The organism is Pseudomonas sp. CC120222-01a (genome assembly GCF_003097235.1).
Lineage (GTDB): Bacteria > Pseudomonadota > Gammaproteobacteria > Pseudomonadales > Pseudomonadaceae > Aquipseudomonas.
In genome coordinates this window covers 170240-221972 of record NZ_QEQQ01000009.1, presented here as the reverse complement: position 1 = coordinate 221972, position 51733 = coordinate 170240, and the positions used below count along the sequence as shown (strand labels likewise).

At 63.4% G+C, this 51733-nt stretch carries 49 protein-coding genes (1 of these 49 only partly in view); 29 read left to right on the top strand and 20 right to left on the bottom strand.

Annotated elements, in window-relative coordinates; translation table 11 throughout:
- Positions 1–260: transposase domain-containing protein (locus N430_RS14345; RefSeq protein ID WP_256592136.1), on the bottom strand; the 260-nt coding region annotated here is incomplete at its 3' end.
- A gap of 98 nt (positions 261–358) precedes the next feature.
- Positions 359–1177 carry an inositol-phosphate phosphatase gene (gene suhB, locus N430_RS14340; RefSeq protein WP_016393981.1) on the bottom strand — a complete coding sequence of 273 codons (819 nt, stop codon included), beginning with the start codon at positions 1175–1177 and terminating at the stop codon, positions 359–361.
- A 151-nt stretch (positions 1178–1328) separates the two neighbouring features.
- Here suhB and trmJ point away from each other — a divergent pair, with 151 nt between their 5' ends.
- The 21 genes from trmJ to N430_RS14230 all read left to right on the top strand — a co-directional run bounded on the left by trmJ (position 1329) and on the right by N430_RS14230 (position 20079).
- The gene (gene trmJ / locus N430_RS14335; protein WP_060511501.1) at positions 1329–2099 is read left to right on the top strand and encodes a tRNA (cytosine(32)/uridine(32)-2'-O)-methyltransferase TrmJ; all 771 of its coding nucleotides are present in this window, start codon (positions 1329–1331) and stop codon (positions 2097–2099) included.
- A 3-nt stretch (positions 2100–2102) separates the two neighbouring features.
- Positions 2103–2891 (top strand): serine O-acetyltransferase, encoded by a 789-nt coding sequence (gene cysE / locus N430_RS14330; RefSeq protein ID WP_110637522.1) that lies wholly within the window; start codon positions 2103–2105, stop codon positions 2889–2891.
- A 179-nt stretch (positions 2892–3070) separates the two neighbouring features.
- Positions 3071–3562, top strand: a complete 492-nt coding sequence (gene iscR, locus N430_RS14325; RefSeq protein ID WP_054887562.1) for a Fe-S cluster assembly transcriptional regulator IscR — start codon at positions 3071–3073, stop codon at positions 3560–3562.
- Between the two features lie 46 nt (positions 3563–3608).
- Positions 3609–4823, top strand: a complete 1215-nt coding sequence (locus N430_RS14320; RefSeq protein ID WP_027920282.1) for an IscS subfamily cysteine desulfurase — start codon at positions 3609–3611, stop codon at positions 4821–4823.
- A 46-nt stretch (positions 4824–4869) separates the two neighbouring features.
- On the top strand, positions 4870–5256 hold the full coding sequence (gene iscU, locus N430_RS14315; RefSeq protein WP_007929523.1) for a Fe-S cluster assembly scaffold IscU: 387 nt from the start codon (positions 4870–4872) through the stop codon (positions 5254–5256).
- Positions 5257–5291: 35 nt separating this feature from the next.
- Complete coding sequence (iscA, locus tag N430_RS14310; protein ID WP_023630636.1) at positions 5292–5615, top strand: iron-sulfur cluster assembly protein IscA; 324 nt, start codon at positions 5292–5294, stop codon at positions 5613–5615.
- A gap of 8 nt (positions 5616–5623) precedes the next feature.
- Positions 5624–6145, top strand: coding sequence for a co-chaperone HscB (gene hscB / locus N430_RS14305; RefSeq protein WP_110637521.1), 522 nt, complete (start codon positions 5624–5626; stop codon positions 6143–6145).
- A 42-nt stretch (positions 6146–6187) separates the two neighbouring features.
- Entirely contained in the window at positions 6188–8050 is a 1863-nt protein-coding gene (gene hscA, locus N430_RS14300) for a Fe-S protein assembly chaperone HscA (protein WP_110637520.1), read from the top strand.
- A 3-nt stretch (positions 8051–8053) separates the two neighbouring features.
- Entirely contained in the window at positions 8054–8395 is a 342-nt protein-coding gene (gene fdx / locus N430_RS14295) for an ISC system 2Fe-2S type ferredoxin (RefSeq protein ID WP_027920278.1), read from the top strand.
- A 10-nt stretch (positions 8396–8405) separates the two neighbouring features.
- A complete protein-coding gene (iscX, locus tag N430_RS14290) occupies positions 8406–8606 on the top strand; it encodes a Fe-S cluster assembly protein IscX (protein WP_027920277.1) in 201 nt (66 codons plus the stop codon).
- A 90-nt stretch (positions 8607–8696) separates the two neighbouring features.
- Positions 8697–9122 carry a nucleoside-diphosphate kinase gene (ndk, locus tag N430_RS14285; RefSeq protein ID WP_008092560.1) on the top strand — a complete coding sequence of 142 codons (426 nt, stop codon included), beginning with the start codon at positions 8697–8699 and terminating at the stop codon, positions 9120–9122.
- A gap of 28 nt (positions 9123–9150) precedes the next feature.
- Positions 9151–10296: a 23S rRNA (adenine(2503)-C(2))-methyltransferase RlmN gene (rlmN, locus tag N430_RS14280; protein ID WP_054887568.1), complete on the top strand. Its 1146-nt coding sequence runs from the start codon at positions 9151–9153 to the stop codon at positions 10294–10296.
- A 13-nt stretch (positions 10297–10309) separates the two neighbouring features.
- Positions 10310–11071 carry a type IV pilus biogenesis/stability protein PilW gene (pilW, locus tag N430_RS14275; protein ID WP_110637519.1) on the top strand — a complete coding sequence of 254 codons (762 nt, stop codon included), beginning with the start codon at positions 10310–10312 and terminating at the stop codon, positions 11069–11071.
- Entirely contained in the window at positions 11068–12111 is a 1044-nt protein-coding gene (locus N430_RS14270) for a RodZ family helix-turn-helix domain-containing protein (RefSeq protein ID WP_110637518.1), read from the top strand. Before pilW ends, N430_RS14270 begins: the two co-directional genes overlap by 4 nt.
- A gap of 3 nt (positions 12112–12114) precedes the next feature.
- Complete coding sequence (ispG, locus tag N430_RS14265) at positions 12115–13224, top strand: flavodoxin-dependent (E)-4-hydroxy-3-methylbut-2-enyl-diphosphate synthase (protein ID WP_110637517.1); 1110 nt, start codon at positions 12115–12117, stop codon at positions 13222–13224.
- Positions 13225–13248: 24 nt separating this feature from the next.
- Positions 13249–14538: a histidine--tRNA ligase gene (gene hisS, locus N430_RS14260; RefSeq protein ID WP_085673698.1), complete on the top strand. Its 1290-nt coding sequence runs from the start codon at positions 13249–13251 to the stop codon at positions 14536–14538.
- A 39-nt stretch (positions 14539–14577) separates the two neighbouring features.
- A complete protein-coding gene (locus N430_RS14255) occupies positions 14578–15216 on the top strand; it encodes a tetratricopeptide repeat protein (protein WP_085673696.1) in 639 nt (212 codons plus the stop codon).
- Positions 15217–16359 carry an outer membrane protein assembly factor BamB gene (gene bamB / locus N430_RS14250; RefSeq protein ID WP_103445618.1) on the top strand — a complete coding sequence of 381 codons (1143 nt, stop codon included), beginning with the start codon at positions 15217–15219 and terminating at the stop codon, positions 16357–16359.
- A gap of 117 nt (positions 16360–16476) precedes the next feature.
- A complete protein-coding gene (gene der, locus N430_RS14245; protein ID WP_110637516.1) occupies positions 16477–17940 on the top strand; it encodes a ribosome biogenesis GTPase Der in 1464 nt (487 codons plus the stop codon).
- A 211-nt stretch (positions 17941–18151) separates the two neighbouring features.
- Positions 18152–19300: a pyridoxal phosphate-dependent aminotransferase gene (locus N430_RS14235; RefSeq protein WP_110637515.1), complete on the top strand. Its 1149-nt coding sequence runs from the start codon at positions 18152–18154 to the stop codon at positions 19298–19300.
- Positions 19288–20079, top strand: coding sequence for an amidohydrolase (locus N430_RS14230; protein WP_110637514.1), 792 nt, complete (start codon positions 19288–19290; stop codon positions 20077–20079). Before N430_RS14235 ends, N430_RS14230 begins: the two co-directional genes overlap by 13 nt.
- A gap of 150 nt (positions 20080–20229) precedes the next feature.
- Here the strand turns inward: N430_RS14230 and N430_RS14225 are convergent, their stop codons facing one another.
- Together N430_RS14225 and N430_RS14220 are read right to left on the bottom strand one after the other, a co-directional pair.
- Entirely contained in the window at positions 20230–22785 is a 2556-nt protein-coding gene (locus N430_RS14225; RefSeq protein WP_110637513.1) for a sulfite reductase flavoprotein subunit alpha, read from the bottom strand.
- Between the two features lie 102 nt (positions 22786–22887).
- Complete coding sequence (locus N430_RS14220) at positions 22888–25197, bottom strand: TonB-dependent siderophore receptor (protein ID WP_110637512.1); 2310 nt, start codon at positions 25195–25197, stop codon at positions 22888–22890.
- A 221-nt stretch (positions 25198–25418) separates the two neighbouring features.
- On the opposite strand from N430_RS14220, the gene N430_RS14215 reads away from it, so the two are divergent.
- From N430_RS14215 to N430_RS14205, 3 genes are all read left to right on the top strand, one after another.
- Positions 25419–26099 carry a Fe2+-dependent dioxygenase gene (locus N430_RS14215; protein ID WP_110637511.1) on the top strand — a complete coding sequence of 227 codons (681 nt, stop codon included), beginning with the start codon at positions 25419–25421 and terminating at the stop codon, positions 26097–26099.
- Between the two features lie 3 nt (positions 26100–26102).
- Entirely contained in the window at positions 26103–26852 is a 750-nt protein-coding gene (locus N430_RS14210) for a tetratricopeptide repeat protein (protein WP_110637510.1), read from the top strand.
- Between the two features lie 127 nt (positions 26853–26979).
- Positions 26980–27492, top strand: coding sequence for a hypothetical protein (locus N430_RS14205; RefSeq protein WP_110637509.1), 513 nt, complete (start codon positions 26980–26982; stop codon positions 27490–27492).
- Between the two features lie 53 nt (positions 27493–27545).
- On the opposite strand, the gene N430_RS14200 is transcribed toward N430_RS14205, so the two are convergent.
- The gene (locus N430_RS14200; protein WP_025337787.1) at positions 27546–28709 is read right to left on the bottom strand and encodes a type III PLP-dependent enzyme; all 1164 of its coding nucleotides are present in this window, start codon (positions 28707–28709) and stop codon (positions 27546–27548) included.
- Between the two features lie 506 nt (positions 28710–29215).
- Between N430_RS14200 and N430_RS14195 the strand changes: the two genes are divergently transcribed.
- The 3 genes from N430_RS14195 (at position 29216) to N430_RS14185 (ending at position 33221) form a co-directional block, all read left to right on the top strand.
- A complete protein-coding gene (locus tag N430_RS14195) occupies positions 29216–29704 on the top strand; it encodes a sigma-70 family RNA polymerase sigma factor (protein ID WP_110637508.1) in 489 nt (162 codons plus the stop codon).
- A gap of 17 nt (positions 29705–29721) precedes the next feature.
- Positions 29722–30684 carry a FecR family protein gene (locus tag N430_RS14190; RefSeq protein ID WP_110637507.1) on the top strand — a complete coding sequence of 321 codons (963 nt, stop codon included), beginning with the start codon at positions 29722–29724 and terminating at the stop codon, positions 30682–30684.
- A 107-nt stretch (positions 30685–30791) separates the two neighbouring features.
- Positions 30792–33221 (top strand): TonB-dependent siderophore receptor, encoded by a 2430-nt coding sequence (locus tag N430_RS14185; RefSeq protein ID WP_110637506.1) that lies wholly within the window; start codon positions 30792–30794, stop codon positions 33219–33221.
- A 139-nt stretch (positions 33222–33360) separates the two neighbouring features.
- Here N430_RS14185 and N430_RS14180 read toward each other — a convergent pair whose 3' ends face one another.
- From N430_RS14180 to N430_RS14165, 4 genes are read right to left on the bottom strand one after another with little or no spacing between them, the layout of a single operon-like run.
- Positions 33361–34518: a betaine/proline/choline family ABC transporter ATP-binding protein gene (locus tag N430_RS14180; protein WP_110637505.1), complete on the bottom strand. Its 1158-nt coding sequence runs from the start codon at positions 34516–34518 to the stop codon at positions 33361–33363.
- Positions 34515–35168, bottom strand: coding sequence for an ABC transporter permease (locus N430_RS14175; RefSeq protein ID WP_110637504.1), 654 nt, complete (start codon positions 35166–35168; stop codon positions 34515–34517). The genes N430_RS14180 and N430_RS14175 overlap by 4 nt, the downstream gene beginning before the upstream one ends.
- Positions 35165–36079, bottom strand: coding sequence for a glycine betaine ABC transporter substrate-binding protein (locus N430_RS14170; protein ID WP_110637503.1), 915 nt, complete (start codon positions 36077–36079; stop codon positions 35165–35167). Before N430_RS14170 ends, N430_RS14175 begins: the two co-directional genes overlap by 4 nt.
- Positions 36080–36092: 13 nt before the next feature.
- On the bottom strand, positions 36093–36806 hold the full coding sequence (locus N430_RS14165) for an ABC transporter permease (RefSeq protein ID WP_110637502.1): 714 nt from the start codon (positions 36804–36806) through the stop codon (positions 36093–36095).
- 556 nt (positions 36807–37362) lie between these two features.
- Between N430_RS14165 and N430_RS14160 the strand changes: the two genes are divergently transcribed.
- Positions 37363–38946: a peptide chain release factor 3 gene (locus N430_RS14160; RefSeq protein WP_054886973.1), complete on the top strand. Its 1584-nt coding sequence runs from the start codon at positions 37363–37365 to the stop codon at positions 38944–38946.
- Positions 38947–39059: 113 nt separating this feature from the next.
- On the opposite strand, the gene N430_RS14155 is transcribed toward N430_RS14160, so the two are convergent.
- The 4 genes from N430_RS14155 to N430_RS14140 all read right to left on the bottom strand — a co-directional run bounded on the left by N430_RS14155 (position 39060) and on the right by N430_RS14140 (position 42837).
- Positions 39060–40139: a polyamine ABC transporter substrate-binding protein gene (locus N430_RS14155; RefSeq protein WP_110637501.1), complete on the bottom strand. Its 1080-nt coding sequence runs from the start codon at positions 40137–40139 to the stop codon at positions 39060–39062.
- Positions 40140–40191: 52 nt separating this feature from the next.
- Positions 40192–40533 (bottom strand): cupin domain-containing protein, encoded by a 342-nt coding sequence (locus N430_RS14150; RefSeq protein ID WP_110637500.1) that lies wholly within the window; start codon positions 40531–40533, stop codon positions 40192–40194.
- A gap of 32 nt (positions 40534–40565) precedes the next feature.
- Positions 40566–41972, bottom strand: a complete 1407-nt coding sequence (locus N430_RS14145; RefSeq protein WP_110637499.1) for an FAD-binding oxidoreductase — start codon at positions 41970–41972, stop codon at positions 40566–40568.
- A 64-nt stretch (positions 41973–42036) separates the two neighbouring features.
- Positions 42037–42837: a nuclear transport factor 2 family protein gene (locus tag N430_RS14140; protein WP_110637498.1), complete on the bottom strand. Its 801-nt coding sequence runs from the start codon at positions 42835–42837 to the stop codon at positions 42037–42039.
- A 212-nt stretch (positions 42838–43049) separates the two neighbouring features.
- On the opposite strand from N430_RS14140, the gene N430_RS14135 reads away from it, so the two are divergent.
- Entirely contained in the window at positions 43050–43946 is an 897-nt protein-coding gene (locus tag N430_RS14135) for a hypothetical protein (RefSeq protein ID WP_110637526.1), read from the top strand.
- Between the two features lie 344 nt (positions 43947–44290).
- Here N430_RS14135 and N430_RS14130 read toward each other — a convergent pair whose 3' ends face one another.
- The 7 genes from N430_RS14130 to N430_RS14100 form a co-directional block, all read right to left on the bottom strand.
- Complete coding sequence (locus N430_RS14130) at positions 44291–45259, bottom strand: peptide ABC transporter ATP-binding protein (protein WP_110637497.1); 969 nt, start codon at positions 45257–45259, stop codon at positions 44291–44293.
- The gene (locus N430_RS14125; protein WP_110637496.1) at positions 45259–46227 is read right to left on the bottom strand and encodes an ABC transporter ATP-binding protein; all 969 of its coding nucleotides are present in this window, start codon (positions 46225–46227) and stop codon (positions 45259–45261) included. The genes N430_RS14130 and N430_RS14125 overlap by 1 nt, the downstream gene beginning before the upstream one ends.
- Positions 46228–46237: 10 nt before the next feature.
- Positions 46238–47164: an ABC transporter permease subunit gene (locus N430_RS14120; protein ID WP_103445594.1), complete on the bottom strand. Its 927-nt coding sequence runs from the start codon at positions 47162–47164 to the stop codon at positions 46238–46240.
- Positions 47165–47174: 10 nt separating this feature from the next.
- On the bottom strand, positions 47175–48185 hold the full coding sequence (locus N430_RS14115; RefSeq protein WP_027920247.1) for an ABC transporter permease subunit: 1011 nt from the start codon (positions 48183–48185) through the stop codon (positions 47175–47177).
- A 74-nt stretch (positions 48186–48259) separates the two neighbouring features.
- Positions 48260–49855, bottom strand: a complete 1596-nt coding sequence (locus tag N430_RS14110) for an ABC transporter substrate-binding protein (protein WP_110637495.1) — start codon at positions 49853–49855, stop codon at positions 48260–48262.
- Between the two features lie 73 nt (positions 49856–49928).
- Complete coding sequence (locus tag N430_RS14105) at positions 49929–51308, bottom strand: OprD family porin (protein WP_110637494.1); 1380 nt, start codon at positions 51306–51308, stop codon at positions 49929–49931.
- A 246-nt stretch (positions 51309–51554) separates the two neighbouring features.
- Positions 51555–51733, bottom strand: the final stretch of a protein-coding gene (locus N430_RS14100; RefSeq protein WP_110637493.1) for an ABC transporter substrate-binding protein. Its footprint extends 1414 nt past the window's final position; only the last 179 of its 1593 coding nucleotides appear in the window; its start codon lies off the right edge, out of view — the gene reads right to left on this strand; the stop codon is at positions 51555–51557.

Sequence of the window (51733 nt, the reverse complement as noted above, 5' to 3'; positions counted from 1 at the left end):
ATGATGTCCATGTGGTTAACGACGTCCCACGCCGACATTCGGCGGAACAGCGCCATGCCGATGATGCACCACACCAGGCTTTCAAGCGGGAGGCGGCGCTTGCGGATGGTCGAGACACCTGCGGCTTCAAAAGCCTGCTTCACAATGTCCGGATCAAGCAAAGCACCTAGTCCTTCAAGGGCATTTGGCCTTGAGGCCATTTCGTGAGTGAGGGACAGTGCTTTTGCTAGGCGCATAAAAAATCCGATGCTCGTTTCCAAGCATCGGATTTTGCGGCCTACGGGCTAAAGCTTAAAGTGTCAGTCTTAACTGACTGGCATTACCCCGAGGGGGGCTTTTTTATGCCTGCAATCCGCGCTTAGCGCTTCATGTGCTCTGGCAGGTGTGGCTGGATAGCGGTCAGTACGGCCTTGAAGCACTTGATGTTGCCTGCAACGATGTGGCCCTTGTCGAGGAAATCGTGGCCACCGTTGAAGTCGCTCACCAGGCCACCGGCTTCCTGGATCAGCAGTACGCCCGCGGCCATGTCCCATTCGGACAGGCCCGACTCCCAGAAGGCGTCGAAACGGCCGGCAGCGACATAGGCCAGGTCCAGGCTGGCGGAGCCGGCGCGGCGGATGCCGGCGGTCTGGCCAGTCAGGGCGCGGAACATGCCCAGGTAGTTGTCCATGTCAGCCATCTGGTTGTCACGGAACGGGAAGCCGGTGCCCAGCAGGGCGCCGTCCAGGCTGGTACGCGAGCTGACGCGCAGGCGGCGGCCATTGAGCTGGGCGCCACGGCCACGGCTAGCGGTGAATTCTTCCTGGCGAACCGGGTCGACGATCACGGCGTGCTCGAGGCGGCCACGGTATTTGCAGGCGATGCTGACAGCGAAGTGCGGGATGCCACGCAGGAAGTTGGTGGTGCCGTCCAGCGGGTCGATGATCCACAGGTAGTCCTTGCCTTCTTCGCCGGTGCCGGCGTGCAGGCCGGTTTCTTCACCTTGAATGGAGTGGTTCGGGTAGGCCTTGCGCAGGGCGTTGACGATGCTCTGCTCGGCGGCGCGATCCACTTCGGAGACGTAGTCCTTGGCCTCTTTCTCGTCGACCTTGATGCTATCCAGGCGTTCGATGGAGCGGAAAATCAGTTCACTGGCGCTGCGAGCGGCGCGCAGGGCGATATTCAGCATAGGCTGCATGGGCGGGTCACCTGGAGATGTTAAAGAAGAAAGCCGAACATTCTAGCAGAAAAGTTTGGCGGCAGAAGTGTCACATTTGCTTTCATGGCGTTACGCTGGTCGGTTCTGTAAGATCGAATTCCCCCAAACCTGCATCTGTGAGCACAACACCTTGCTGCAAAATATTCGTGTTGTTCTGGTCAATACCAGCCACCCCGGCAACATCGGCGGCGCTGCGCGTGCCATGAAAAACATGGGCTTGTCGCGTCTGGTGCTGGTGCAGCCAAAAGAGTTCCCGTCCGGCGACGCCACTGCGCGCGCCTCGGGCGCCGACGACATCCTGGCCAATGCCCAGGTGGTCGACAGCCTTGAAGACGCGCTGGTCGGCTGCAGCCTGGTCATGGGCACCAGTGCCCGTGAGCGCAGCATCCCCTGGCCGTTGATCGACCCGCGCGAGTGCGGGGCCAAGGCCGTGGAGCACGCCACCGGTGGCGAAGAAATCGCCCTGGTGTTCGGGCGCGAACACGCCGGCCTGACCAACGAAGAACTGCAGCGATGTCACTTCCACGTGCACATTCCCTCGAACCCCGACTTCAGCTCGCTGAACCTTGCCGCCGCGGTCCAGGTGCTCTCCTACGAGGTGCGCATGGCCTGGCTGGCAGCCGAAGGCGCGCCTTCGAAAGTCGAGAAGTTCGATGCCAACTCGCTGCGCAGCAACGAGCTGGCGACCATGGACGAAATGGAGCTGTTCTACGAACACCTGGAGAAGACCCTGGTGGACATCGGCTTCCTCGACCCTGAGAAGCCCAAGCACCTGATGCCGCGCCTGCGCCGGCTGTATGGGCGCAGCTCGGTCAATCGTTCGGAAATGAGCATTTTGCGCGGCATCCTCACCGAGACCCAGAAGGTCGTCCGGGGCGAGCCGCATAAACGGAAGGACTGACAGATGTTCGAACGTCTGCGTGAAGATATCCAGAGCGTTTTCCATCGTGACCCGGCGGCGCGCAATGCCTTCGAGGTGCTGACCTGCTACCCCGGCATGCACGCCATCTGGCTGCACCGCCTGGGTAATGCCTTGTGGAAGCGTGACTTCAAGTGGCTGGCCCGCCTGGTGTCGAACTTCGGTCGCTGGATGACCGGTATCGAGATTCACCCCGGCGCGACCATTGGTCGGCGCTTTTTCATCGACCATGGCATGGGGATCGTCATCGGCGAAACCGCCGAGATCGGCGACGATGTCACCCTTTATCAAGGCGTGACCCTGGGCGGCACCAGCTGGAACAAAGGCAAGCGCCACCCGACCCTGGAAAACGGCGTGGTGGTAGGGGCGGGCGCCAAGGTGCTCGGCCCGTTCACCGTCGGTGCCGGGGCCAAGATCGGTTCCAATGCGGTGGTGACCAAGGCGGTGCCGGCCGGCGCCACTGCGGTCGGCATCCCGGGGCGGATCATCGTCAAGAACAGCGAGGACACCGAGCTTGAAGCCAGGCGCAAGGCCATGGCCGAGAAGATCGGCTTCGATGCCTACGGTGTCAGCGGCGACATGCCGGACCCGGTCGCCCGTGCCATCGGCCAGATGCTCGACCACCTGCAGGCCGTCGACGAGCGCCTGGAGGGCATGTGCGGCGCGCTGACCAAGATGGGCAGTGACTACTGTGCCAAGGAGCTGCCGAAGCTGCCGGAAGACGACTTCGCGGTCGAAACCCAGGCGGCCCAGCGCGACACTCAGTCGCATTGATTACGCCGCAGTGACATTACCCTGACATATGGGGCGTGTGCTCACGCCCCATTGCTGCTACACTCGCGCCCGCCTCCCAGATGCAAATCCGACTAAAGCAGTAGGTCTAATAGTTGACTTAAATGCTCGGGAATCGCATACTCGCACACATTCCGTAACTCCCGTGGTACCCATTAGCCATGCGACTGACTACCAAAGGCCGATACGCCGTCACTGCCATGCTCGACCTGGCACTGCACGCGCAGCATGGGCCGGTGTCTTTGGCCGACATTTCCGAGCGCCAGGGCATTTCCCTTTCTTATCTGGAACAGCTGTTCGCCAAGCTGCGCCGCAGTAGCCTGGTCTCCAGCGTGCGCGGTCCGGGCGGTGGCTACCAGCTGTCGCGGGGCATGGAAACCATCCAGGTGGCCCAGGTCATCGACGCGGTCAACGAGTCGGTCGATGCCACCCGTTGCCAGGGCCTCGGGGATTGCCATGCCGGTGACACCTGCCTGACCCACCACCTGTGGTGCGACCTCAGCCAGCAGATCCACGAATTCCTCAGCGGCATCAGCCTGGCCGACCTCGTCATGCGCCGTGAGGTGCAGGAAGTCGCCCAGCGCCAGGACCTGCGGCGTGTCGCAGGCCGTACCGCCTTGCTGGACAAGATTGAGACGTCCGCCGTCGACTGACCTTTTAATAGTGACGAGCGACGCCACCGCCTGATAGGAGATACCCATGAAGTTGCCGATCTACCTCGATTACTCCGCTACCACGCCGGTCGACCCTCGTGTCGCCCAGAAGATGGCCGACTGCCTGCTGGTCGACGGCAACTTCGGTAACCCGGCCTCGCGTTCCCACGTGTTCGGCTGGAAGGCCGAAGAAGCAGTCGAGAACGGCCGCCGCCAGGTTGCCGAGCTGATCAACGCCGACCCGCGCGAAATCGTCTGGACCAGCGGTGCCACCGAGTCCGACAACCTCGCCCTGAAAGGCGTGGCGCACTTCTATCAGACCAAGGGCAAGCACATCATCACCTCCAAGATCGAGCACAAGGCGGTCCTGGATACCGCTCGCCAGCTCGAGCGTGAAGGTTTCGAAGTCACCTACCTGGAACCGGGCGAAGACGGCATCGTCACCCCGGCCATGGTCGAAGCCGCCCTGCGCGACGACACCATCCTGGTCTCGCTGATGCACGTGAACAACGAAGTCGGCTCGATCAACGACATCGCCGCCATCGGTGAACTGACCCGTTCGCGTGGCGTGCTGTTCCACGTCGATGCCGCACAGTCGGCCGGCAAGGTCGAAATCGACCTGCAGAAGCTGAAGGTCGACCTGATGTCGTTCTCGGCGCACAAGGTCTACGGCCCTAAAGGTATCGGCGCGCTGTACGTCAGCCGCAAGCCGCGCGTGCGTCTGGAAGCCATCATTCACGGCGGTGGCCATGAGCGCGGCATGCGTTCGGGCACCCTGCCGACCCACCAGATCGTCGGCATGGGCGAAGCATTCGCCATCGCCAAGCAGGAAATGGCCGCCGAGAACGTGCGCATCAAGGCCCTGAGCGACCGCTTCTTCAAGCAGGTCTCGGACCTCGAAGAGCTGTACGTCAACGGCAGCAAGACAGCCCGCGTGCCGCACAACCTGAACCTGAGCTTCAACTACGTCGAAGGCGAGTCGCTGCTGATGTCCCTGAAGGACATCGCCGTATCGTCCGGTTCGGCCTGTACCTCCGCTTCGCTCGAGCCGTCGTATGTACTGCGCGCTCTGGGCCGCAACGACGAGCTGGCGCACAGCTCGATCCGCTTCTCCTTCGGCCGTTTCACCACCGAAGAAGAAGTCGACTACGCCGCGCAGCAAGTCTGCATGGCTGTCAACAAACTGCGTGAGCTGTCGCCGCTGTGGGACATGTACAAAGACGGCGTTGACATCTCCAAGATCGAGTGGGCCGCCCACTAAGCAGTCGCCGGCAAGAGCGGCTCCCTGATGAGGAAGGAATTGCACCATGGCATACAGTGAAAAGGTCATCGACCACTACGAAAACCCACGCAACGTCGGCAAGATGAACGCCGAGGACCCGGATGTCGGTACCGGCATGGTCGGCGCTCCAGCGTGCGGTGACGTGATGCGTCTGCAGATCAAGGTCAACGAGCAAGGCATCATCGAAGACGCCAAGTTCAAGACTTACGGCTGCGGTTCGGCCATCGCTTCCAGCTCCCTCGCCACCGAGTGGATGAAGGGCAAGACCCTGGACGAAGCCGAAACCATCAAGAACACCCAGCTGGCGGAAGAACTGGCGTTGCCGCCAGTGAAGATCCACTGCTCGGTACTCGCCGAAGATGCCATCAAGGCAGCCGTTCGCGACTACAAGCAGAAGAAAGGCTTGATCTAAGCCGCCCGTTGCAAGGTAAGACTCAAGGAGTTCCGATGGCTATCAGCATGACAGAAGCCGCCGCCAACCACATTCGCCGCTCCCTCGACGGGCGCGGCAAGGGTGAGGGCATTCGCCTGGGCGTGCGCACCACCGGCTGCTCGGGCCTGGCCTACGTGCTGGAGTTCGTCGACGAGCTGGCCGCAGAGGACCAGGTGTTCGAGAACCATGGCGTCAAGGTGATCATCGATCCCAAGAGCCTGGTGTACCTCGATGGCACCGAGCTGGACTTCGTCAAGGAAGGGTTGAACGAAGGCTTCAAGTTCAACAACCCCAACGTGCGCGGTGAGTGTGGCTGCGGCGAAAGCTTCAACGTCTGAGGCTGACCGTGGGTACTCCTTGTCATTACGCTCTGTTTGACCTCCAGCCTTCGTTCCGCCTGGATCTCGACAAACTGGCCACTCGCTATCGCGAGCTGGCCCGCGAGGTCCATCCGGACCGCTTCGCCGATGCCTCCGAGCGCGAGCAGCGGGTAGCGCTGGAAAAGTCCGCGGCCCTCAACGACGCCTACCAGACCCTGCGCAGTGCGCCGCGCCGTGCCCGCTACTTGCTGGCTATCGGTGGCCACGAAGTGCCCCAGGAAGTCACGGTCCATGACCCTGATTTCCTGTTGCAGCAGATGCAGTGGCGCGAAGAGCTCGAAGAGCTGCAGGACGAAGCCGACCTCGATGGCGTGGCCGTCTTCAAGAAGCGCCTGAAGGCTGCCCAGGACACCCTCAACGAGGATTTCGCCGCCTGCTGGGATGTGCCTGCCGAGCGCGACAAGGCCGAGCGCCTGATGCGCCGCATGCAGTTCCTCGACAAGCTCGCCCAAGAAGTGCGCCAACTGGAAGAGCGCCTCGACGATTAACCCGGTGTCGCCCGTGATGACGCCTAAGGTATTCAGATAAGCATGGCCCTACTGCAGATCGCCGAACCCGGTCAAAGCCCTCAGCCGCACCAGCGTCGCCTGGCGGTGGGGATCGACCTGGGTACCACCAATTCTCTGGTCGCTGCCGTGCGCAGCGGTCGCAGCGAGCCCCTGCCTGATGCGCAGGGCAACGTCATTCTGCCGTCGGCGGTGCGTTACCTGGCTGGCCACAACGAAGTCGGCCTGGCCGCGCGCGAAGCGGCATCCAGCGACCCGCTGAACACCGTCCTGTCGGTCAAGCGCCTGATGGGTCGTGGCCTGGCGGACGTCAAGCAGCTCGGCGAGCAGCTGCCGTACCGCTTCATCGGCGGCGAGTCGCACATGCCGTTCATCGACACCGTGCAGGGGCCGAAAAGCCCGGTAGAAGTGTCTGCCGACATCCTCAAGGTGCTGCGCGAGCGTGCCGAAGCCACCCTGGGTGGCGAGCTGGTGGGTGCGGTAATTACCGTGCCGGCCTATTTCGACGACGCCCAGCGCCAGGCCACCAAGGACGCTGCACGCCTTGCCGGTCTGAACGTGCTGCGCCTGCTCAACGAGCCGACCGCCGCAGCCGTGGCCTATGGCCTGGACCAGAATGCCGAAGGCCTGGTCGCTATCTATGACCTGGGTGGCGGCACCTTCGATATTTCCATCCTGCGCCTGACTGCTGGGGTATTCGAAGTGCTGGCTACCGGTGGCGATACCGCCCTGGGCGGCGACGATTTCGACCACGCCATTGCTGGCTGGATCATCGAGCAGGCCGGCCTGTCCGCCGATCTCGACCCGGCTACCCAGCGCCAGCTGCTGCAGGCCGCCTGCGCCGCCAAGGAAGCCCTGACCGACGCTGATACTGTCAGTGTCAGCCACGGCGCCTGGACGGGCGAGCTGAGCCGCACCGCCTTCGAAGCGATGATCGAGCCGCTGGTTGCCCGCAGCCTGAAAGCCTGCCGCCGCGCCGTGCGCGACAGCGGTGTCGAGCTGGAAGAAGTGGCCGCAGTGGTGATGGTCGGTGGTTCGACCCGCGTGCCGCGCGTGCGTGAAGCCGTGGGCGCGCTGTTTGGTCGCACCCCGCTGACCTCGATCGATCCGGACCAGGTGGTGGCCATCGGCGCTGCCATCCAGGCCGACACCCTGGCCGGCAACCGCCGCGAAGGTGGCGAACTGCTGCTGCTCGACGTCATCCCGCTGTCCCTTGGCCTTGAGACCATGGGCGGGCTGATGGAGAAGGTGATCCCACGCAACACCACCATTCCGGTGGCCCGCGCCCAGGAGTTCACCACCTATAAAGATGGCCAGTCGGCCATGATGATCCACGTCCTGCAGGGTGAACGCGAGCTGATCAGCGACTGCCGCTCCCTGGCGCGCTTCGAGCTGCGCGGCATCCCGGCCATGGTTGCCGGCGCCGCCAAGATTCGCGTGACCTTCCAGGTCGATGCCGACGGCCTGCTCAGCGTTGCGGCCCGTGAACTGGGCTCGGGCGTGGAAGCCAGCATTCAGGTCAAGCCGTCCTACGGCCTGACCGACGGCGAGATTGCCCGCATGCTCAAAGACTCCTTCGAGCACGCAGGCTCCGACAAGCAGGCGCGCCAGTTGCGCGAGCACCAGGTCGACGGCGAACGCCTGCTCGAAGCGGTGCAGGGCGCCCTGGATGCCGACGGTGACCGCCTGCTCAGCGAAGACGAGCGGGTCGCCATCGAGTACCAGATGCAAGAATTGCGTGATTTGCTCAGCGGCACCGATGGCGCGGCCATCGAGCAGCAGACCAAGCGTCTGTCGCAAGTGACCGATGCTTTTGCCGCCCGTCGCCTTGATTCGACGGTCAAAGCCGCACTGGCCGGGCGCAACCTGAATGAGATCGAGGAGTAACCGATGCCCCAGGTGATTTTCCTGCCGCACGAGAAGTTCTGCCCGGACGGGCTGGTGGTTGAGGTGGAGCCAGGGACCAACATCCTGGAGCTGGCCCACGAGCACCACATCGAGATGGAAAGCGCGTGCGGCGGTGTGTGCGCCTGCACCACCTGCCACTGCATCGTGCGCGAAGGCTTCGACTCGCTCGAGGAAGCCGACGAGCTGGAAGAGGATATGCTGGACAAGGCCTGGGGCCTGGAGGCGCAATCGCGCCTGGCCTGCCAGGTGATCGTAGGTGAGGATGACCTCACCATCGAGCTGCCCAAATATACGCTCAACCACGCTGCCGAAGCGCCGCACTGAGGTTTGCCCCATGAGCTTGAAATGGATTGATGTACTTGAGATCGCCATCCAGCTTGCGGAAAGCAAGCCGGACGTCGATCCTAAATATGTGAATTTCGTCGATCTGCACCGTTGGGTGCTGGCCTTGCCAGAGTTCAGCGACGATCCGTCACGTGGCGGTGAGAAAGTGCTCGAGGCCATCCAGGCGGCCTGGATTGAAGAAGCCGACTAAGCGTGACGCTGCAGGTTAGGCAATCCCCTGGAACCCGCGTATAATTCGCGGGTTTAATTTTTCGTAACACTCAATATTCTGGAGTTTTCCATGGCTGTTCAACGTACTTTCTCGATCATCAAGCCTGACGCCGTTGCCAAGAACGTTATCGGCAAGATCACCACCCGCTTCGAAGAAGCTGGCCTGAAAATCGTTGCCTCGAAAATCAAGCAACTGTCCAAAGCCGAAGCCGAAGGCTTCTACGCCGAGCACAGCGCTCGTGGCTTCTTCGGTGACCTGGTTGCCTTCATGACTTCCGGCCCAGTTGTTGTTCAGGTTCTGGAAGGCGAAAACGCCATCGCTCTGAACCGTGAGCTGATGGGCGCTACCAACCCTAAAGAAGCTGCTGCCGGCACCATCCGTGCTGACTTCGCCGAGTCGATCGACGCCAACGCCGTTCACGGTTCGGACTCCGAAGCTGCTGCTGCTCGCGAAATCGCTTACTTCTTCGCTGCTACCGAGGTAACCACTCGCTAAGCGAAAGCTTACGGGTGAGGGTGAATCCATGACGACATCTACTGGCAAAATCAACCTGTTGGGGCTGACCCAGCCGGAAATGGAAAAGTTCTTCGACTCGATAGGGGAGAAGCGCTTCCGTGCCGGTCAGGTGATGAAATGGATTCACCATTTTGGCGTGTCCGACTTTGCGGCCATGACCAACGTAGGCAAGGTCTTGCGCGAAAAGCTCGAGGCCGTTGCCGAGATTCGCCCCCCGGAAGTGGTCAGTGAAGACATTTCCGCCGACGGCACCCGCAAGTGGGTGATCCGCGTTGCCTCCGGCAGCTGCGTCGAGACCGTCTACATCCCCACCGACGACCGCGGTACCCTCTGCGTTTCGTCGCAAGCCGGCTGCGCCCTGGATTGCAGTTTCTGCTCCACCGGCAAGCAAGGCTTCAACAGCAACCTCACCGCCGCCGAAGTCATCGGCCAGGTGTGGCTTGCGAACAAATCCTTCGGGACCGTCCCGGCCAAGATCGACCGCGCGATTACCAACGTGGTCATGATGGGCATGGGCGAGCCCTTGCTGAACTTCGACAACGTCATCGCCGCCATGCACATCATGATGGATGACCTGGGCTATGGCATTTCCAAGCGCCGCGTCACCCTGTCCACCTCGGGCGTGGTGCCGATGATCGACGAACTGGCCAAGCACATCGACGTGTCCCTGGCGCTGTCGCTGCACGCGCCGAACGATGAACTGCGCAACCAGCTGGTACCGATCAACAAGAAGTACCCGCTGAAGATGCTGCTGGAATCGTGCATGGGCTACATGTCGACCCTGGGCGGCAAGCGCGTGCTGACCATCGAATACACCCTGCTCAAGGACGTCAACGACCAGCCTGAGCATGCGGCACAGATGATCGAACTGCTGCGCGACGTACCGTGCAAGATCAACCTGATCCCGTTCAACCCGTTCCCGCATTCGGGCTACGAGCGGCCGAGCAACAACGCGATCCGCCGTTTCCAGGACCTGCTGCACCACGGTGGTTTCAACGTCACCACTCGTACCACCCGTGGCGATGACATCGACGCCGCCTGTGGTCAGCTGGTCGGCCAGGTCAACGACCGTACCCGCCGTAGCGAGCGCTACATCGCCGTCCGCCAGCTGTCCGCTGACGCCGAGCTGCAAGACAGCGCCGTGCGTCACTGAGTCCGGCCTTGCCATGAGCCTGCGCGCCGCGCTGTCGATCCTTGCGCTTTTGCTGCTGGCCGGCTGCGTGTCGGGCGGCGCGAGCGATCCCCTGGCCAACCGCCAGGGGCGGGCAGAAGCAGGGCGGGCCTACACACAGCTTGGCCTGGGTTATTTGCAACAAGGTTTGACCCAGCAGGCCAAGGCCCCCTTGGGCAAGGCCCTTGCGCTGAATGCCAGAGATGCCGATGCTCACGCGGCCCTGGCCCTGGTGTTCCAGGCCGAAGGCGAGCCAGCCCTGGCCCAGGCGCACTTCGAAAAAGCGCTTGCAGTTCGCTCGGGCGACACGCGAATTCGCAACAACTACGGCAGTTTCCTATATGCTCAGCAACGTTTTGCCGAAGCCGAGCAGATGTTTCGCCTGGCCAGTGCCGATACCCTGTATCCTGAACGTTCGCGGGTTTACGAGAACCTTGGCCTGACGGCCCTGGAACTCGATGATCGCGACCAGGCACATGCGTATCTGACCAAGGCCCTGCAACTCAACCGACACCAGCCCAGAGCGTTGCTGGAAATGGCTGAGTTGTCCTTCGAAAACAGGCATTATGTGCCGGCTCGGGATTACTACGATCGTTTCAGCCAGTTGAGCGATCACAGCGCCCGTAGCCTTCTGCTGGGCAGCCGCCTTGCCCGGGTATTTGACGAGCAGGGCACACTGGCCGATCTGGGCCAGCAATTACAACGACTTTATCCCGGTACGCCGGAATATCAGCAATACCTGTCGGAGCAACGATGAAAGCCGCGCATCCCGAAGTAGCAGCAGCGACTGGCCAGAACCCCGGTGAGCTGTTGCGCCAGGCCCGCGAGAAACGGGAGTGGTCGCAAGCCGAGGTGGCCCGCAAGCTCAACCTCACCATAAGTTCGCTGAACCACGTGGAAACCGGCGCCTTCGACAAGCTGCCAGGGCATACTTTCGCCCGTGGTTACATCCGCGCCTACGCCAAATTGATGGACATGGACCAGGCACCGCTGGTCGAGGCCTTCGACCAGTACACCGGCACCCACGCCAAGGGCAGTGAAGTGCATTCCCTGGGCCGCATCGAAGAGCCGGTGCGTCTGTCGCACAACATCATGCGCGGCGTCACCCTGCTGCTGCTGGTCGCGGTGGTCGGCGGCAGCTTCATCTGGTGGCAGGACCAGGGCAGCCTGAAGGGCAAGGACCTGGCCAAGATGGCCCTGGAACACGTCGAAGTCGAGAGCGCCGACGGTACCACCCAGATTCACCCGCTGGACGAGCCAGAAGACCAGGCCGTGACTGCGGGCCAGCAGCCTGAGAGCGCGCCGCTGCCGCTGGAGCAGGCCTCCGCCGAGGCCGCTACCGAAACCACCAGCGAGGCTGCCCCGGTCGCAACTACGCCTGCACCGGCGCCTGCACCGGCTCCAGCGCCTGTTCCTGCTCCGGTTCAGCAGGCACCGGTCCATGCTGCCGCGCCAGCCCCGGCTCCTGCGGCTCCGGTAGCGCCGGCCGCGCCAGTTGCCAGCGTGCCGGCCGTCGCCGCTGCCGAGCCTGCCGCCCCAGCGGCCGTCCCGACCGGCAGCGCCAAGGTTGCAATCCAGTTCACCGCCGATTGCTGGACCCAGGTGTCCGATGGCAACGGCAAGGTGCTGTTCAGCGCCATCAAGCGCAAGGGGGACAACCTCGAGCTGACCGGCAAGCCGCCGTTCGCGGTCCGCCTGGGCTTTGCCCGTGGCGCCCAGGTCAGCTACAACGGCCAGGCCGTCGATGTTGCCCCGTTCACCAGTGGCGAGACCGCTCGCCTGAAGTTGGGACAGTAAGTCATGCACGGCGAATCTCCGATCAAACGTCGCGAATCCCGCAAAATCTGGGTCGGCAATGTGCCGGTGGGTGGTGATGCCCCCATCGCGGTGCAGAGCATGACCAACACCGATACCAACGATGTCATGGCCACCGTGGCGCAGATCCAGCGCCTGGTCGATGCCGGTGTCGACATCGTTCGTGTCTCGGTACCGGACATGGACGCTGCCGAGGCGTTCGGCAAGATCAAGCAGCTGGTCAGCGTGCCGCTGGTTGCCGATATCCATTTCGACTACAAGATCGCCCTGCGCGTGGCCGAGCTTGGCGTCGATTGCCTGCGCATCAACCCGGGCAACATCGGCCGTGAAGACCGCGTGCGCGCGGTGGTCGACGCTGCCCGCGACCGTGGTATCCCGATCCGCATCGGCGTCAACGCCGGTTCGCTGGAAAAGGACCTGCAGAAGAAGTACGGCGAGCCGACCCCGGCCGCGCTGGTCGAATCGGCCCTGCGCCATGTCGAACACCTCGACCGCCTGGACTTCCAGGACTTCAAGGTCAGCGTCAAGGCCTCCGACGTGTTCATGGCCGTCGAAGCCTACCGCCTGCTGGCCAAGCAGATCATCCAGCCGCTGCACCTGGGTATCACCGAAGCCGGTGGCCTGCGCTCGGGGACGGTGAAATCTGCCGTGGGCCTCGGTATGCTGCTGGCCGAAGGCATCGGCGATACCATCCGTATCTCGCTGGCGGCCGACCCGGTCGAAGAGGTGAAAGTCGGCTACGACATCCTCAAGTCGCTGCACCTGCGTTCGCGTGGCATCAACTTCATCGCCTGCCCGAGCTGCTCGCGGCAGAACTTCGATGTGGTCAAGACCATGAACGAGCTGGAAGGCCGCCTGGAAGACCTGCTGGTGCCGCTGGACGTGGCGGTGATCGGTTGCGTGGTCAACGGCCCCGGCGAAGCCAAGGAAGCCCACGTGGGGCTGACCGGCGGTACGCCGAACCTGATCTACATCGACGGTAAGCCGGCGCAGAAACTGACCAATGACAACCTGGTCGATGAGCTGGAGAAGCTCATCCGCCAGAAAGCGGCCGAAAAGGTCGAGGCTGACGCGGCGCTGATCGCCCGCAGCTGACACACAGATTCGTAAGGACTTTTCGTGAGCAAATCGCTGCAAGCCATCCGTGGCATGAACGACATCCTGCCAGAGCAGTCGCCGCTCTGGCGCTACTTCGAAGGCACCGTCGCCGGTCTGCTGGACACCTACGGGTACAGCCAGATCCGCACGCCGATCGTCGAGTTCACCGAGCTGTTCAAGCGCTCGATTGGTGAAGTCACCGACATCGTCGAAAAAGAGATGTACACCTTCGAGGACCGCAACGGCGATTCGCTCACCCTGCGCCCTGAAGGCACTGCCGCCTGCGTGCGCGCTGTGCTGGAGCATGGCATCACCGGCAACGGCCAGGTGCAGAAGCTCTGGTACATCGGCCAGATGTTCCGCCACGAGCGCCCGCAGAAGGGCCGCTATCGCCAGTTCCACCAGATCGGCGTGGAAGTGTTCAACCTGGACGGTCCGGACATCGACGCCGAGCTGATCATGCTGACCTGGCGCCTGTGGGGCCTGCTGGGCATCCAGGACGCGGTCAAGCTCGAACTCAACAGCCTGGGCACCAGCGAAGCCCGTGCCCGCTACCGTGACGCGCTGGTCGAGTTCCTCTCGGCGCGCCTGGAGCAGCTCGACGAAGACAGCCAGCGCCGCCTCAAGAGCAACCCGCTGCGCATCCTCGACAGCAAGGACCAGGGTACCCAGGCGGTACTGGTCGGCGCGCCGAAGCTGGAAGATTACCTGGACGAAGATTCCCGCGTGCACTTCGAGGGCCTCAAGGCACGCCTCGACGCCGCTGGCATCCCGTTCGTGATCAACACCAAGCTGGTACGTGGCCTGGATTACTACAGCAAGACCGTGTTCGAGTGGGTCACTGACAAGCTCGGCGCCCAGGGCACCGTCTGCGCCGGTGGCCGTTACGACGGCCTGGTCGAGCAGATGGGCGGCAAGCCGACCACTGGCGTTGGTTTCGCCATGGGTATCGAGCGCCTGATCCTGCTGCTGGAAACCCTTGGTAAGGTCCCCGAGTCGATCAACCGCACCATCGACGTCTACCTGTGCGCTTTCGGCGAGCAGGCGGAACTGGCCGGCCTACGCCTGTCCGAAGGCCTGCGCGATCGTTTGCCGGGCCTGCGCCTGGCGGTCAACGCCGGGGGTGGCAGCTTCAAGAGCCAGTTCAAGAAAGCCGACAAGAGCGGCGCACTGTTCGCCCTGATCCTCGGCGACGACGAACTGGCCAAGCAAGAAATCGGCTTGAAGCCCCTGCGTGGTCAGGGCGAACAACAGAACATTGCCTGGGATGCTCTGGCTGAGCACCTGGAAACCGCGATCGCTCAGGCGTAACGCGGTTCAACAAGCGAATAGGCGAAAAGGAGTATTGGGGTGTCGAGTACCGATGATGAACTGGCAGGGGTCAAGGACTGGTGGAACCGCAACGGCAAGCCGCTGCTGACCGGTGCCCTGCTGGCTGGCGTGGTGGTGTTGGGCTGGAATACCTGGCACAAGTACCAGAACAACCAGTCGCAAGGTGCCTCGCAGCTGTATCAGGCTTTGCTTGAGACCAGCCTGACGCCGAATGGCCAGCCAGACGCGACCAAGGTCGCGGAGCTGGCCGGCAAGCTCAAGAGCGAGTTCGGCGGTACGGCGTACGCCCAGTACGGCAGCCTGTTCGTGGCCAAGGTCGCGGTCGAGAGCGGCAAGCTCGACGACGCCGCTGCCGAGCTGAAGAGCGTGCTGGACAAGCCGGCCGACGTCACCCTGGGCGAAATCTCGCGCCAGCGCCTGGCGCGTGTGCTCGCTGCCCAGAACAAGGCCGAAGAGGCCCTCAAGCTGCTCGACGGCGATGCTGACAAGGCCTTCCTGGCCAGCCGTGAAGAACTGAAGGGTGACCTGCTGGTGCAGCTGGGTCGCGGCGACGATGCCCACAGTGCCTACGAAAAAGCCAAGGCCGCGCTGTCTGACGAAGCAGCGGTCGGTGGCCTGCAACTGAAGCTGGATGACCTGGCCAAAGGGGACGCGTAAGTGATCGGTTGGAAACAAGCAGCAGTGCTGACCCTGGCCGTGCTGGCCGCAGGTTGCAGCAGCAACAGCAAGAAGGAACTGCCACCGGCCGAGCTGACCAAGTTCACCGAAGAAGTGGTGCTGAAGAAGCAGTGGAGCCGTTCGATCGGTGACGGCCAGGGTGAAACCTACAACACCCTGGTTCCGGCGATCGAGAACGACCGTATCTACGCCTCCGACGTCAACGGCGAAGTCTTCGCCCTCGACCGCATCACCGGTGACGTGGTGTGGAAGAAAGACCTCGAGCTGCCGGTGTCCGGCGCAGTCGGCGTGGGCTACGGCCTGGTGATGCTCGGCACCCTCAAGGGTGAAGTGGTCGCCCTGGACTCCAGCACCGGTGAAGAGCGCTGGCGCTCGCGCGTGACCAGTGAAGTGCTGGCGCCGCCTGCCAACAACGGTGACGTGGTGGTGGTGCAGACCCAGGACGACCGCCTGATCGGCCTCGACGCCAGCACCGGCAACCGCCGTTGGATCTACGAAAACACCCCGGCCGTGCTGACCCTGCGTGGCACCGGCGCGCCGATCGCCACCAACCGTCTGGCCGTCGCCGGCCTGTCCACCGGCAAGGTGGTAGCGGTGGACATCAACAACGGCGTACCGGTGTGGGAGAGCCGCGTGGCCATCCCGCAGGGCCGTTCCGAGCTGGACCGCGTGGTCGACATCGACGGCGGCCTGCTGCTGTCCGGTGGTACCCTGTACGTCAGCACCTACCAGGGCCGCGTAGCGGGCCTGGACCTGGAAAGCGGCCGGGTGCTGTGGCAGCGCGATGCCTCCAGCTACGTGGGTGTCGCCCAGGGCTACGGCAACGTCTATGTCAGTGAAGCTACCGGTACCGTTGAAAGTGTCGACGAGCGCTCCTCCAGCGCGCTGTGGACCAACGATTCGATGGCCCGCCGTCAGCTGACCGCGCCTGAAGTGTTCTCCAGCTATGTGGCTGTGGGGGACTTCGAGGGTTACTTGCACCTGCTGAGCCAGGTCGATGGCCGCTTCGTCGGCCGTGAGCGTATCGACAGCGATGGCCTGCGCGCCCGCCCACTTGTGGTCGGCGACACCATCTACGTCTTCGGCAACAGCGGCAAGCTCGAGGCACTGACCATCCGCTGAAGCTATGCTTGAAGCCTTGGCGGGCTTCAGGCCGCGGCGTAGGACACGCCGCCCGAACTCCGGCCGCTGCCTTGCAGCGGCCTTTGCATTTTCAAGAATTCAAGAGTGGAGAGCCGCATGGTTCCCGTAATCGCCCTGGTGGGCCGCCCGAACGTCGGCAAATCCACCATGTTCAACCGCCTGACCAAGACCCGCGACGCCATCGTCGGTGACTTGTCGGGCCTGACCCGTGACCGTCAATACGGTGATGCCACCTGGCAGGGTCGTTCCTTCATCCTCATCGACACCGGCGGTATCACCGGTGACGAAGTGGGCATGGACGAGAAGATGGCCGAGCAGTCGCTCATGGCCATCGAAGAAGCCGACTACGTATTGTTCCTGGTCGACGCCCGCGCCGGCATGACCGCCGCAGACCAGATGATTGCCGAGCACCTGCGCAAGCGCAACAAGTCGGCCATCCTGGTGGCGAACAAGATCGACAACATCGACGCCGACGTCGCCCGCGCCGAGTTCTCGCCGCTGGGCATGGGCAACGCCATTCCGGTTGCCGGTTCCCAGGGGCGTGGCATCAATGCGCTGATGGAAAGCGTACTCGGCCATATTCCTCGTGACGCCGAGGAAGAAGCCCTGGACCAGGAAGTCGCCGAAGGCGAGGAAGCGGTTCGCATCCCCGGCCCGAGCGAGAAAGATGGCATCAAGATCGCCATCATCGGCCGCCCGAACGTGGGCAAGTCGACCCTGGTCAACCGCATGCTCGGCGAAGAGCGCGTGGTGGTGTACGACCAGCCGGGTACTACCCGTGACAGTATCTACATCCCGTTCGAGCGTGATGACGAGAAGTACACCTTCATCGACACCGCCGGTGTGCGCAAGCGCGGCAAGATCCACGAGGAAGTCGAAAAGTTCTCGGTGGTGAAGACCCTGCAGGCGATCAAGGACGCCAACGTGGTGATCTTCGTCATGGACGCCCGCGAAGGTGTGGTCGACCATGACCTGAACCTGCTGGGCTTCGCCCTGGAAGCCGGCCGCGCCATCGTCATCGCCCTGAACAAGTGGGATGGCATGGAGTCGGGCGAGCGCGACTACGTGAAGACCGAGCTGGAGCGCCGGCTGTTCTTCGTCGACTTCGCCGACATTCACTTCATCTCTGCCCTGCACGGCACTGGCGTGGGCCACCTGTACAAGTCGGTACAGGCCGCATTCAAGTCGGCGGTCACCCGCTGGCCGACCAGCCGCCTGACACAGATCCTCGAAGATGCCGTGAGCGAGCACCAGCCGCCGCTGGTCAACGGCCGCCGCATCAAGCTGCGCTATGCCCACCTCGGTGGTGCCAACCCGCCGCTGATCGTGATCCACGGCAACCAGACCGAGAAGATTCCGAAGTCCTACTCGCGTTACCTGGAAAACACCTACCGCCGTGTGCTGAAGCTGGTCGGTACGCCGATCCGTATCGAGTACAAGGGCGGTGAGAACCCGTACGAGGGCAAGAAGAACACCCTCACCGATCGCCAGGTCAACAAGAAGCGCCGCCTGATGTCGCACCACAAGAAGGCCGAGAAGAAGCGCCGCGACAAGCGCTGATTCCGCGTCTTCTTCTTCGCGGGCTTGCCCGCTCCCACAGGTACTGCACAAACCTCAAGCGGTGTGCAGTACCTGTGGGAGCGGGCGAGCCCGCGAAGAGGCCCTTTGATCCAAAGCAATCCCCCCATTGTTTCAACCTTTTTCCTGACCGCTCGATCCGCTATGCTCGGACTCCACCCCGTGCCGGATACACCCCAGGAAAGAGGGCTCCATGATCCGCAGCAAACTGCCGAATGTCGGCACGACCATCTTCACCACCATGTCCCAGCTCGCCGTGCAGACCGGCGCGCTCAACCTGTCCCAGGGTTTTCCCGACTTCAACGGCCCGCAGGCGCTGCTCGACGCAGTCGGCCGGCACGTGGCCGCCGGGCATAACCAGTACTCGCCGATGACCGGCCTGCCGGCCCTGCGCCAACAGGTAGCGGCCAAGGTCGCGCGGTTGTATGGCGCGCAGGTGGATGCCGATCAGGAAGTGACCATCACCCCGGGTGCCACCGAGGCAATCTTCTGCGCCATCCAGGCGGTGATCCATGCGGGTGACGAGGTGATCGTCTTCGATCCCTGCTACGACAGCTACGAGCCCTCCGTGGAGCTGGCGGGTGGGCGTTGTGTGCATGTGCAGCTGAGCGACGGCGATTTCCGCATCGACTGGCAGAAGTTCAGCGATGCCCTGAGCCCGCGTACGCGCATGGTCATTCTCAATTCGCCGCACAACCCCAGTGGCGCGCTGATCAGCCGTGAAGACCTCGACCAGTTGGCCCGGCTGATCGCCGAGCGCGATATCTACCTGATCAGCGACGAAGTCTACGAACACCTGGTCTACGACGGCGTGCGCCATGCCAGCGTGCTGGCCCACGAGCAGCTGTACTCGCGGGCGTTCGTCATCAGCTCGTTTGGCAAGACCTACCACGTCACCGGCTGGAAGACCGGCTACGTGATCGCGCCGCCGGCCTTGAGCGCCGAACTGCGCAAGGTGCACCAGTACGTCAACTTCTGTGGCGTGACGCCGCTGCAATGCGCCCTGGCCGACTTCATGGCTGAGCACCCGGAGCATATCGACGAGCTGCCGGCCTTCTACCAGGCCAAGCGCGACCTGTTCTGCGACCTGCTCGAAGGCTCGCGTTTCAGCTTTACCCGCACTGCGGGCACCTATTTCCAACTGGTGGACTACTCGCAGATCCGCCCGGACCTGAACGACGTCGACATGGCCCTGTGGCTCACCCGTGAGCATGGCGTGGCGACCATTCCGGTGTCGGTGTTCTACCAGCAACCCATCCCCGAGCAACGCCTGGTGCGCCTGTGCTTTGCCAAACGTGAGGAGACGCTGCGTCAGGCAGCGGAAAAACTATGCGCGATCTGAGTGCACTGCCCAACCTGAAAGTCGCCCTGGTCCAGACCACCCTGGCGTGGCATGACCGTGAGGCCAACTACGCGCATTTCGAGGTACTGCTGGACCAGGCTCGCGGCAGCGACCTGGTGGTCCTGCCGGAGATGTTCACCACGGGTTTCTCCATGCAGTCGGAAGCCCTGTGCGAGCCGGAGAACGGGCCGACCTACAAATGGCTCAAAGCGCAGGCCAAGCGCATCGACGCGGTGATTACCGGCAGTGTGATCATCCAGGCCGCCGACGGCAGCCACCGCAACCGCTTGCTGTGGGCGCGGCCGGACGGCGAGATTTTGCATTACGACAAGCGTCACCTGTTCCGCATGGCGGGCGAGCACAAGCACTACACCCCGGGTGAGCGCCAGGTGCAGTTCGAGGTCAAGGGTTGGCGGGTACGCCCACTGATCTGCTACGACCTGCGCTTCCCGGTGTGGAGCTGCGACGCCCAGGACACCGACCTGCTGCTGTACACCGCCAACTGGCCGGCGGCGCGCCGCCAGCACTGGAACCGCCTGTTGCCGGCGCGGGGCATCGAGAACCTGTGCTACGTGGCGGCGGTGAACCGGGTGGGGACGGACGGCAAGGGCTTTGCCTACTCCGGCGACAGCCAGGTGCTGGACTTCCAGGGTGAGAGCCTGCTCAGTGCAGGGGAGGCGGACGGTGTGTTCACCGCGGTGTTGAGCGCTGCAGAGCTGGGTGCATATCGCACCAAGTTCCCGGCCAATCTGGATGCCGATACCTTCGAGTTGCACTGAAGCCAGACTGGCCCGTTGTGAGAGCGGCCTTGCGTCGCGAAAGGGCTGCGAAGCAGCCCCAGGAATTCAGCATAACTGCAGATATTGATGGGGCCGCTTTGCGGCCCTTTCGCGACACAAGGCCGCTCCCACACAGATCAGTGCTGCTGTTTAGTACACATCCCGCCGATACCGTCCATCCTCGATCAGCTGCTGTACAGCCTCTTCCCCGAGGATGCCGTTAAGCGCCGCATCCACCCCGGCAGCCATGCCTTGCAGGCTACCGCAGACATACACACAAGCCCCGTCAGCCACCCAGCGCTTGAACTCATCGGCGTGCTGCAGCAGCACATCCTGCACATACACTTTCTCGGCCTGATCCCGCGAAAACGCCAGGTCCAGCCGCGCCAGGTCGCCGCTGTCGAGCCAGCCTTGCAGCTCGGCGCCACACAGCAAGTCATGCGCCCGGTTACGCTCGCCGAACAGCAGCCAGTTGCGCTGCTCGCCAGCATTGACCCGCGCCCGGATCAAGCTGCGCAGGCCGGCCAGGCCGGTGCCGTTGCCGATCAGGATCATCGGTGCGGACGTCTCCGGGAGGTGGAAACCACTGTTGCGGCGCAGGCGCAGGCTCAAGGTGCCATTGAGTGGCAGGTACTCGGTCAGCCAGCCCGAACCCAGGCCGAGCTTGCCGTCGGCATGGCGCTCCTGGCGCACGATCAACTCCAGTACGCCATCGCTGGCGATCGAAGCGATCGAGTACTCGCGGCTGCCGATCGGCACCAGCGCATCGACCAATGCCTGTGGATGCATGCCAAGCAGGTGATCGCGACGGCTCGGTAGCTGACGGCCAGTCAATGCCTGGCCCAAGGTTTGCTGCAGGCCATCGACTTGTACGCTGGCCATGGCGTCCATTGCCATGCCGTGAAGGAACGCGTCGATCCGTGGCTGGCCATTGAGCGGCAGGATCTCCACCAGGTCGCCGGCTTCCCAGCTGGCGGGCTCTTCAGGTTGCAAGCCCAGCAGGTAGACCGGCTGGCCTTGGCTGCCCGGGTTGAGCAGATCGCGCTGCACCAGGGTCCAGTTGCCGAAGCTTGGCGGTTGCCAGGCGCTTACCGGTTGAGCGCCGGTCAGTTGCGCCAGTTCCTGCTGCCACTGTTGCAAGGCGGCCTGGTCGGCGTTGTCCACTTCCACCGGGCTGAATGCGCTGCTGGCGCCGCGCTCGCCAAGCCACGCCTGCAGGCGCCGGGCGAAGCCGCAGAAGTGCGGATACTGGCGGTCGCCCAGGGCGAGCAGGGCATAGCTGAGATTGTTCAGCGCCCACGGCTGGCCGAGGATCTTGCGTTCGAAACCGCGGGCACTGTCGGGTGCCTCGCCATCGCCGAAGGTACTGACCACGAACAGCGCACGGCGGGACTGACGCAGGTCCTCTTCGCGCAGGTCGCCAAGGGCTCGAACCTGAACCGGCAGACCTGCGGCCTGCAACTGCCCGGCACTCTGCCAGGCCAGCTGCTCGGCAAAGCCGCTCTGGCTGGCGAAGCCGATCAGCCAGCTGTCGCCGCTGGTCTGGTTGCCATCGACAGTGCCGCGGGCGGCGCGTACCTGGCGTTTCTTGCGCCGGCGGTCGAGATACAACAGCCAGCCGGTAACAAAGAACAGCGGCATGGTCAGGCTGGCAATCGTGACGATGATGCGACCCGGCAGGCCGAAGTACTCACCGACGTGCAGGGCGTAGACACTCTGCAGCAGCTGCGCCTTGAAAGACTTGTCGCTGTAGCGGTCCTGGCTTTTCACCTGGCCGGTGGCCGGGTCGAGCACCAGGGTGTTGAACGCGCGCGGGTGGGCGGCGTCTTCGAGCAGGTAGAACAGGTTGGCCGGCTGGCCACCGGCCGGCGGCAAGCGCAGGTTGTACATGGCCAGGCCAGGGCCGGCGGCATCCTTGAGCTTGGCCCAGATGGCGTCGTAATCGACCACCAGCGGCGGCGCGTTCTTGTCGGCCTTGGGCGGCCCATGACGGCCACGGCCTTCGCCGCGTTTCTGTTGCTGGCCGGCGGCGGGTTCGTCAGCCAGCAGTTTGTTCAGACCCGAGCGGTACCATTCGTAGGACCAGAACAGACCGGTCAGTGCAAACAGGAGGTAGAACAGCAGGCACCAGGTACCGGCCACGGCGTGCAGGTCCCAGTTGAAAGCACGGCCTTTCTTGGCCCAGTCGAAGGTCAGCCAGGTGCGCCAGTTCAGCGCCTTGCGCGGCCAGCGCAGGTACAGGCCAGACAGGCAGAAGAACACCAGCATCAGGGTGCAGGCCCCGGTGATCTGGCGGCCAGTGTCGCCCATGGCGAGGAAGCGGTGCAGGGTCAGCATCAGGTTGAAGAAGCCTTGCCCGGCCGCCTCGCCCTTGAGCTCGCCGGTATACGGGTCGGCATAGCGCAGCGCGCCACGGCGCTCGCCCGGTGGCGGGGTGAAGAACACCCGCGCGGCATTGCCTTCGCGCACGTCCACCCACAGCATCGACACCTTGTCGCCTTGCTCCGCCTCGACCCGGCGCACCAGTTCGCCCGGTGGCAGCACGCCCTCGGCGCGCACCTCGACCTTGAGCACATCGGCGTTGAAGGCGCGCAGCAGCTCTTCCTGGAACGAGTACAGCGCACCGGTGATACCCATCAAGGCCAGCACCAGGCCAGCCGTGATGCCAAAGAACCAGTGCAGTTGGAACAGCGTCTTCTTCACCAAATCTCTCACCTTGTGTTGCTGCCACAAACCGCGCGGCGTGCATTATGCCTTGATACGCAAAAGCCCCGTTCACAAGTATGAACGGGGCTCGGCAGTGTTTCGTTAGAAGTGGACGCTGGTGGTCAACAAGGCAGTCCGCCCGGCCGCCTGGTTGGCGAAGTGGGTGGAGAAGGCCTTGTCGTAGTAGACCTCGTTGGTCAGGTTCTGCACGTTAAGCTGCAGGTCGACGTTCTTGGTCAGCTTATAGGCGGCCATGGCGTCGTAGCGCACGTAGCTGTCGACCATGGTGGTGTTGGCCACGCTGCCGTACACGTCGTCCACATAGAAGGCGCCGCCACCGACGGTCAGCTTTGGCGTGATCGAGTAGGTGGTCCACAGGCTGGCGCTGTTGTTCGGCGTGTTCGGCAACTGATTGCCGTCGTTGGCCGCGCCCAACGGGCCGCCGTCGATCTGGCGCGCTTCCATGTAGGTGTAGCCGGCGAATACCTGCCACTTGTCGGTGATCTTGCCGCTGGCCGACAGTTCGATGCCCTGCACGCGGGTTTCGCCGACGTTTTCGTAGGTGGTGGTGTTCACTTGGACGCGGGCGTTTTCTTTCTCGGTGCGGAACAGCGCAGCCGCCAGGGACAGGCGCTCGTTGAGCAGGTCCCACTTGGTGCCGATTTCGTAGTTGGTGGTTTCTTCCGGCTCCATGTCGCTGCTCAGCAGGTTACCGCTGCGATCGGTGGTGTTGCCCAGTGGGTTGCCTTCAGTGCCTTCACCGAGCATCGCACCAGGTGGAGTGGCGGAGGTGGCGTAGGACACGTAGATGCTGCCGTTGTCGGCCGGTTTCCACACCAGGCCCAGCTGGCCGGTGACGAACTCACTGGTGTCCTTGCCCTTGGAGACGATGCCCTTGGTACTTACCGCAGTGCTGCCGTTGGCGTTGTAGCCACGGTACTGGGTATCGAAGTGGTCGTAGCGCAGGCCCATGTTCAGCAGCCACTGTGGCGACAGCTCCAGGGTGTCGAACACGTAGATGGCCCGGGTGTTGCTCTTGGTGTTGGTGCCGGCGTAATTGCGCGAGATCGCGCCGTTCCAAGGGTCATCCGGATTGGGGTTGCTCAGTGAGGTGCAGTTGTAGCCACTGGTGGCGCCAATCATGCCAGGGGTGCAGTTGGTGTTGGCTGCGCCACCGGCGACGGTGTCGGTGTCGACGTTGTAGCTTTCGCGGTCGCTTTCTTCGCGGCTCAATTCGATACCGGTGGAGAAGCTGTTCTTCATGCCACCCAGGTAGAACTCGCCGAACAGGTCGGTCTGGTTGGTGGTCGTGGAAGTATTGCCCACACGCGTGTTGGCGCGGCGCCAGACGCTGCCATTGTTGACGTTGCCCTTGCTGTCGTCAGGCTGGGTCAGGATGTAGTCCTGCATGCTGTTGCCGTGACGGAAGGTGTTCTTGATGGTCAGCGCATCGGTCAGGTCGTGCTCGATGGCGAAGGTGGCGATGTCGACGCGGCTCTTGCGGAAGTCGCGGTCGGTCAGGCCGTAGAAGTTGTCGCTGTCACCACCGTCGTTCGGCTTGCTCGGGTGAGCGGAGGTACGCGCGGCGCTGCCACCGGTCGGGATGGTGTACGGAATGCCCGAGTCTGGCAGGTCGTCGCTTTCCAGGTGGTAGTAGTCGAGGTTGACGCGGGTGGCGGTGCCCAGGCCGAAGGCAAGCGACGGGGCGATACCCCAGCGGTCGTAGTTGACCTTGTCACGGCCGGCGACGTTGCTTTCGTGGGTCATCAGGTTCAGGCGGCCGGCAACGGTGTCGCTGAACTGGTAGTTGCCATCGAAGGTGTAGCGCTGGGTCTGGTCGCTGCCCCAGGTCCAGGCGCCATCGAGCGAGTTGCCCAGGTGTGCGCGCTTGCTCACCAGGTTGATGGTACCGCCGGCGGCGCCGCGGCCACCGATGGCCGAGTTAGGGCCCTTGGCCACTTCGACCGATTCGATGGCGAAGATTTCGCGGGTCTGGGCGCCGGTGTCGCGCACGCCGTCCAGGTAGGTGTCACCCTGGGCGTCGAAGCCACGGATGAACGGGCGGTCGCCTTGCGGGTTGCCACCTTCGCCAGCACCAAAGGTAATGCCAGGCACGGTGCGCAGGGCGTCCTGCAGGGTCAGGGCGTTGGTGTCCTTGATCACTTGCTGCGGGATGACGGTGACCGAACGCGGGGTGTCCACCAACGGTGCGGTGTACTTCTGCGAGGAGGCCTTTTCGACCTTGTAATCGGTACTGGCCTGCTCAGCCTTGCCATTGACGCTGGTGGCGTCGAGGGTGACGGCATTGCTGGCAGCCGGGTCGGCGGCGTAAGCGCCCGAAGCGCTCAAGGCGACCCCGATGGCCGACACGATCAGGCGTGGTGAACTCACTGCAGATGGTACGTGACGCATTGTTATTGGCCTTCCCCAAGGTGTGAAGGCCGCGGATGTTAATGTAAGGATTTGTAAGGCACAATTGAGACTCGTTACCATTCGCTAGAAATTTACAATCTTTACATATTCTCTTTACGATTTATGGACGCTGAATCGTCTAAGGCACAGCCAGGGCTTGTGCGGCGTAAAAGGGAATCAATATCATTGAGCCCTTTACAGATCTTAACGGTGCCGCCGCCATGCTGCTTCATATCCCAGGGTTGTTCGACGCCGATGAACTGGCCCGTATCCGCGAGGCGCTGGAGCAGACCGACTGGGCTGATGGCAAGGTCACTGCCGGTTACCAGTCGGCCAAGGCCAAGCACAACCTGCAGCTGCCGGAGGGGCACCCGCTGGGCAAGGAAATCGGCAGCGCACTGATCGACCGCTTGTGGCAGACCCCGCGTTTCATGTCGGCGGCCTTGCCGCACAAGGTGTTTCCGCCGCTGATCAACTGCTACCGCGAGGGCGGAAATTTCGGTTTCCACATCGACAACGCCCTGCGCCAGCCCAAGGGCAGCCCGGAGCGGGTGCGCACCGACCTGTCCTCGACCCTGTTCCTCAGCGACCCGGACAGCTACGACGGCGGCGAGCTGGTAATCCAGGACACCTACGGCGTGCAGCAGGTCAAGCTGGCGGCTGGCGACTTGGTGCTGTACCCCGGCACCAGCCTGCACAAGGTCAACCCGGTGACCCGTGGCGTGCGCTACGCGGCGTTCTTCTGGACTCAGAGCCTGGTGCGCGAGGACAGCCAGCGGGCGCTACTGTTCGAGATGGACAATGCCATCCAGCAACTCACCGCCGATGTGCCGGACCACCCCTCATTGCTGCAGCTGACTGGCACCTACCACAACCTGCTGCGCCGCTGGGCCGAGGTCTGAGCCATGTCCTATCAATTGCGTCGTGAAGAAGTGGTGGATGCTGCCGGCCTGCAGGCCATGCTCGAACACAGCCCCGGCAAGGCGGCCCAGGCGATCCTGGCGGCGGCGGGGGAGGGCATGGTCGAGGCGCAGTTGCTGCTCGGGCAGATTCTGCTCGACGGCCGTGGCATCGAGCAGGACGCCGGTGTTGCCCGGCGCTGGTTCGGCATTGCGGCACAGGCCGGTAGTGCCATGGCGCACAACATGCTCGGTCGTTGCCTGGAGCATGGGTGGGGGGGCGAGGTGAACCTGGCGCAGTCGGCCATTCACTATGCGCGGGCGGCCGATGCCGGGCTGGATTGGGGGTTGTACAACCTGGGCAACCTGCTGGCCACCGGGCGCGGGTTGCCGGCCAACCAGGCCCAGGCGCTGACCTGTTACGAGAAGGCTGCGCAAATGGGCCATGCCAAGTCGATGAACCTGTACGGGCGTTACCTGGAGCATGGCATCGCCACCGCGCCGAGCCCAGTGCGGGCGGTGCGCTGGTATCGGCGTTCGGCCGAAGCGGGAGATTTTCGCGGGATGTTCAGCCTGGCGATGGTGCTGGTCGAGCGGGGAGAGACGGCAGAAGCCGGGGCCTGGCTGGACAAAGCCAAGGTTGAGGGGAACCTGAATTTCCTGCGCAGCGCCCTGGTGACTTTGCAGGGGGCGGGGCCAGTGTTGATGGCGTTTGCACAGCGATATGCCGAAGAGATCGAACGGCGCGAAGAGTGATCAGGGGCCTGGCATTTTTAGGGAGTCGTTCCACGTTCTTCCCAGGAAGATAAGGAGGCAGATTCGCATTGCACCGCGCAAGCCAAACGGCTGCGGTTTCCTTGCGATTCATCTTCTGGAGGTCACCATGACGACAATCAATCTGCAGCAGTCATTCACGGCAAGGCTGGAGGGACAAAGCAGCAATCAGAGAGTGCCGGTCTTGCTGATTGATCGGCAATTGATTGAAGTGGACAGTTCCGGATGGCTCTGTCTGCCAAGTAAGTACTCCGATGCGTTGGTTCTCCTGCGGGCTACGCTGCGCTTCGATTTCCTTGGTCAGTATGGCGATAGTTGTCACTACCGGGTCAGCTGCGCGACCAGAGGTTCGTATTATTTCGAGCGACAGCTGGGCCGCAGCCGCAATGGTTACTTGGGGTTTTACGGTTCGGTGTCGAGTGACGTATTTTGGAAAATCGATGTGATCAACGGTTCGGCGAACGGCGAGTCGCCTGTCTTTACCCTGAGTGATCACCAGGGGCGGGCAGTGGGTTCACTGACTGAAAACAGTCTCGCTCATGGACAGATCACTTATCTGGTGACATCGGATTTTAAGCCTAATGTCCAGCAGTTTACCTTGGCGGACTATCAGCCGATCTGACACGCATCGAGCGCCGCAAGGGCGGCGCTCGATGGCACATGCACTACAGATGCTTACAGGTAGTAAGCCTTCAGCGGCGGGAAGCCGTTGAATTCCACTGCGCTGTAGCTGGTGGTGTAGGCACCGGTCGACAGCCAGTACAGGCGGTCACCGATAGCCAGGTTCAGCGGCAGGCCGTACTTGTAGTTTTCATACATGATGTCGGCGCTGTCGCAGGTCGGGCCGGCGATGACCACTTCTTCGGCTTCGCCTTTCTTCTCGGTCCAGATCGGGAACTTGATGGCTTCGTCCATGGTTTCGATCAGGCCGGAGAACTTGCCCACGTCGGTGTAGATCCAGCGCTCGACGGCGGTGCGCGACTTGCGTGCGACCAGCACCACTTCACTGACCAGGATACCGGCGTTGGCGATCAGCGAACGGCCTGGCTCAAGGATGATTTCCGGCAGGTCGTCACCGAAGTCTTCCTTCAGGAAGCGAATGATCTCTTCGGCGTAGGTCTCGAGGCTGTTGGTACGGGTGATGTAGTTGGCCGGGAAGCCGCCACCCATGTTGATCAGCTTCAGCTCGATGCCGTCTTCTTCCTTCAGGCGCTCGAAGATCACCTTGACCTTGGCGATGGCCGCGTCCCACACGCTGATGTCGCGCTGTTGCGAACCGACGTGGAAGGAGATGCCGTAAGGCACCAGGCCCAGGTCACGGGCGAGGATCAGCAGGTCCATGGCCATGTCGGTCTGGCAGCCGAACTTGCGCGACAGTGGCCAGTCGGCCGTGGTCGAGCCTTCGGTGAGGATACGCACATAGACCTTCGAGCCCGGGGCAGCCTTGGCGATGTTGCGCAGGTCGGCTTCCGAGTCGGTGGCATACAGGCGCACGCCCTTCTCGTAGAAGTAGCGGATGTCCTTGGACTTCTTGATGGTGTTGCCGTAGCTGATGCGGTCGGCGCTGACACCACGGCCCAGGACCTTGTCCAGCTCGTAGATCGAGGCGATGTCGAAGCTCGAACCTTTCTCTTTGAGCAGGTCGATGATTTCGACGGCCGGGTTGGCCTTGACCGCGTAGTACACCTTGGCGAATTCGAAACCAGCACGCAGGTCGTCATAGGCCTGGCTGATCATCTGGGTGTCGATGAGTACGAACGGGGTTTCCTGCTTGTCGGCGAACGCCTTCATTTTCTGGAAGGTGTCACGCGCGAAATAGTCTTCGACCTGGATCGACATGCTCAGGGACTCCATGGGCAAACTGAAAGATTAAGTGGCTGCAAACTGAACGTCCTCCGTATCCCCACTTTGGTTCGCCTACTCAGTACTTGAGCCGGATGGATCGTTTCCAGCATGGACGTTCGGCGCGCACTTTAGGGCGTGAAGAATGCAGAATCAACAGGCAATCCGGGCGCGATCGTCGTGGATCGACGCCCTACCCGTTGAATAACCGACTCGCATGACCAGCTGATGTTCCCCCGGGTGTTTCAAGCGTAAAAAATTGTGGAATGGAGCGTTTTGACCCCTGTGCAGGCAAGCCCCTTTTTACAGGCATCAAGCGATTCCTGTGGGAGCGGGCGTGCCCGCGAAAAGGCCTCAGGTGTTCATATTTATGGCCACATTTTCCTGGCACTGCCGTGCATGAAAAAGACGATAAATTTTTTGTTACCGTCGGGCAGATTTGCCGTTATGGATGAGAAACATTACTATTCGCACCCTCATCCGCCTCCCTGACGACCCCGACCGTGTCCGGACACAAAGGCTTCCTCGACCACTACCATGAGCTGATCGGCACCTGGACGCGCAAGTTGCGCAGTCGTCAGCAGGCCGAGGACCTCACCCACGATGCCTTTGTCCGGGTACTGGAAAGCCCGCGCGAACAGGTCGAGCAGCCACGCGCCTACCTGCACCAGACCGCCCGCAACATCGCCGTGGACGGGTTTCGCCGCGAAGACCGGCGTCAGGCCCTGGAACTGGAGGCCTTCGATGAAGGCAGCAGCGCCAGCGACGATCCAGAAGCCTACATGCATGCCCTGGAGCTGGCCGACAGCGTCGAGCGCGCACTGGCCGAGTTGCCGCTGAACTGCCGCCGGGTGTTCATCTGGCAGAAGCTTGAAGGCTTGAGCCAGGCCGAGATCGCCGAGCGCATGGGTTTGACCAAGAACATGGTCGAAAAGTATATGATTCGCACGCTCCGGCATCTGCGTGAGCACCTGGATGTGTCAGCACGATGAGTCAGGAGACCTTTCCCATGAAACAGCACGGTTCCGAGACCGTCCGTGAGCAGGCGGCCGCGTGGTTCGTGCGCATGCAGGATGCGCCGCGCGATGCCGCGTTGCAGAAGCAACTACGGGCCTGGCTGGCCGCCGATCCTGGCCACCGTGCCGAATACGATGCCCTGGCATCGGTCTGGAGCGCGGCGGCGCTGATCCCGCGCCAGCGCCTCGAAGCCCTGTGCGAGCCGGACCCGGTGCGCCAGTTGCCAGAGCGGCGCCTGCTGCGCCAGGCGCTGGCGGCGAGTGTGGCGGTGGTGGCGCTGGGGCTGGGCTGGACGGGCTGGCACTACCAGCAGCTCAATCACCAGGATCAGCTGCAGACTGCCTTCGGTGAGCGCCGCCAGGTCGAGCTGCCCGATGGCTCGCACCTCGAACTCAACGGCGCCACCCAGCTGCGCGTCGATTTCAGCCCAGGCCGTCGGCACATCCAGTTGAACGCAGGTGAGGCGATGTTCATCGTCGCCCACGACAGCAGCCGCCCGTTCGTGGTCGATACCGCCCAGGGCAGCGTGACCGTGACCGGCACCCGTTTCGATGTGCGTCTGGACCCGGCCGCGACCCGTGTTGCGGTGGAGCAGGGCTCGGTGCGCGTGCAGGGCAGTGACACCTCGCTGGCGCAACTGGGCGCTGGCCAAGGTTCCCACATAGACGCGCATGGCAAGGTCGCCGCTCCTTATGCAGTCAACGCCAGCGCACTGACCGCCTGGCGCCAGGGCAAGCTGGTGTTCGACAACGCTACCCTCGCCGAGGTGGTGGCTGAAGTGTCGCGCTACCGTGCCCAGCCACTGCGCGTGGCACCTGGCAAGGTTGCCCAGTTGCGCCTCTCCAGCACCTTCAGCACCGAAGACACGGACGCGCTGCTGCGCGCCTTGCCGAGCATCCTGCCGGTGGCGATCAAGGCCCATGAAGACGGCTCTCGCGAAATAATCGCGAAATAGATTCAGGTTTTTTTCCGCTCGTTCGTCTTCCCCGCCAGCTGCAACTGCCAAGCATTTCCATTCGCATGCGGTTGGCGTTTATTCCTTCTTCAGGATGTTTCGACGACGTGAACAACAACAAACCTTATCCACGCCTGAGCGCTCTGGCGCTGGCCCTGGCGATCAGCACCGCGGCCATCAATGCTCAAGCCGAGCAGGCAAGCAGCACGATCCAGATCCAGGCGCAGCCTTTGGCCTCGGCGCTGAGCCAGTTGGGCCAGCAGACCAACCTGCAGCTGTTCTTCAGCCCTGAACTGGTGGCGGGCAAGCAGGCCCCGGCCGTGTCCGGCAACCTGGCGCCCGAGCAGGCGCTGCAGCAACTGTTGCAGGGCAGCGGGCTGACCTATGAGATGTCCGAAGACACGGTGGTGGTGAAGCCGGCCCAGGCTGCCGGCACGCTCACCACCGGCAGCCTGGAGCTGGCCCCCACCGACGTGAAGGTGGTCGGTGACTGGCTGGGCGATGCCGACCAGGCCGTGGTGCAGAACCACCCGGGCGCGCGCACCGTGGTGCGTCGCGAGGCGATGGTGGAGAAGGGCGCGATGAACGTGCGCGATGTGCTGCGCGGCATCCCTGGCGTGCAGGTGCAGGACAGCAACGGCACCGGTGGCAGTGACCTGTCGCTGAACGTGGGCGTGCGTGGCCTGACCTCGCGCCTGTCGCCACGCTCGACCGTGCTGATCGACGGCATCCCGGCGGCCTTTGCGCCCTATGGCCAGCCGCAGCTGTCGATGGCACCGATCTCCTCGGGCAACCTCGACAGCATCGACGTGGTACGCGGCGCAGGCTCGGTGCGCTATGGCCCGCAGAACGTCGGGGGGGTGATCAACTTCGTTACCCGGGCGATTCCCGAAAAGGCATCGGCTGAGCTGTCCACCACGTTGGAAACCTCTCAGCATGGCGGCTGGAAGCACACCGAATCCGCGTTCGTCGGTGGCACCGCCGACAATGGCATGGGCGTGGCGTTGCTCTATACCGGTGTGAACGGCAACGGTTACCGTGAAAGCAATAACGGCAACGACATCGACGACGTCATCCTCAAGACCCACTGGGCACCGACCGACGTTGACGAATTCTGGCTCAACTTCCACTACTACGATGGCCGTGCCGACATGCCCGGTGGCCTGACCCAGGCCCAGTACGACAGCAACCCGTACCAGTCGCTGCGCGATTACGACTACTTCGCCGGCCGGCGCAAGGACGTGTCGTTCAAGTGGCAGCGCCAGCTCGACGATGCCACCCAGTTCGAAGTGCTGACCTATTACACCGACAGCTTCCGTGGCAGCGCCATCGCCGCGCGCGACATGAAGACCCTGTCGTCGTATCCGCGCAATTACCACACCTTCGCCATCGAGCCACGGGTGTCGCGGATCTTCTTCGCTGGCCCTACCACCCAGGAAGTCAGCGTCGGTTATCGCTACCTGAAAGAGGCCATGCGCGAGCAGTCGACCCGTCTGGCGTTGATCGACAACGTGCCGACGCCCACCCCGACGTCCGACGGCCACGTGTTCCAGGACCGCAGCGGCGGTACCGAAGCCAGCGCCTACTACATCGATGACAAGATCGATGTCGGCAACTGGACCATCACCCCGGGCATCCGTTTCGAGCACATCAATACCGACTGGCGGGACCGCCCGGTGCTGGATGCCAACAACCGGCCTGTGCCTGAGAAGAACCGCAGCATCACCAGCAACGAGCCACTGCCGGCGCTGAGCGTGATGTACCACCTCTCCGATGCCTGGAAGCTGTTCGCCAACTACGAGACCTCGTTCGGCAGCCTGCAGTACTTCCAGCTCGGCCAGGGCGGCACCGGCAACAGCACGGCCAACGGCCTGGAACCGGAAAAAGCCAAGACCTACGAGCTCGGTACCCGTTATGACAACGGCGGTTTCGCCGGCGAGCTGACCGCGTTCTACATCGACTTCGACGACGAGTTGCAGTACATCAGCAACGACGTGGGCTGGACCAACCTCGGCGCGACCAAGCACCAGGGTATCGAGGCGTCGGTGCGCTATGACCTGGCCGGGTTGGACCCGCGCCTGGACGGCCTGTCGGTGAGTGGTGGCTACACCTATACCCGCGCGACGTATGAAGGGGATATTCCGGGCTTCAAGGGCCGCGACCTGCCGTTCTATTCACGCCAGGTGGCGACGGCCGGGGTGCGCTATGCGATCAACCGCTGGACCTGGAATCTGGATGCCTATGCCCAGTCCAAGCAGCGTGCGCCGGGGACCGGGATCAATGCCGATGGCAGCTTCACGGGTGACTACATCACCGAGCCGAGTGCCGATGGGCAGTATGGCGATATTCCGGGGTATGTGACCTGGCATGCCCGTGGCGGGTATGACTTCGGGCCGCAGCTGTCCAACCTGAAGCTGGCGGCGGGGGTGAAGAACCTGTTCGACAAGCAGTACTTCACGCGTTCGAGCGACAACAATGCTGGCATTTATGTCGGTGAGCCGCGGACCTTCTATGTGCAGGCCAGTGTAGGGTTCTGATCCGAGATCGCCGGGGCCGCTTTGCGGCCCTTTCGCGACACAAGGCCGCTCCCACAGGTATTGCACAGGCCCAGAGGCTGACGCTGTACCTGTGGGAGCGGCCTTGTGTCGCGAAAGGGGCGCGAAGCGCCCCCAGCGATTACGAAGCCACCACCTCGGCCGGCGAAACGATGCTGGTCTTCGCCCCCCGCGAGCGCCCCGAACTCAGGTAAGCCGCAATCGACTCCTGCGTCACCTCACCCAGGAACACCTGCTTGGCATCCAGCACCGGCAACCACGCCCGGTTGAACTCATACATCCGCGACAACAAGATGCGCAGATGCTCGTCATGCGACGCCGTGGCATTGAACGGCCGCAGGAAGTCGCCACAGGTCCCTTGCTGGCGGTGCATGTCACGCCGGCGCACATACCCCAGTGCCTTGTTCTGCCCATCGGTCACCACCACATAGCGGCGGTCATGCTCGTCGAGCAGTTCCAGTGCATCGCTTACCGGCGTCTCCGGGCTCACCGATGGCGCGTTGTCCGCCGCATCCTCCGCACGCACCAGCAGCAGGCGCTTGAGCGTACTGTCCTGGCCGACGAAGTTGCTGACGAAGTCATCCACCGGGTGCGCCAGCAGGGTGTCCGGGTGGTCCAGCTGCAACAGCTTGCCGGCGCGGAAGATGGCGATCTTGTCGCCCAGCTTGATCGCCTCGTCGATGTCATGGCTGACCATGATCACGGTCTTGTTCAGCGCCCGCTGCATCTCGAAGAACTCGTTCTGGATCATCTCGCGGTTGATCGGGTCGACCGCGCCGAATGGCTCGTCCATCAGCAGTACCGGCGCTTCTGCCGCCAGTGCGCGGATCACGCCGATACGCTGCTGCTGGCCGCCGGACAGCTCACGTGGGTAGCGCTGCAGGTATTGCTTGGGTTCGAGCTTGATCATGTGCATCAGCTCGCGGGCGCGTTCGTGGCACTTCTGCTTGTCCCAGCCGAGCAGGCGCGGGACCACGGTGATGTTCTCCTCGATGGTCATGTTGGGGAACAGGCCGATCTGCTGGATCACGTAGCCGATGTGCCGGCGCAGGGTCACTTCGTCGAGGGCGCTGGTGTCTTCGCCGTTGATCAGCACCCGGCCTGAGGTCGGTGCGATCAGGCGGTTGATCATCTTCAGCGTGGTGCTCTTGCCGCAGCCCGACGGGCCGAGGAATACGCAGATTTCACCTTCATTGACGGTGAGGCTGACGGAGTCGACGGCTTTGACGTCCTTGCCGTTGACGTTGAAGGTCTTGCTGAGGTTCTGGAGTTCGATCATGAGCGCAGTCCTTCTGGAGTCAGGGCACGTTGCAGGGTTTGCAGGAGCAGGTCGGCGACGATCGCCAGCAGGCTGACCAGCACGGCGCCGACCAGCAGCATCGACATGTCGCTGCGGCTGATGGAGGTGAGGATGAGCACGCCCAGGCCGCCAGCACCGATGGTGGCGGCAATGGTCATGACGCCGATGTTCATCACCACGGCGGTTCGCACGCCAGCGAGGATCACCGGTACCGCAATCGGCAGCTCGACCATGCGCAGGCGCTGGCCGAAGGTCATGCCGATGCCGCGCGCCGCTTCACGGATGCCGGGCTCGACGTTGGTCAGGGCCAGGTAGGTGTTGCGCAGGATCGGCAGCAGCGAATAGAGGAACACCGCAGTGATCGCCGGCAGCGGGCCGAGGCCCTGGCCGAACTTTGAGTAGAACGGCAGCAACAGGCCAAACAGGGCGATGGACGGAATGGTCAGCAGCACCGTGGCGCTGGCCTGCAGCGGGCCGGCGACGGCCGGGAAGCGGGTCATCAGGATGCCCAGCGGCACGCCGACGATGATCGCCAGGCCCGCGGCGACGCCGACCAGCATGATGTGCTGCCAGGTCAGCTGCAGCACCTGGGCCCAGTCGAGGTGGGCGAACGTGTCGAGCAGGCTCATGGCTGTACCTCGCTAGGCATTGGGTGCTCGCGCAGGAAGGCGGCGGCCACCGTGGTCGGGTTCTGGTGTTCGACGTCGACCTTGGCATTGAGCTGGCGCATGGTCTCGTCGTCGAGTTGCTCGGCCAGGGGCTTGAGCAGGCCGACCAGTTTCGGGTTGGCGTCGAGCACCTGTTTGCGTACCACCGGGGCAGCGGTGTAGTCGGGGAAGTAGTGCTTGTCGTCTTCCAGCAGCTTGAGGTTGAAGGCACTCAGGCGGCCGTCGGTGGTGTACACAAGGCCGGCGAACACCTGGTTGTTGTGCATGGCGGTGTAGACCAGCCCGGCATCCATCTGGCGGATGTTGGCGCGGCCCACTTGCAGGTCGTACATCTCTTTCAGGCCGACCAGGCCATCCGGGCGGTTGGCGAACTCGGTGTCCAGCGCCACCAGGTGCTTGCGCTGGCTTTCGTCACGCAGCACCTGGTTGAGGTCGCTGATCGTGTTGACCTGTGGATAAGCCTCGGCCACCTGCTTGGGCAGGCCGAGTGCATAGGTGTTGCTGAACTTTGACGGGGTGAGCCAGATCAGGTCTTTCTTCGCGTCCAGTTCCTTGACTCTGGCGAAGGTGGCCTCGGCATTGGGCATGCGCTCGTCGATATGGTTGTACGAGACCAGCGATACGCCGGTGTATTCCCACATCAGGTCGAGTTGCCCGGTTTCCTGGGCCTGGCGTGCGATGCTGCTGCCAAGGCCGGTGGTGACGCGCACGTCGAAGCCGTTGGCGCGCAGGTATTGCGCGGTGATTTCGGCGAGCACGGTCTGTTCGGTGAATACCCGCGCGCCGATGCGGATCAGGGGTTTTTCGGCTGCCTGGGCAAATCCTGCGAACAGCAGGGCCGCGCCCAGCAGCAAGGCGATTCTCTTGTTCATGGGTTCCCTCTTGTTATCCAGCCAGGCCACGTTCCAGCCAGCGCTTGCTGGAGAAACTCACCAGCGCATCCAGCACCAGCGCCAGTAATGCGGTACAGGCGGCACCGAGTAGCAGTTGTGGCTGGTTGTTCAGGGCGATGCCGGGGAAGATCAGGCTGCCCAGGCTGTTGGCGCCGATCAGGAAGGCCAGCGGTGCGGTGCCGACGTTCAGCGCCAGGGCCACGCGCACGCCACCGACGATGATCGGCACGGCGTTGGGCAGCTCCACCTGCCAGAGCTGCTGGCGTGGGGTCATGCCGATTCCGGTGGCGGCTTCCTTGAGCGAGGCGGGGACGTTTTTCAGGCCCTCGTAGGTGTTGCGCACGATAGGCAGGAGGGAGGCGAGGAACAGCGCGAAGATCGCAGGCCCGGCGCCGATGCCCAGGATACTCAGGGCGATGGCCAGAACGGCCAGGGGGGGAATGGTGTTGCCAACGTTGAAGAACTGCATGAAGCGCTCGGCTTTGTCGACCCGGTGCGGTCGACTCAGCGCAATGCCGGCGGGGATGCCCACGGCCAGCGCCGCCGCCATCGAAGCCAGCACCAGTACCAGGTGCGCTTGCAGGTAGAACCCAAGATCGTCGCGATAACGCGCGATCGTGTCGATGCCGATCCAGTGGATCAGCAGGGCCAGGATGACGAGCACGGTGGCGCATCCCAACAGCCCTTTACCGTAGCGTGTAGCCACAGGCGGACTCCTTGTGTTGTCGGCGAGCACACTTCTTGGTAGCCGGCCAGTACTGGCGGCGGGTGGTGTGTTCGCGAGTAGCAGCGCGAGGCAGCCGAAGGCTGCGCTCAGGCCATGAGCCGAACCCCGTCGGGCCCGAAAATGCTGATGAAACCAGTCCCCAACCGAAGCGGGTTGCAGGGGAGTGGACGTCTCCGTGGGTGTAAAGGTTCCCATCTGAGGCGGCATTTGGCCAGCGTTAATCACTGGGTGGGGTGAAACATGGCGAGAAAAAACAGCGGTTTAATGCGCTGCAGGCGTTGAAATAACTGCCCTGTGGCCTTTTGTCGTGATAAAGCGATTGTCTGATGAATTTGTTGTGTCTGTACTGGCCCTTTCGCGGGCAAGCCCGCTCCCACAGGGATTGCGCTGCATCTGAAACCTGCGCAGTACCTGTGGGAGCGGGCGTGCCCGCGAAGAGGCCGGACCTGCAACCACTCGTGCAGCCGATTTTGGTCCAGGCCCAACTTCAGGTATGATATCGCCCCTTTTAAATCCCCCAGTCAGGCGATTTCCCATGACCAACCAGGCCGCCGAAGTCGCGAAGCGCCGCACTTTCGCAATCATTTCCCACCCCGACGCCGGTAAGACCACCATCACCGAGAAGCTCCTGCTGATGGGCAAGGCCATTGCCGTCGCCGGTACCGTGAAGTCGCGCAAGTCCGACCGCCACGCCACTTCCGACTGGATGGAAATGGAGAAGCAGCGCGGCATCTCCATCACCACCTCGGTGATGCAGTTCCCGTACCGCGAGCACATGATCAACCTGCTCGACACCCCCGGCCACGAAGACTTCTCGGAAGACACCTACCGCACCCTGACCGCGGTGGACTCGGCGCTGATGGTGCTCGACGGCGGTAAAGGTGTAGAGCCGCGGACCATCGCCCTGATGGATGTCTGCCGCCTGCGTGACACGCCGATCGTCAGCTTCATCAACAAACTCGACCGTGACATCCGTGATCCGATCGAGCTGCTCGACGAGATCGAAGCCGTCCTGAAGATCAAGGCTGCGCCGATCACCTGGCCGATCGGTTGCTACCGCGACTTCAAGGGTGTGTATCACCTGACCGGCGACTACATCGTGGTCTACACCCCGGGCCACGGCCACGAGCGCACCGAAGCCAAGATCATCCAGAAGCTGGACTCCGACGAGGCTCGCGCGCACCTGGGCGACCAGTACGATTCGTTCGTCGAGCAACTGGAGCTGGTGCAGGGTGCCTGCCACGAGTTCAACCAGGAAGAGTTCATCAACGGTCAGCTGACCCCGGTGTTCTTCGGTACCGCGTTGGGTAACTTTGGTGTCGACCATGTGCTCGACGCCGTCGTCGACTGGGCACCGCGCCCGCTGGGCCGCGTGGCCCACGAGCGGACCGTCGAGCCTGTGGAAGAGAAGTTCACCGGCTTCGTGTTCAAGATCCAGGCGAACATGGACCCGAAACACCGCGACCGTATCGCCTTCATGCGCATCTGCTCGGGCAAGTACGAAAAGGGCATGAAGATGCGCCATGTGCGGATCAACAAGGACCTGCGCATCGGCGACGCACTGACCTTCTTCTCCTCCGAGCGCGAGCAGCTGGAGGAGGCCTATGCCGGCGACATCATCGGCCTGCACAACCACGGCACCATCCAGATCGGCGACACCTTCACCGAAGGCGAGGCGCTGGGCTTCACCGGTATCCCGCACTTCGCACCGGAGCTGTTCCGCCGCGTGCGCCTGAAGGACCCGCTGAAATCCAAGCAGCTGCGTCAGGGCCTGCAGCAGCTGGCCGAAGAGGGCGCGACCCAGGTGTTCTTCCCGGAGCGCAGCAACGACATCATCCTCGGCGCGGTCGGTGTGCTGCAGTTCGACGTGGTCGCCAGCCGCTTGAAGGAAGAGTACAAGGTCGAGTGCGCCTACGAGCCGATCACCGTCTGGTCGGCCCGCTGGATCGGCTGCGACGACAAGAAGAAGCTCGAGGAATTCCAGAACAAGGCCATGGAAAACCTGGCCATCGACGGTGGCGGTCACCTGACCTACCTGGCGCCGACCCGGGTCAACCTGGCGCTGATGGAAGAGCGCTGGCCGGACATCAAGTTCCGCGCTACCCGCGAGCATCACTGATCGTCTGGGGAGGGCGTTGCCCTCCTTTCGCGACACAAGGCCGCTCCTACAGGAGATCGCATGTCTCTGTAGGAGCGGCCTTGTGTCGCGAAAGGGCCGCAAAGCGGCCCCATTTAGTTACCGGCTTTGATGCTGGTCCAGATCCGGGTCCTGATACGGTCAATCTTGGCCGGCATCGCCTCCAGGGCATACAGCTTGCCCATCACGTCCTCGCTCGGGTAAATCATCGTATTACCCTTCATCGCCGGCTCCACCAGCCCGTCCGCCTTGAGGTTGCCGTTAGCGTACTGCACATGGTTGCTGATGTTGGCCATCACGTCCGGCTGCAGCAGGTAGTTCATGTAGGCATACCCGGCTTTCTCATCCGGTGCATCGGCTGGCATGGCCACCATGTCGAACCACATCGGCGCACCTTCCTTGGGGATCGAATACCCCACCTTCACCCCGTTCTTCGCCTCTTCGGCGCGATTCTTCGCCTGCAGCACATCCCCCGAGAAACCCACCACCACGCAGATATCGCCGTTGGCCAGGTCACCGGTGTACTTCGATGAGTGGAAGTAGCTGATGTACGGCCGCACCTGCATCAGCAGCGCCTTGGCCTTGTCGTAGTCGGCCGGGTTCTGGCTGTGGTGCGGCAGGCCCAGGTAGTGCAGGGCTATCGGCAGCAGCTCGGGGCCGTTGTCCAGCACCGCGACGCCGCAGCTCTTCAGCTTGCTCATGTACTCGGGCTTGAAGATCAGGTCCCAGGAATCCACCGGCGCATTGTCGCCGAGCACTGCCTTGACCTTGTCGATGTTGTAGCCGATGCCGGTGCTGCCCCACAGGTACGGGAAGCCGTACTTGTTACCCGGGTCGTTGACCTCCAGCGCCTTCATCAGCACCGGGTTGAGGTTGTGCCAGTTGGGCAGCTGCGACTTGTCCAGCGGCTTCAGGGCCTTGCCCTGGATCTGCCGGGCCATGAAGTGGTTGGACGGGAACACCACGTCGTAGCCGGAGTTGCCGGTCATCAGCTTGCCGTCGAGGGTCTCGTTGCTGTCGTACACGTCGTAGGTCGGCACGATGCCGCTGGCCTGCTGGAAGTTCTTCAGCGTGTCGGGCGCGACGTAGCTGGACCAGTTGTAGATCTTCACCGTTTCGGCGGCGCTGGCGACACTGGCGGCCAGCATCAGGGGAGCGAGAAGGAGCGTACGCATGTCGGGTTTACCTTGCTTTGTCTGTTGTTATCGAAGGCAGGCGATCAGCGGATCAGAAAATCAGAACGTAGGTCTTGCGCACGGTCTCCTGGATGTCCCAGATGCCGGTGCTGTTGGCCGGTAGCATCAGTGCGTCTCCGGCTTCTATGACCAGGGTTTCGCCACCGTCGGGGGTGAAGGTGCAGCGGCCCTTGATGAAGTGGCAGAACTCCTGCTGCACGATCTGCCGCCGCCAGCGCCCGGGGGTGCACTCCCAGATGCCGGTTTCGACGCCGTCGCTGCGTTCCACGCAGGTGACCGAAGCCACTGCCACGGGTTCGCCAAGCGGCACCGCGACCGGGTTGGCGCTTTCGAGCACGGCGCTGTCTGTGTGTTTGAACTGGGTGATGCTCATGACCGGTGGATCCTGTGTCGGGGTAAGGGAAGTCAGTGCATGAAGCCTTCCATGAAGTCCGCAAGAGAGCTGGCCAGGCGCCGCCTCCAAGGCGCGCTGGCGGGGTTGGCGAGGGTCCGGTCCTCGTGGACGAAGCTCTGGATGATCGCGTTGTAGCCGAGCCAGCGGCAGGGCTCGGGCGGCCAGCTGGCCAGGCTCGCAACCGGGCGGTTGTCGAGCACCCAGGGTTGCGCGGTCAGTTCGTTGTGCTGGTTGAGGATCAGCGCCGCCAGCGTGCGCCCGCCGAGGTTGGTGGCACCGACACCTTCGCCGCCGTAGCCGCCGGCCAGGGCGATGCCGCGCTGGCGGTCGCAGAGCATGTGCGGGCGGAAGCGCCGCGCCATGCCCAGGTTGCCGCCCCAGGAGTGGGTGATACGGGCGTGCTTGAGCTGCGGGAACAGTTCGCCGAACAGGTAGCGCCGCAGTTCGATTTCGTGCTCTTCAAGGTTGAAGTTCTCGCGCAGCCGGCCACCGAAGCGGTAGCCACCGCGGGCGCCGAACACCAGGCGGTTGTCGGCGGTGCGCTGGCCGTAGGTGACCTGGCGGCTGCTCTCGCTGAAGGCCTGGCCCTGGCTCAGGCCGATCTGCTCCCAGGTCGATTCCGGCAGCGGCTCGGTGGCCACCAGCAAGCTCTGCACCGGCAACTGGTGCTTGCCCAGCGGCGGCAGGCTGGCGGCGTACCCTTCGACTGCAGGCACCATCCACTGGCAGCGGATGCGCGCCAGGGGCGAGCGTACTTCGCCGGGTTGCCAGTCGATGGCCGGGGTGTTCTCGTAGATCGTCACGCCCAGGGCTTCCACGGCCCGGGCCAGGCCACGGGCCAGTTTGGCCGGATGGATGGTTGCGGTATGCGGGCTGTAGATCGCGCCGTAGGCATTGCTGACCCGCAGTTGCGCGTCCAGCTGTTCGGGGCGCAACCAGCGGTAGTCGTCCTCGGTCATGCCTTGGCGATAGAGGTCGTCGAGGTAGGCGCGCAGGCTGCGTTCCTGCTCCGGGTAACGCGCGGCGCAATACAGCACGCCGCCTTTGCGGTAGTCACAGTCGATGCCCTCGCGCTGCAGCACGCTGTGCACTTCATCGGGAATGCCATGCAGCAGGTCGATGCTGGCGCGGCGCTGTTGCGGCGACAGGGTGGCGAGCAGGCGGTCTTCGCCGAGCAGGTTGCCCATCAGCCAGCCGCCATTGCGCCCCGAAGCGCCGAAGCCGGCGATGTTGGCCTCGATCACCGCGATATTCAGTTGCGGCGCCTGGCGCTTGAGGTAGTAGGCGGTCCACAGCCCGGTGTAGCCGGCGCCGATGATGCACACATCGACCTCGAGGTCCTGGCGCAGGGCCGGGCGCGCGCACAGCGGCTCGTCGAGCTGGTCCATCCACAGGCTGAGCGTGCGCAGGGGTTGCATCGGGTTTTGCTCCACATCCGTCTAGGTCTGTGGGCGATGCTAGTGGTGTCGGCCGGTGGCTGTCTTACGTGCGTGCACGCAGGGAAATTTGCTTGAGATAGGCCTTGGGGGTGAGGCCGGTGTGCTCACGGAAGCACTTGTAGAACGCCGACAGCGAGTTGAAGCCGGCGTTGAACGCCAGGTCGTCGATCGGTGCCTCGACGCTGTCATCGTCGAGGCTGGCCATCAGGTGTTGCAGGCGCGCCTGGTTGACGTAGCGGTAGAAGCTTTGCCCGAGCACCTGGTTGAGCAGGTAGGAGATCTGGTTACGGCTGTAGCCGCTGGCGTCGGCCACCTGCTGCAGGTCCAGTTCCGGGTCGAGGTAGGGGCGCTGGCGCTGGAAGTAGTGCTCCAGGTCCTGGGCCATGGTCGACAGCTGCCGTGGCGACAGGCCCAGGCGGCTGGTGGCCGGGCGCGGGCCGCTGCTGACCAGGCCGTTGCCGTTCTGGCGAACCAGGGTGGCGTACTCGTTGACCCGCCAGATCAGGCCGTCCTTGACGGTGATCGCTTCGCTGGACTGGAACGCCACCAGGCCGTCGCCGCCCTGCACCGTGACCTGGTACTGGATAAAGGCCGTGCAGCCGTCGACGCGGATGCGGTCGCTGTGGACGATGTCCTCGCCGGCTTCATGGGGCAGGCAGGCGCGCACGTAGTCGCGCAGCTCGCGGTAGCCGAGCACGCGGTTCTGGAAGAAGTCGTGGTACTGGATGTCGGGGTGGTAAAGCGCGATCACGCCGTCGAGGTCACGGTGCTTCCAGCACAGGTGGTAGCGCAGCACGGTGTCGGCGGTGAGCGGGGTCTGGGCGGGGCCGTCGGGGAGGGTCATGGGTCGAATGATGCCTTGCCGGCTTGGCGACCACAAGAATGCAGAACACCTGATCGAGAAAGGCAACTCGCTTATTTTGCACGGTGCCAGAATCAGGGATTTTTCTAACCCATTGATTTTTCAAGATGTCATTTTTTGTCACAACTGGCACAGCCGCTGCAATGGTTACAGCGCGAATGCACTTCTCGCTAACCACACAAGGCGAACTGATCATGATTCCCTCTGCCGACTACCCGCTTGTCGATAGCCAAAGCCGCTCAGGTGTGTCCTGGGCGGCCATTTTCGCAGGAGCCGCCGCCGCTGCGGCCTTGGCGATCATCCTCGTGGTCCTGGGGGCCGGGCTTGGCTTTGCTGCCACCTCGCCCTGGGCAGACGAAGGTGCAAGCGCCAAGGCCTTGGGCATTTCAACCATCGTCTGGCTGCTGGTCACGCAGATCATCGCCTCTGGCCTGGGCGGCTACATCGCCGGCCGGCTGCGGGTGAAATGGGCCAACCTGCATGGTGATGAAGTGTATTTCCGCGATACCGCGCATGGCTTCCTGTCCTGGGCGGTCGCGACGTTGGTCGCGGCAATGCTGGTAGTGGGAGCAGCCGGTAACCTGGCTGGTGCCGGTGCCAGTGCGGCATCCCAAGCGGCCAGCATGACGGCAGCTGCCGGTGGTGCTGCAGCGGCCAGCGCAGACAAGAACTCGATGGGGTATTTCGTCGACAGCCTGTTCCGCGGCGATGGCCCGGCCCCGGTCAGCGAAGATGCCGCCAACGGTATCGCGGCTCGCATCATGGTGAAGGGAGTAGCCAATGGTACGTTGCCGCCTGAAGACCGCACGTATCTGGCGCAGCTGGTGGCACAGCGTACCCGCCTGAGCCAGGCCGAGGCAGAAGCCCGCGTTGACCAGGTGATGGCCCAGGTACAGCAGTTCAAGACAGATGCCAAGCAAGCGGCTGACAAAGCGGCCAAGGTGGCGGCCTGGACTGCCCTGTGGACCTTCGTCGCGCTGCTCTGCGGCGCATTCTTCGCCAGCCTTGCGGCGCTGTACGGCGGCCGCCGTCGCGACCGCGTGCAGTGGATGGAAAGCGAGTACGTCGCTCATCGCACCGTTCAACGTTAAGGAAGGAGAATAACCATGCGCTCGATACTGCTCTGGATGCTCGGGGTTCCGATTCCGGTGATCATCCTGATTGCTTTGTTCATGCATTGATCCGAAGGGCGGCGTAAGCCGCCCTTTGGCTTGGTGCCCGATCAAGGAGATGAAACATGCGCTCGCTATTGCTTTGGATGATTGGGGTGCCGATACCAGTGATCATCCTGATCTGGCTTTTCATGCATTGAGAATCTGGGGCCGCTGCGCAGCCCTTTCGCGACACAAGGCCGCACCTACAGGAGATCGCGATTCCTTGTAGGAGCGGCCTTGTGTCGCGAAAGGGCTGCGTAGCGGCCCCGGCGATCTAAAGCCTAGAGGAACTGCTCAGCATAATGGCAAGCCACCTGCCGTGTACTCACCTGCCGCAACGCCGGCACCTCCTTGGCACAACGCTCGGTCGCATATGGGCAACGCTTGTGAAACGCACACCCGTCAGGCGGATTGAGCGGGTTGGGCAGCTCCCCGGCAATGCGGATCTTCGGCTTCAGCGGGTCCGGGTGAATCGCCGGTGTCGCCGACAGCAGCGCCTGGGTATACGGATGCAGCGGCTTCTCGTAGATATCCGCCTTCGGCCCCATCTCAGCTGGCCGCCCCAGGTACATCACCAGCACCTGATCGGCCACATGCCGCACCACCGCCAGGTTGTGCGAGATGAACACATAGGCGGTGTTGAACTCCTTCTGCAAGTCCATGAACAGGTTCAGCACCTGGGCCTGGATCGATACGTCCAGCGCTGAAGTCGGCTCATCCGCCACCAGCACCTTCGGTTGCAGCATCATCGCCCGAGCCAGGGCAATCCGCTGGCGCTGACCGCCGGAGAACATGTGCGGGTAGCGCTGATAATGCTCGGGGCGCAGGCCGACCTGTTCCATCATCTTCTGCACTTTCTCGCGTCGCTCGGCCTTGCTCAGCGAAGTGTTGATCAGCAGCGGCTCGGCCAGCTGATCACCGATCTTCTGCCGCGGGTTGAGCGAGGCGTAAGGGCTCTGGAACACCATCTGTACATCGCGGCGCAGTTGCTTGCGCTCGGACTTGCTGGCGCCCTTCACCTCGGTGCCGGCGATCTGCAGCGAGCCGGAGGAGGGCTCTTCGATCAGCGTCAGGGCGCGGGCCAGGGTCGACTTGCCGCAGCCGGACTCACCGACCACGGCCAGGGTCTTGCCGGCCTCCAGTTCGAACGACACGCCATTGAGCGCGCGCACCAGGGCGTGACCCTTGAACAGCCCGCGGGAGACTTCGTAATGCCGGGTCAGCTCCCGGGCAGTGAGAACGACGGCCATCACGCCACCTCCTGGTTCAGCGGGTAGAAGCAACGCACCAGGCTGTGGGCCTGCGGGTCGAGGGGCGGGCGCTGGTGCCGGCAGTTGTCCTGCACGTACGGGCAGCGCGGCGACAGCAGGCAGCCGGCCGGGCGGTCGTAGCGGCCGGGGACGATACCGGGCAGGGTGGCCAGGCGCTCGGCGCCGATGCTGTGCTCGGGGATCGCCGCCAGCAGCGCTTCGCTGTACGGGTGGGCAGGCACGTCGAACAGCTCCGGCACCTGGCCGACTTCCACGGCCTGGCCGGCATACATCACGCACACGCGTCTGGCGGTTTCGGCGACCACGGCGAGGTCGTGGGTGATCAGGATGAGCGCCATGTTGCGCTCCTTCTGCAGGTTGACCAGCAGCTCCATGATCTGCGCCTGGATGGTCACATCCAGCGCGGTGGTCGGTTCGTCGGCGATCAGCAGCTTGGGTTCGCCGGCAATCGCCATGGCGATGGCGACGCGTTGGCTCATGCCGCCGGAGAGCTGGTGTGGGTAGGCGTCCAGGCGGCTTTCCGCCGCCGGGATTTCCACTTTCTTCAACAGCTCCAGGGCCCGTTGGCGCGCAGCCTTGCCCTTCAGGCCCAGGTGCTGGCGCAGCACTTCCTCGATCTGGTAACCGACGGTGTAGCTGGGGTTGAGCGCGGTCATCGGGTCCTGGAAGACCATGGCGATGTCCTTGCCCACCACCTTGCGCCGCTGGCGGCCGCTGAGCTTTAGCATGTCGGTGCCGTCGAAGGTGAGCGAATCGGCAGTGATGCGCCCGGGGGCGTCGATCAGGCCCATCAGGGCCATCATGGTGACGGATTTGCCCGAGCCGGACTCGCCGACGATGGCCAGGATCTCGCCGGCTTCCACCGCCAGGTCCAGGCCGTCGACCACGGGCACGGCATTGGCGTCGCCGAAGCGCACGTTCAGGTTGTTGATCTGCAACAGTGACATGGCGTTCTCCTCAGGCGGCGTTCTTGAGTTTCGGGTCCAGCGCATCGCGCAGGCCGTCGCCCATCAGGTTGATTGCCAGCACACTGAGCAGAATGGTCAGGCCGGGCAGGCTCACCACCCACCAGGCGCGCTCGATGTAGTCACGGGCCGAGGCCAGCATGGTGCCCCACTCGGGGGTTGGCGGCTGCACGCCGAGGCCGAGGAAACCCAGGGCGGCGGCGTCGAGGATCGCCGAGGAGAAGCTCAAGGTGGCCTGCACGATCAGTGGCGCCATGCAGTTGGGCAGCACGGTGACGAACATCAGCCGTGGCAGCCCGGCACCGGCCAGGCGTGCGGCGGTGACGTAGTCACGGTTCAGCTCGCCCATCACCGCGGCGCGGGTCAGGCGCACGTAGGAGGGCAACGACACAATGGCGATGGCGATCACTGTGTTGATCAGGCCAGGGCCGAGGATGGCGACGATGGCCACCGCCAGCAGCAGCGACGGCAGCGCCAGCATCACGTCCATCAGGCGCATGATCGAGGGGCCGAGCACCTGCGGGAAGAAGCCGGCCAGCAGGCCCAGCAGGATCCCCGGGATCAGCGACATCACCACCGACGACAGGCCGATCAGCAGCGACAGCCGCGCGCCCTGGATCAGGCGCGACAGCAGGTCGCGGCCCAGTTCGTCGGTGCCGAGGATGAACTGCCAGCTACCGCCTTCAAGCCACACCGGCGGGGTCAGCAGGAAGTCGCGATACTGCTCGCTCGGGTCATGGGGGGCGACCCATGGCGCGAACAGGGCGCAGAACACCACCAGGCACATGAAGGCCAGGCCCATTACCGCGCCCTTGTTGCGCGAGAAGGCGTGCCAGAATTCTTTGTACGGCGAGGGGTAGAGCAGGCTCTGGTCCACCGGGCTGGCCGGTGTGACGGATTTCGGAATCGGGCTAGTCATGGCGAAGGCCTCAGCGCTGATGACGGATGCGTGGGTTGGCCAGGCCGTAGAGGATATCCACGACGAAGTTGACCAGGATCACCAGGCAGGCGATCAACAGGATGCCGTTCTGGACCACGGGGTAGTCACGGGCGCCGATGGCTTCGATCAGCCATTTGCCGATGCCCGGCCAGGAGAAGATGGTTTCGGTGAGCACGGCGCCGGCCAGCAGCGTGCCGACCTGCAGGCCGAACACCGTCAGCACCGGGATCAGCGCATTGCGCAGGCCATGCACGAACACCACGCGGGCGGGCGACAGGCCCTTGGCGCGGGCGGTGCGGATGTAGTCTTCGCGCAGCACTTCGAGCATCGACGAACGGGTCATGCGGGCGATCACCGCCAGCGGGATGGTGCCGAGCACGATGGCCGGCAGGATCAGGTGCATCACCGCGTCCTTGAACGCCCCTTCCTCGTCGCTGAGCAGGGTGTCGATGAGCATGAAGCCGGTCTTCGGCTCGATGTCATAGAGCAGGTCGATCCGCCCGGATACCGGGGTCCAGCCCAGGCTCACCGAGAAGAACATGATCAGGATCAGGCCCCACCAGAAGATCGGCATGGAATAGCCGGCCAGGGAAATCCCCATCACCCCGTGGTCGAACAATGAACCGCGCTTGAGTGCGGCGATCACCCCGGCCAGCAGGCCGACCACGCCGGCGAACAGCAAGGCGGCGAGGGCCAGCTCCAGGGTGGCGGGGAACAGGGTGAGGAACTCGGTCCACACGCTCTCGCGGGTGCGCAGCGATTCACCGAGGTCACCGTGGGCCAGCTTGCCAACGTAGTCCAGGTACTGGACCGGCAACGGCTTGTTCAGGCCCAGGCGCTCCATGGCCTGGGCGTGCATTTCGGGGTCGACCCTGCGCTCGCCCATCATCACTTCCACCGGGTCGCCGGGGATCAGGCGTATGAGCGCGAAGGTCAGCAAGGTGATACCGAAGAAGGTCGGTATCAGCAGGCCCAGGCGCCGGGCAATAAAACTCAACATTGTCGGGGTTACCTCATAAGCAGGTCACGCAGTGCCGCCGGTGCCCGTGTGGGGTCCCGGCGATCGTTGTTGTTCTACTTCACCCGGGTGGTGGCGAAGTTGTTGTTGGTCAGAGGGTTGATCACGTAGCCCTCCACGTTGTCACGCATGGCAGTGAACATCTTCGGATGGGCCATGCTGATCCAGGGTTGATCGTCATCGTACACCTTCAAAGCCTCGGCATAGAGCCTGGCGCGTTCGTCGTTGTCGATCACTTCGCGGGCGCGGGTGATCAGCTCCTGGAATTTGGCGTTGCACCAGCGCGCGTAGTTCTCGCCGCTTTTTGCGGCGTCGCAGCTGAGCAGCGGGCTGAGGAAGTTGTCCGGGTCGCCGTTGTCGCCGGCCCAGCCGGTGGACACCAGGTCGGCTTCGCCGTTCTTGGCGCGGCGCAGCATCTCGGCCCACTCCATCACGCGGATATCCAGCTTCAGGCCGATCTGCTTAAGGTCGGCCTGCAGCATCTCGGCGGACAGGCGTGGGTTGGGGTTGGTCGCCCCGCCGCCGTTGCGGGTGAACAGGGTGATCACCGTGCCTTCCGGTACCCCGGCTTCCTTGAGCAGCTCGCGGGCTTTGGCCAGGTCGTGGGGTGGGTTCTTGTTCTCGGTGTTGAAACCGATCATGGTCGGCGGGTAGGGATTCACCCCGACCAGTGCGTTGCCCTTGCCGAACAGCTGGTCGACGTGGGTCTGGCGGTCGAAGGCCATGTTGATGGCTTTGCGCACGCGTACGTCGCTCAGGTATTTGTGTTCGGTGTTCATCGCGATGTAGCCGGTGACCAGGGCTTCGATTTCGTCGACCTTGAGTGTCGGGTCTTGCTTGATCAACGGTATGTCATCGGGCTTGGGGTAGAGCGCTACCTGGCATTCGTTGGCACGCAGCTTCTGCAGGCGCACGTTGCTGTCGGTGGCGATGGCAAAGATCAGCGCATCGGCCGGTGGCTTGCCGCGGAAGTACTCAGGGTTGGGCTTGTAGCGAACCTGGGCATCCTTGTTGTAGCGCTGGAAGATGAACGGGCCGGTGCCGATCGGCTTGCTGTTGAGGTCGCCAGTCTTGCCGGCCTTGAGCAACTGGTCGCCGTATTCGGCGGAGTAGATCGAGGTGAAGGCCATGGCCATGTCCCGCAGGAACGGTGCCTCAGGGCGGGTCAAGGTGATCACCACGGTGTGGTCATCGGTCTTGTCCACCGACTTGAGCAGGTCCTTGAAGGCCATGCTCTCGAAGTACGGGTAGCCGACGCTGCTTTTGTCATGCCACGGGTGGTGCGGATCGAGCTGGCGATTCAGGCTCCACAGCACGTCGTCGGCGTTGAATTCGCGGGTCGGCTTGAAGTAGTCGGTGGTGTGGAACTTCACCCCCTGGCGCAGGTGGAAGGTGTAGGTCAGGCCGTCGGGTGAAATATCCCAGCGTTCGGCCAGGGCCGGCTGGATGTCGGTGGTGCCTGGCTTGAAGTCGACCAGGCGGTTGAACACCGTCTCGGCCGAGGCATCGGCGGTGACGGCGGTGGTGTACTGGACGATGTCGAAGCCTTCCGGGCTGGCTTCGGTGCACACCACCAGCGGCTTGGCCGCGAGGTTGCCGGCGGCGCCGAGGATGACCGCTGCCAGGGCAGCGCGGAGCGGTAGCGATGTCATGGAAACTCCCTGCATGCGTTGATTCCAGCGTAGCCGCCACGGCCCGGGTTGAAGCGGGCCGTGGCGCCATCGGTCAGAGAATGTTGAATGGAATGGTGGTCACTACGCGGAACTCGTCCAGGCTGCCATCGCCCTGGGCCTTGCTGGCGCGGTGGGCGGTGTAGGTGGCGCGGATGCTGGTGTCCTTGAACGGCCCGCTCTGCACGGCGTAGCTGGTGCCGATGCCCCACTCGTAGTGGGTTTCGCCGTCCAGGCCGTTGACGTCGTAGGCGGTGCCACGGTAGTGGGTGCCGTCGATGCCCCAGCCGCGGGCGTTATACAGGTTGAACTTCAGGCCCGGCACGCCGTAGGGCGCCATGTTCAGCACGTAGGCAATCTGCAGGGATTTCTCGTTGGGGCCGTTGAAGTCCGACAGCAGCGAGTTGGCCAGGTAGATGCCGTTGGTTTCGTGCAGGTAGTCGAAGTACTCGTTGCCATTGACCTGCTGCCACGACGCCGTGAGGGTGTGCGCCTGGTGGGTCAGGCCGAGCGACAGGCTGTAGGTGTCGTTGTCGATCTCGCCCATCTTCTTGCTGCCTTCGTCCACCGTCTTGTAGTAGTTCAGGCCGGTGGTCAGGGCGAGCACGGCGTTGTCGCCGAGGACGTGGTTGGCGCCGAAGTAGTACTGGTTCCAGAAGTCGTCGACCTTGGTGGCGTACAGGCTGGTGGTCAGGCTCTTGAACGGCTGGTAGTTGACCCCGGCGGTGCTGGCGCGGTCGGTCTCGACGCCGGTGGCGCTGTATTCGCTGCGGAACTTGCTCAGGCTCTGTTCGGTGCGCGGCGAAACGCGGTCGAAGGTGCCCAGGTCGATCGACAGGTTGTCGAACTCGGCGCTGTGCAGGAACGCACCCTGGAAGCTCGACGGCAGCGCACGGTTGCCGATGTAGGCGATCATCGGCGTGTCCACCGACTGGCGGCCGACGGTGAGCGTGGTGTTGGAGACGCGCGCCTTGACGTTGGCCAGGCCCATCTTGCTCCACTGGTCGACCGGGTCACCGTCGCTGTGGGTCAGCGTTCGGTTGTTCGGCCCGGCGATTGCGGCGCGGCCCTGCTGGATGGCGATGGCGTTGTAGCCGGCGGCCTCGACGGCAAAGCCGACCGTGCCCTGGGTGAAGCCCGAGCTGTAGTTGAGGATGGTGCCCTGCACCCAGTTGTCGCGGCTGTGGGTGTCGTGGCGTGTGCCGTCGGCCTTGTAGTACTTCCAAAGCGGTGCGCGGGTGGCACGTTCATGGGCGTACCAGTTGCGCGTGCTGCCGGACAGGCTCTGGCCGTCGAGGAAGCCGTTGGCCTGGTCCTGTTCGCTGCTGGATTTCAGGCTGATCGGGACGTAGTCCTGGCTCTGGGTGTCGGCCTCGGTCACGGCGGAAAAGGTGCCGATGGATAAGGCCAAAGCGGTCAAGGTGAATAGTCTCAAGGTTAAAGCTCCCTTTCTGTTCTTTTAGTTATGCCTGGCCTTGTGGGCCGGGTTGCTTGCTGCGGTGTTGCCAGGGTTGCCCGGGGTCGCCGGGCCAAATCGGGGAGTTGTGTTGGCTGTACTGGCCTCTTCGCGGCGGTTCGGCGCCCCGACGCGCCCGCTCCCACAGGTACGGCGCAGTCTCCGAGCCTGTGAAGATCCTGTGGGAGCGGGCTTGCCCGCGAAGAGGCCAGTGAGGGCTAAAGGTCAGTCAACACTCACACCGGAAAAGTTATTGCGCCCGAACGGGCTGACCTTGAAATCGGCCACCTTGATGCTCAGCGGCTGGTTCACCGTGGAATGCGCCACCGGGGTGATCGGCACCTGCTGCTTCAGGCGCTGCTGGGCCTGCTGGTACAGCGCCGTGCGCTGTTCGCGGTCGGTAA

Excerpts from the sequence above, each read along its gene's own strand:
- N430_RS14215 (WP_110637511.1), top strand. The coding sequence starts at position 25,419 with ATGCTGCTTCATATCCCAGGGTTGTTCGACGCCGATGAACTGGCCCGT.
- N430_RS14200 (WP_025337787.1), bottom strand. The coding sequence starts at position 28,709 with ATGTCGATCCAGGTCGAAGACTATTTCGCGCGTGACACCTTCCAGAAA.
- ispG (WP_110637517.1), top strand. The coding sequence starts at position 12,115 with ATGCACGGCGAATCTCCGATCAAACGTCGCGAATCCCGCAAAATCTGG.
- N430_RS14145 (WP_110637499.1), bottom strand. The coding sequence starts at position 41,972 with ATGCAACCCCTGCGCACGCTCAGCCTGTGGATGGACCAGCTCGACGAG.
- N430_RS14125 (WP_110637496.1), bottom strand. The coding sequence starts at position 46,227 with ATGTCACTGTTGCAGATCAACAACCTGAACGTGCGCTTCGGCGACGCC.
- N430_RS14175 (WP_110637504.1), bottom strand. The coding sequence starts at position 35,168 with ATGAGCCTGCTCGACACGTTCGCCCACCTCGACTGGGCCCAGGTGCTG.
- N430_RS14180 (WP_110637505.1), bottom strand. The coding sequence starts at position 34,518 with ATGATCGAACTCCAGAACCTCAGCAAGACCTTCAACGTCAACGGCAAG.
- fdx (WP_027920278.1), top strand. The coding sequence starts at position 8,054 with ATGCCCCAGGTGATTTTCCTGCCGCACGAGAAGTTCTGCCCGGACGGG.
- iscA (WP_023630636.1), top strand. The coding sequence starts at position 5,292 with ATGGCTATCAGCATGACAGAAGCCGCCGCCAACCACATTCGCCGCTCC.
- N430_RS14155 (WP_110637501.1), bottom strand. The coding sequence starts at position 40,139 with ATGCGTACGCTCCTTCTCGCTCCCCTGATGCTGGCCGCCAGTGTCGCC.
- pilW (WP_110637519.1), top strand. The coding sequence starts at position 10,310 with ATGAGCCTGCGCGCCGCGCTGTCGATCCTTGCGCTTTTGCTGCTGGCC.
- iscR (WP_054887562.1), top strand. The coding sequence starts at position 3,071 with ATGCGACTGACTACCAAAGGCCGATACGCCGTCACTGCCATGCTCGAC.
- ndk (WP_008092560.1), top strand. The coding sequence starts at position 8,697 with ATGGCTGTTCAACGTACTTTCTCGATCATCAAGCCTGACGCCGTTGCC.
- N430_RS14115 (WP_027920247.1), bottom strand. The coding sequence starts at position 48,185 with ATGTTGAGTTTTATTGCCCGGCGCCTGGGCCTGCTGATACCGACCTTC.
- N430_RS14190 (WP_110637507.1), top strand. The coding sequence starts at position 29,722 with ATGAAACAGCACGGTTCCGAGACCGTCCGTGAGCAGGCGGCCGCGTGG.
- hscA (WP_110637520.1), top strand. The coding sequence starts at position 6,188 with ATGGCCCTACTGCAGATCGCCGAACCCGGTCAAAGCCCTCAGCCGCAC.
- N430_RS14270 (WP_110637518.1), top strand. The coding sequence starts at position 11,068 with ATGAAAGCCGCGCATCCCGAAGTAGCAGCAGCGACTGGCCAGAACCCC.
- iscU (WP_007929523.1), top strand. The coding sequence starts at position 4,870 with ATGGCATACAGTGAAAAGGTCATCGACCACTACGAAAACCCACGCAAC.
- N430_RS14120 (WP_103445594.1), bottom strand. The coding sequence starts at position 47,164 with ATGACTAGCCCGATTCCGAAATCCGTCACACCGGCCAGCCCGGTGGAC.
- N430_RS14170 (WP_110637503.1), bottom strand. The coding sequence starts at position 36,079 with ATGAACAAGAGAATCGCCTTGCTGCTGGGCGCGGCCCTGCTGTTCGCA.
- N430_RS14160 (WP_054886973.1), top strand. The coding sequence starts at position 37,363 with ATGACCAACCAGGCCGCCGAAGTCGCGAAGCGCCGCACTTTCGCAATC.
- N430_RS14130 (WP_110637497.1), bottom strand. The coding sequence starts at position 45,259 with ATGGCCGTCGTTCTCACTGCCCGGGAGCTGACCCGGCATTACGAAGTC.
- N430_RS14110 (WP_110637495.1), bottom strand. The coding sequence starts at position 49,855 with ATGACATCGCTACCGCTCCGCGCTGCCCTGGCAGCGGTCATCCTCGGC.
- suhB (WP_016393981.1), bottom strand. The coding sequence starts at position 1,177 with ATGCAGCCTATGCTGAATATCGCCCTGCGCGCCGCTCGCAGCGCCAGT.
- N430_RS14230 (WP_110637514.1), top strand. The coding sequence starts at position 19,288 with ATGCGCGATCTGAGTGCACTGCCCAACCTGAAAGTCGCCCTGGTCCAG.
- N430_RS14320 (WP_027920282.1), top strand. The coding sequence starts at position 3,609 with ATGAAGTTGCCGATCTACCTCGATTACTCCGCTACCACGCCGGTCGAC.
- N430_RS14150 (WP_110637500.1), bottom strand. The coding sequence starts at position 40,533 with ATGAGCATCACCCAGTTCAAACACACAGACAGCGCCGTGCTCGAAAGC.
- rlmN (WP_054887568.1), top strand. The coding sequence starts at position 9,151 with ATGACGACATCTACTGGCAAAATCAACCTGTTGGGGCTGACCCAGCCG.
- cysE (WP_110637522.1), top strand. The coding sequence starts at position 2,103 with ATGTTCGAACGTCTGCGTGAAGATATCCAGAGCGTTTTCCATCGTGAC.
- N430_RS14205 (WP_110637509.1), top strand. The coding sequence starts at position 26,980 with ATGACGACAATCAATCTGCAGCAGTCATTCACGGCAAGGCTGGAGGGA.
- iscX (WP_027920277.1), top strand. The coding sequence starts at position 8,406 with ATGAGCTTGAAATGGATTGATGTACTTGAGATCGCCATCCAGCTTGCG.
- N430_RS14135 (WP_110637526.1), top strand. The coding sequence starts at position 43,050 with ATGATTCCCTCTGCCGACTACCCGCTTGTCGATAGCCAAAGCCGCTCA.
- N430_RS14210 (WP_110637510.1), top strand. The coding sequence starts at position 26,103 with ATGTCCTATCAATTGCGTCGTGAAGAAGTGGTGGATGCTGCCGGCCTG.
- der (WP_110637516.1), top strand. The coding sequence starts at position 16,477 with ATGGTTCCCGTAATCGCCCTGGTGGGCCGCCCGAACGTCGGCAAATCC.
- N430_RS14235 (WP_110637515.1), top strand. The coding sequence starts at position 18,152 with ATGATCCGCAGCAAACTGCCGAATGTCGGCACGACCATCTTCACCACC.
- N430_RS14220 (WP_110637512.1), bottom strand. The coding sequence starts at position 25,197 with ATGCGTCACGTACCATCTGCAGTGAGTTCACCACGCCTGATCGTGTCG.
- N430_RS14140 (WP_110637498.1), bottom strand. The coding sequence starts at position 42,837 with ATGACCCTCCCCGACGGCCCCGCCCAGACCCCGCTCACCGCCGACACC.